At 68.8% G+C, this 56,777-nt stretch carries 51 protein-coding genes, 2 tRNA genes and 1 other RNA gene (1 of these 54 running past the window's edge); 40 read left to right on the forward strand and 14 right to left on the reverse strand.

The features are described from left to right. From ACSF8R_RS11475 to smpB, 4 genes are all read left to right on the forward strand, one after another. A partial coding sequence (locus tag ACSF8R_RS11475; protein ID WP_434812014.1) for a DUF2254 domain-containing protein occupies positions 1-1,427 on the forward strand: 1,427 nt, incomplete at its 5' end. 78 nt (positions 1,428-1,505) lie between these two features. Then, positions 1,506-2,621: a cell division ATP-binding protein FtsE gene (ftsE, locus tag ACSF8R_RS11480; protein ID WP_434812015.1), complete on the forward strand. Its 1,116-nt coding sequence runs from the start codon at positions 1,506-1,508 to the stop codon at positions 2,619-2,621. Then, positions 2,618-3,532, forward strand: a complete 915-nt coding sequence (gene ftsX / locus ACSF8R_RS11485) for a permease-like cell division protein FtsX (RefSeq protein ID WP_434812016.1) — start codon at positions 2,618-2,620, stop codon at positions 3,530-3,532. Before ftsE ends, ftsX begins: the two co-directional genes overlap by 4 nt. Positions 3,533-3,609: 77 nt before the next feature. Beyond that, positions 3,610-4,086, forward strand: coding sequence for an SsrA-binding protein SmpB (gene smpB / locus ACSF8R_RS11490; protein ID WP_434812017.1), 477 nt, complete (start codon positions 3,610-3,612; stop codon positions 4,084-4,086). Positions 4,087-4,088: 2 nt separating this feature from the next. Here the strand turns inward: smpB and ACSF8R_RS11495 are convergent, their stop codons facing one another. Then, a complete protein-coding gene (locus ACSF8R_RS11495; RefSeq protein WP_434812018.1) occupies positions 4,089-4,754 on the reverse strand; it encodes an SIMPL domain-containing protein in 666 nt (221 codons plus the stop codon). 121 nt (positions 4,755-4,875) lie between these two features. Here ACSF8R_RS11495 and ssrA point away from each other — a divergent pair. Next, positions 4,876-5,245: a transfer-messenger RNA gene (gene ssrA / locus ACSF8R_RS11500) on the forward strand. A 69-nt stretch (positions 5,246-5,314) separates the two neighbouring features. Here the strand turns inward: ssrA and ACSF8R_RS11505 are convergent. Next, positions 5,315-5,899 carry a hypothetical protein gene (locus ACSF8R_RS11505; RefSeq protein WP_434812019.1) on the reverse strand — a complete coding sequence of 195 codons (585 nt, stop codon included), beginning with the start codon at positions 5,897-5,899 and terminating at the stop codon, positions 5,315-5,317. A gap of 14 nt (positions 5,900-5,913) precedes the next feature. After that, entirely contained in the window at positions 5,914-6,744 is an 831-nt protein-coding gene (locus ACSF8R_RS11510; protein ID WP_434812020.1) for an inositol monophosphatase family protein, read from the reverse strand. A gap of 96 nt (positions 6,745-6,840) precedes the next feature. Here ACSF8R_RS11510 and ACSF8R_RS11515 point away from each other — a divergent pair. The 10 genes from ACSF8R_RS11515 (at position 6,841) to ACSF8R_RS11560 (ending at position 15,792) form a co-directional block, all read left to right on the forward strand. Then, positions 6,841-6,913 (forward strand) — tRNA-Lys (locus tag ACSF8R_RS11515). A gap of 187 nt (positions 6,914-7,100) precedes the next feature. Beyond that, positions 7,101-8,309, forward strand: coding sequence for a substrate-binding domain-containing protein (locus tag ACSF8R_RS11520; protein ID WP_434812130.1), 1,209 nt, complete (start codon positions 7,101-7,103; stop codon positions 8,307-8,309). 37 nt (positions 8,310-8,346) lie between these two features. Continuing rightward, a complete protein-coding gene (locus tag ACSF8R_RS11525) occupies positions 8,347-9,111 on the forward strand; it encodes an ABC transporter ATP-binding protein (RefSeq protein ID WP_434812021.1) in 765 nt (254 codons plus the stop codon). After that, positions 9,108-9,833 carry an ABC transporter ATP-binding protein gene (locus ACSF8R_RS11530; RefSeq protein ID WP_434812022.1) on the forward strand — a complete coding sequence of 242 codons (726 nt, stop codon included), beginning with the start codon at positions 9,108-9,110 and terminating at the stop codon, positions 9,831-9,833. Before ACSF8R_RS11525 ends, ACSF8R_RS11530 begins: the two co-directional genes overlap by 4 nt. Next, on the forward strand, positions 9,830-10,711 hold the full coding sequence (locus tag ACSF8R_RS11535; protein ID WP_434812023.1) for a branched-chain amino acid ABC transporter permease: 882 nt from the start codon (positions 9,830-9,832) through the stop codon (positions 10,709-10,711). The genes ACSF8R_RS11530 and ACSF8R_RS11535 overlap by 4 nt, the downstream gene beginning before the upstream one ends. Further along, the gene (locus ACSF8R_RS11540; RefSeq protein WP_434812024.1) at positions 10,708-11,865 is read left to right on the forward strand and encodes a branched-chain amino acid ABC transporter permease; all 1,158 of its coding nucleotides are present in this window, start codon (positions 10,708-10,710) and stop codon (positions 11,863-11,865) included. The genes ACSF8R_RS11535 and ACSF8R_RS11540 overlap by 4 nt, the downstream gene beginning before the upstream one ends. Then, a complete protein-coding gene (locus ACSF8R_RS11545) occupies positions 11,862-13,472 on the forward strand; it encodes a class I adenylate-forming enzyme family protein (protein WP_434812025.1) in 1,611 nt (536 codons plus the stop codon). The genes ACSF8R_RS11540 and ACSF8R_RS11545 overlap by 4 nt, the downstream gene beginning before the upstream one ends. Then, a complete protein-coding gene (locus tag ACSF8R_RS11550) occupies positions 13,459-14,160 on the forward strand; it encodes a TetR/AcrR family transcriptional regulator (RefSeq protein ID WP_434812026.1) in 702 nt (233 codons plus the stop codon). The genes ACSF8R_RS11545 and ACSF8R_RS11550 overlap by 14 nt, the downstream gene beginning before the upstream one ends. Further along, on the forward strand, positions 14,153-14,905 hold the full coding sequence (locus tag ACSF8R_RS11555; protein WP_434812027.1) for a 3-hydroxybutyrate dehydrogenase: 753 nt from the start codon (positions 14,153-14,155) through the stop codon (positions 14,903-14,905). The genes ACSF8R_RS11550 and ACSF8R_RS11555 overlap by 8 nt, the downstream gene beginning before the upstream one ends. Beyond that, a complete protein-coding gene (locus tag ACSF8R_RS11560) occupies positions 14,902-15,792 on the forward strand; it encodes an alpha/beta hydrolase (RefSeq protein ID WP_434812028.1) in 891 nt (296 codons plus the stop codon). The genes ACSF8R_RS11555 and ACSF8R_RS11560 overlap by 4 nt, the downstream gene beginning before the upstream one ends. A 4-nt stretch (positions 15,793-15,796) precedes the next feature. Here the strand turns inward: ACSF8R_RS11560 and ACSF8R_RS11565 are convergent, their stop codons facing one another. From ACSF8R_RS11565 to ACSF8R_RS11580, 4 genes are all read right to left on the reverse strand, one after another. Then, a complete protein-coding gene (locus ACSF8R_RS11565) occupies positions 15,797-19,402 on the reverse strand; it encodes an SCO7613 C-terminal domain-containing membrane protein (protein WP_434812029.1) in 3,606 nt (1,201 codons plus the stop codon). After that, positions 19,399-19,620 (reverse strand): helix-turn-helix domain-containing protein, encoded by a 222-nt coding sequence (locus tag ACSF8R_RS11570; protein ID WP_434812030.1) that lies wholly within the window; start codon positions 19,618-19,620, stop codon positions 19,399-19,401. Before ACSF8R_RS11570 ends, ACSF8R_RS11565 begins: the two co-directional genes overlap by 4 nt. Continuing rightward, the gene (locus ACSF8R_RS11575) at positions 19,620-20,096 is read right to left on the reverse strand and encodes a DUF2975 domain-containing protein (RefSeq protein ID WP_434812031.1); all 477 of its coding nucleotides are present in this window, start codon (positions 20,094-20,096) and stop codon (positions 19,620-19,622) included. The genes ACSF8R_RS11570 and ACSF8R_RS11575 overlap by 1 nt, the downstream gene beginning before the upstream one ends. Before the next feature lie 103 nt (positions 20,097-20,199). Further along, positions 20,200-20,988 (reverse strand): IclR family transcriptional regulator, encoded by a 789-nt coding sequence (locus ACSF8R_RS11580; protein WP_434812032.1) that lies wholly within the window; start codon positions 20,986-20,988, stop codon positions 20,200-20,202. Between the two features lie 103 nt (positions 20,989-21,091). Here ACSF8R_RS11580 and ACSF8R_RS11585 point away from each other — a divergent pair, with 103 nt between their 5' ends. Genes ACSF8R_RS11585 through ACSF8R_RS11595 form a run of 3 tightly spaced genes read left to right on the forward strand, consistent with a single transcriptional unit; the run spans position 21,092 to position 23,710 of the window. After that, positions 21,092-21,874 (forward strand): CoA transferase subunit A, encoded by a 783-nt coding sequence (locus ACSF8R_RS11585; RefSeq protein ID WP_434812033.1) that lies wholly within the window; start codon positions 21,092-21,094, stop codon positions 21,872-21,874. 1 nt (position 21,875) lies between these two features. Next, the gene (locus ACSF8R_RS11590; protein ID WP_434812034.1) at positions 21,876-22,529 is read left to right on the forward strand and encodes a 3-oxoacid CoA-transferase subunit B; all 654 of its coding nucleotides are present in this window, start codon (positions 21,876-21,878) and stop codon (positions 22,527-22,529) included. Next, the gene (locus ACSF8R_RS11595) at positions 22,526-23,710 is read left to right on the forward strand and encodes an acetyl-CoA C-acetyltransferase (protein WP_434812035.1); all 1,185 of its coding nucleotides are present in this window, start codon (positions 22,526-22,528) and stop codon (positions 23,708-23,710) included. The genes ACSF8R_RS11590 and ACSF8R_RS11595 overlap by 4 nt, the downstream gene beginning before the upstream one ends. 20 nt (positions 23,711-23,730) lie before the next feature. Here ACSF8R_RS11595 and ACSF8R_RS11600 read toward each other — a convergent pair whose 3' ends face one another. Further along, entirely contained in the window at positions 23,731-23,988 is a 258-nt protein-coding gene (locus tag ACSF8R_RS11600) for a hypothetical protein (RefSeq protein WP_434812036.1), read from the reverse strand. Positions 23,989-24,061: 73 nt separating this feature from the next. Here ACSF8R_RS11600 and ACSF8R_RS11605 point away from each other — a divergent pair, with 73 nt between their 5' ends. The 9 genes from ACSF8R_RS11605 (at position 24,062) to serA (ending at position 34,185) form a co-directional block, all read left to right on the forward strand. Next, positions 24,062-25,486, forward strand: a complete 1,425-nt coding sequence (locus tag ACSF8R_RS11605; protein WP_434812037.1) for an alpha,alpha-trehalose-phosphate synthase (UDP-forming) — start codon at positions 24,062-24,064, stop codon at positions 25,484-25,486. Beyond that, positions 25,483-26,253, forward strand: coding sequence for a trehalose-phosphatase (otsB, locus tag ACSF8R_RS11610; protein WP_434812038.1), 771 nt, complete (start codon positions 25,483-25,485; stop codon positions 26,251-26,253). The genes ACSF8R_RS11605 and otsB overlap by 4 nt, the downstream gene beginning before the upstream one ends. A gap of 9 nt (positions 26,254-26,262) precedes the next feature. Beyond that, entirely contained in the window at positions 26,263-27,969 is a 1,707-nt protein-coding gene (ilvD, locus tag ACSF8R_RS11615; RefSeq protein ID WP_434812039.1) for a dihydroxy-acid dehydratase, read from the forward strand. Between the two features lie 45 nt (positions 27,970-28,014). Further along, positions 28,015-29,814, forward strand: coding sequence for an acetolactate synthase large subunit (locus ACSF8R_RS11620; RefSeq protein ID WP_434812040.1), 1,800 nt, complete (start codon positions 28,015-28,017; stop codon positions 29,812-29,814). Further along, a complete protein-coding gene (gene ilvN, locus ACSF8R_RS11625) occupies positions 29,814-30,323 on the forward strand; it encodes an acetolactate synthase small subunit (RefSeq protein WP_412946718.1) in 510 nt (169 codons plus the stop codon). Before ACSF8R_RS11620 ends, ilvN begins: the two co-directional genes overlap by 1 nt. 61 nt (positions 30,324-30,384) lie before the next feature. After that, positions 30,385-31,410 (forward strand): ketol-acid reductoisomerase, encoded by a 1,026-nt coding sequence (ilvC, locus tag ACSF8R_RS11630; protein WP_434812041.1) that lies wholly within the window; start codon positions 30,385-30,387, stop codon positions 31,408-31,410. A gap of 177 nt (positions 31,411-31,587) precedes the next feature. After that, on the forward strand, positions 31,588-32,112 hold the full coding sequence (locus ACSF8R_RS11635; protein ID WP_434812042.1) for a DNA polymerase III subunit gamma/tau: 525 nt from the start codon (positions 31,588-31,590) through the stop codon (positions 32,110-32,112). Continuing rightward, complete coding sequence (locus tag ACSF8R_RS11640; protein WP_434812043.1) at positions 32,109-32,459, forward strand: hypothetical protein; 351 nt, start codon at positions 32,109-32,111, stop codon at positions 32,457-32,459. The genes ACSF8R_RS11635 and ACSF8R_RS11640 overlap by 4 nt, the downstream gene beginning before the upstream one ends. A 121-nt stretch (positions 32,460-32,580) precedes the next feature. Beyond that, positions 32,581-34,185, forward strand: coding sequence for a phosphoglycerate dehydrogenase (serA, locus tag ACSF8R_RS11645; protein ID WP_434812044.1), 1,605 nt, complete (start codon positions 32,581-32,583; stop codon positions 34,183-34,185). Here the strand turns inward: serA and ACSF8R_RS11650 are convergent. Continuing rightward, complete coding sequence (locus ACSF8R_RS11650) at positions 34,172-34,717, reverse strand: TetR/AcrR family transcriptional regulator (protein ID WP_434812045.1); 546 nt, start codon at positions 34,715-34,717, stop codon at positions 34,172-34,174. The genes serA and ACSF8R_RS11650 overlap by 14 nt on opposite strands. A gap of 59 nt (positions 34,718-34,776) precedes the next feature. On the opposite strand from ACSF8R_RS11650, the gene ACSF8R_RS11655 reads away from it, so the two are divergent. From ACSF8R_RS11655 to ACSF8R_RS11675, 5 genes are read left to right on the forward strand one after another with little or no spacing between them, the layout of a single operon-like run. Continuing rightward, positions 34,777-36,369 (forward strand): MFS transporter, encoded by a 1,593-nt coding sequence (locus ACSF8R_RS11655; protein WP_434812046.1) that lies wholly within the window; start codon positions 34,777-34,779, stop codon positions 36,367-36,369. Further along, complete coding sequence (locus tag ACSF8R_RS11660; RefSeq protein ID WP_434812047.1) at positions 36,332-37,384, forward strand: 3-isopropylmalate dehydrogenase; 1,053 nt, start codon at positions 36,332-36,334, stop codon at positions 37,382-37,384. Before ACSF8R_RS11655 ends, ACSF8R_RS11660 begins: the two co-directional genes overlap by 38 nt. A 55-nt stretch (positions 37,385-37,439) precedes the next feature. Beyond that, a complete protein-coding gene (locus tag ACSF8R_RS11665; protein WP_434812048.1) occupies positions 37,440-38,540 on the forward strand; it encodes a branched-chain amino acid aminotransferase in 1,101 nt (366 codons plus the stop codon). A 3-nt stretch (positions 38,541-38,543) separates the two neighbouring features. Continuing rightward, positions 38,544-39,311, forward strand: coding sequence for a fumarylacetoacetate hydrolase family protein (locus tag ACSF8R_RS11670; protein WP_434812049.1), 768 nt, complete (start codon positions 38,544-38,546; stop codon positions 39,309-39,311). Beyond that, positions 39,304-40,557, forward strand: coding sequence for an MFS transporter (locus ACSF8R_RS11675; RefSeq protein WP_434812050.1), 1,254 nt, complete (start codon positions 39,304-39,306; stop codon positions 40,555-40,557). The genes ACSF8R_RS11670 and ACSF8R_RS11675 overlap by 8 nt, the downstream gene beginning before the upstream one ends. A 39-nt stretch (positions 40,558-40,596) precedes the next feature. Here ACSF8R_RS11675 and ACSF8R_RS11680 read toward each other — a convergent pair whose 3' ends face one another. Beyond that, positions 40,597-41,667 (reverse strand): aminotransferase class V-fold PLP-dependent enzyme, encoded by a 1,071-nt coding sequence (locus tag ACSF8R_RS11680; RefSeq protein ID WP_434812051.1) that lies wholly within the window; start codon positions 41,665-41,667, stop codon positions 40,597-40,599. 80 nt (positions 41,668-41,747) lie between these two features. Between ACSF8R_RS11680 and ACSF8R_RS11685 the strand changes: the two genes are divergently transcribed. The 8 genes from ACSF8R_RS11685 to ACSF8R_RS11720 all read left to right on the forward strand — a co-directional run bounded on the left by ACSF8R_RS11685 (position 41,748) and on the right by ACSF8R_RS11720 (position 50,474). Then, positions 41,748-42,686 (forward strand): LysR family transcriptional regulator, encoded by a 939-nt coding sequence (locus ACSF8R_RS11685; RefSeq protein WP_434812052.1) that lies wholly within the window; start codon positions 41,748-41,750, stop codon positions 42,684-42,686. Between the two features lie 27 nt (positions 42,687-42,713). After that, the gene (gltX, locus tag ACSF8R_RS11690; protein ID WP_434812053.1) at positions 42,714-44,228 is read left to right on the forward strand and encodes a glutamate--tRNA ligase; all 1,515 of its coding nucleotides are present in this window, start codon (positions 42,714-42,716) and stop codon (positions 44,226-44,228) included. 74 nt (positions 44,229-44,302) lie between these two features. Further along, a tRNA-Gln gene (locus ACSF8R_RS11695) sits at positions 44,303-44,374 on the forward strand. A gap of 196 nt (positions 44,375-44,570) precedes the next feature. Next, positions 44,571-44,765, forward strand: coding sequence for a helix-turn-helix domain-containing protein (locus ACSF8R_RS11700; protein WP_434812054.1), 195 nt, complete (start codon positions 44,571-44,573; stop codon positions 44,763-44,765). After that, entirely contained in the window at positions 44,758-45,144 is a 387-nt protein-coding gene (locus ACSF8R_RS11705; RefSeq protein ID WP_434812055.1) for a hypothetical protein, read from the forward strand. Before ACSF8R_RS11700 ends, ACSF8R_RS11705 begins: the two co-directional genes overlap by 8 nt. Positions 45,145-45,681: 537 nt before the next feature. Further along, positions 45,682-46,797, forward strand: a complete 1,116-nt coding sequence (locus ACSF8R_RS11710) for a hypothetical protein (RefSeq protein WP_434812056.1) — start codon at positions 45,682-45,684, stop codon at positions 46,795-46,797. Next, positions 46,784-49,420, forward strand: a complete 2,637-nt coding sequence (locus ACSF8R_RS11715; protein WP_434812057.1) for a multicopper oxidase domain-containing protein — start codon at positions 46,784-46,786, stop codon at positions 49,418-49,420. The genes ACSF8R_RS11710 and ACSF8R_RS11715 overlap by 14 nt, the downstream gene beginning before the upstream one ends. Next, complete coding sequence (locus tag ACSF8R_RS11720) at positions 49,407-50,474, forward strand: cytochrome P450 (protein ID WP_434812058.1); 1,068 nt, start codon at positions 49,407-49,409, stop codon at positions 50,472-50,474. Before ACSF8R_RS11715 ends, ACSF8R_RS11720 begins: the two co-directional genes overlap by 14 nt. A 3-nt stretch (positions 50,475-50,477) precedes the next feature. Here the strand turns inward: ACSF8R_RS11720 and narI are convergent, their stop codons facing one another. The 4 genes in view from narI to ACSF8R_RS11740 are tightly spaced (each overlapping or abutting the next) and all read right to left on the reverse strand, a layout consistent with a single transcriptional unit that may run on beyond the window. Beyond that, positions 50,478-51,236, reverse strand: a complete 759-nt coding sequence (gene narI, locus ACSF8R_RS11725; protein WP_434812059.1) for a respiratory nitrate reductase subunit gamma — start codon at positions 51,234-51,236, stop codon at positions 50,478-50,480. Continuing rightward, on the reverse strand, positions 51,233-51,949 hold the full coding sequence (gene narJ, locus ACSF8R_RS11730) for a nitrate reductase molybdenum cofactor assembly chaperone (protein ID WP_141379821.1): 717 nt from the start codon (positions 51,947-51,949) through the stop codon (positions 51,233-51,235). Before narJ ends, narI begins: the two co-directional genes overlap by 4 nt. After that, complete coding sequence (gene narH, locus ACSF8R_RS11735; RefSeq protein WP_434812060.1) at positions 51,946-53,640, reverse strand: nitrate reductase subunit beta; 1,695 nt, start codon at positions 53,638-53,640, stop codon at positions 51,946-51,948. The genes narJ and narH overlap by 4 nt, the downstream gene beginning before the upstream one ends. Then, positions 53,640-56,777 carry the 3' portion of a nitrate reductase subunit alpha gene (locus tag ACSF8R_RS11740; protein WP_434812061.1) on the reverse strand. It continues 606 nt past the right edge of the window, so 3,138 of the gene's 3,744 nt are visible here — the last part of the coding sequence; its start codon lies beyond the right edge, outside the window — the gene reads right to left on this strand; it ends in the stop codon at positions 53,640-53,642. The genes narH and ACSF8R_RS11740 overlap by 1 nt, the downstream gene beginning before the upstream one ends.

Raw genomic sequence — 56,777 nt, forward strand, 5'->3', positions numbered from 1 at the left:
AGACGACGACTGATCGCATCCGGATGCCGCATTCGGCATACTCGGAGGCGATGAACGGACAAGGATCGTCTGCACTGCGGCGACGCATCGCGCGTATCCGCGAATCGATGGACGCGCGGCTGTGGCCGGTGCCCCTTACCGCGGTCATCGGCGGGGTGCTCATCGGCATCGCCCTGCCGGCCATGGATCGCATCGTCGATCCCACCCTGCCGACATGGGTCTCTGCGGCCGTCTTCGGCGGCGGGGTGGATGCCGCGCGTACCGTGCTCTCGGCGATCGCCGGATCGCTCATCACGGCGGCATCCCTCACCTTCTCGCTCACCGTCGTCGCGTTGCAGCTCGCGACGAGTCAGGGCTCGCCTCGGCTGCTGCGCATGTTCGCCGCCGATCGCATGGTGCACGCCACACTGGCCGTGTTCCTGGGCACGTTCGCGTATGCGATCACCGTGCTGCGGACGGTCGACGACGCGACTGAGCAGCGCGAGGCGTTCGTGCCGCGCGTGTCGATGACCGTGGCTTCGGTGCTCACCCTCGCCAGCATCGTGCTGCTCACGCTCTTCCTCGCACACCTCGCCAGGCAATTGCGCGTCGAGACGATGATGCGCGATGTTCACCGCGAGGCGTCGGCGACGATGTCGCGGATGGGGGAGGCCTTCGCCGTCAGCGAGACGGGCGTGCCCGAACGTCCGGTGAACGTGCGTGTCGTCGTGGCGCCGGCTTCCGGGTTCCTCACCGGTGTCGACCGCGATCGGCTGATGTCGGTCGCCGCATCGGATGACCTCGTCGTCCGCGAATTGCGGGTGGTGGGGGAGAACGTCATCGAGAAGACGCCGCTCGTCGAATGGTGGCCGCGTCGCGAGGACAGCGAACTGGATGTCGCAGGCATCGCCGAACGGTTGGCATCCGCCTTCTCCTCGGGGTACGAACGAACGGCTGCACAAGACGTCGGGTTCGGGCTTCGCCAGCTCGTCGACATCGCGGTCAAGGCGCTCTCGCCGGGCGTGAACGATCCGACGACGGCGGTGCACGCGCTCGGACACATCTCCGCCGTGCTGGGCGACCTCTCCGAGATCGACGACCCGCCCGCCGCATACGCGGATGCCGATGGTATTGCCCGGCTCCTTCCGAGGGGCGGCGGGTTCACACTGCACGTCGACATCGGACTCGGTCAGATCCGGCGCTACGGCAACGGCGATCCGGAGGTGATGGCTCGGCTCCTCGGGGTGCTCGACGACCTCGCCTGGCGGGTGCACGACCAACGACAGCGGGCGGTTATCGCGTCCCAACTGGAGCGCACCGAGCGCACGCTCGCCAATGCGACCTACGACGAGGTCGAGCGCGCACGGTTCCGGGCGTTGGCAGACGGGGTGCGCGGCCGGCTCGATCTGGACCGCACAGCAGCCGCTTCGCAGCCCGCTCCTGGCTGAGCGGCCGTTCCTATGGATCGGCGCGCGCCGGGTGTCGCACGCAACGCAGTAACCTCGTGCGCTTAGGCTCATCTGGTCATGATCCGGTTCGAACACGTCACAAAGCGCTACCGCGGGACGAGCAAGCCGGCCCTGAGCGACGTCGGATTCGAGGTGCAGCGCGGCGAGTTCGTGTTCCTCGTCGGCGCCTCAGGGTCTGGCAAGTCCTCGTGCCTGCGACTGATTCTGCGCGAAGACACGCCCACCGAGGGCAAGGTCGTCGTCCTCGGCCGCGACCTGCGCACCCTCTCCACCCGCAAGGTGCCGTACTTTCGGCGCCACATCGGGTCCGTGTTCCAGGACTTCCGGCTGCTGCCGAACAAGACCGTGTTCCAGAACGTCGCCTTCACGCTCCAGGTGATCGGGTCATCACGCGGTTTCATCCAACAGGCGGTCCCCGAAGTGCTCGCACTCGTGGGGCTCGAAGGCAAGGAGAAGCGGCTTCCACACGAGCTGTCCGGTGGTGAGCAGCAGCGAGTCGCGATCGCGCGTGCACTCGCGAACCGCCCCCAGGTCCTCCTCGCCGACGAGCCGACCGGAAACCTCGACCCGGCAACGTCTGTCGACATCATGCAACTGCTGGCGCGGATCAACGCGGCGGGCACCACGGTCCTGATGGCGACCCACGAAGCGTCGTTCGTCGACCAGATGCAGCGCCGTGTCATCGAACTGCGCGGCGGCGTCATGGTGCGTGACGACCGTCACGGTGGCTACGGCGACACCTCGTCGATTCCGCGTCTGGCTCCCGCGTCGGAACGCGGTGCCGCTGCGACGGCCGCACTCACGGCGGTTCTCGAGCTCCAGCGCGAGATCGCGCAGGGCGCCGGTGACCCGGCTGCCGCCGCCGCGGCGGCTGCTGCGATCCCGACTGCCGTCCCCGTGGCGACTCCCGATCCGGTCCCCGACGGAATGTCCGTGTCGACACCGGCGCCCGAGCAGCACGAGCCGGCATCCTCATCCGTGCCCGCCACCGCCGCACCCGAGGTGACGACACCACAGCCGGGGGCTGACCCGCATCCCGGTACCAGGCCCATCGCGATCAATGCACCGGAGGTCGACCTCGGTGCGCTGGGGCTCGACGGCCCGGGTGTCGCTGATCGTCTCGGGCTCGCCGCTCATGACGAGAACGAAGACGAAGTGGGGCCGACCTCGTGAGGGCCGGGCTGATCCTCGGCGAAGCGCTGTCCGGCCTGCGTCGCAATGCCTCCATGGTGATCTCGGTCGTGCTCGTCACGTTCGTCTCGCTCACGTTCGTCGGCGCCGCGATGCTCATGCAGATGCAGATCGTGAAGATGCGGGACTTCTGGGTGGATCGCGCCCAAGTGGCCATCTCGATGTGTCGCGAGGATTCCGCGACGACGAACTGCACCAACGGTGCTGCGACGGTCGAACAACTCGACGCGGTCAGCGAGCGACTCGAGAGCGACGCGCTCGAAGAGGTCGTGCGCAGTGTGCGATTCGAGTCGGCGCAGGAGGCGTACGACAACGTCCTCGAGCTCTACGGCGAAGAGTATTCGGAGTTCATCACACCCGAGCAGTTGGGCGAGACGTTCCGCGTGAATCTCGTCGACCCGACGAAATCGGACGTCCTCGTCGAAGCCTTCACGAACGAAGAAGGCGTCGAATCGGTCACCGATCAGATGCAATACCTCGAACCGCTCTTCGCCGCACTCACGATCGCCACCTACATCGCCGTCGGCATCGCAGGGCTCATGCTGATCGCTGCCGTCCTGCTCATCGCGACAACGATTCGACTGTCCGCCTATGCGCGTCGAAAAGAGCTCGGCATCATGCGGTTGGTCGGTGCCTCGAACAGATTTATCCAGACGCCGTTCATCCTCGAGGGCGTTTTCGCGGCATTCATCGGCTCGCTGCTCGCGGGCGGCGCGATCGTGCTCGGCGTTCAGTTCGGCGTGCAACGGTATCTGCGTGACAGGGTCGACTTCGTCACGAGCTGGGTCAACCTCGGCGATGTGGCGATCGTGCTCCCGACCATCATCGGCATCGGTCTGCTCCTCGCCGCGCTGTCGGCGGGCTTTGCGATTCGGCGCTGGCTGCGCGCCTGATCCGCTGCGTCGGCTAGACTGAACGGCTGCCGCGCGGCCAGATCGGGTCGAGGGTGCGGCGAGATCGAGGAGTCATCATGCCCAGGGAACGCGGCGAGAAGGTCGTCGCGACCAACCGTCGCGCGCGCCACGACTACGCCATCGAGAAGACGTACGAGGCAGGTCTCGTGCTCACCGGCACCGAGGTGAAGTCGCTGCGTCAGGGACGCGCGAACCTGACCGACGGTTACGCCTACATCAAGGACGGCGAAGCCTTCCTCGACGCCGTGCACATCCCCGAGTACTCGCAGGGGCACTGGACGAATCATTCGGCCAAGCGCATCCGAAAGCTACTGCTCCACAAAGACGAGATCGTGAAGCTCAGCCACGCCGTGGCCGCCGGTGGCTACACCCTGGTGCCGTTGAAGCTCTACTTCTCGGACGGGCGGGCGAAGGTCGAGATCGCGGTCGCGAAGGGCAAGCGCGAGTTCGAGAAGCGCCAGACGATTCGCGAACGTGAAGACAAGCGTGAAGCCGAGCGGGCGATGCGCTCCCGCAACCGGCTGGGGGAGTAGCCTCAGACCGCGCGGAAGCGCGCCTCGACCGTCGCAGTGATGACGATGTCGTCGGGGTGGAAGTCGACCGCCGGCGCGCCGCCGTCGAACGCCATCTCGGCCTTCGCTGCACGCAGCATCGCCGGATGCGTCGGTTCGCTGCCGCCCAGCATCCCGACGTCGGCGATCTCGATCGGCCGGACGGTGCTGCGACCGATCGCTGTCGCGTACGCCGTCGCCCGCTCGACGGCGACGGCGACCGCCGACGTCGCGACCTCGCGTTCCGTGCGTGCGCGTACCTCGGGCGTGAGCTGCCACGCGACATGGCCGATCTGCACTCCGTCCTGCTCGGCGAGGGCGTTGATCCAGCCGGAGAGGGCGATCGTGTCGGTGAACGTGGCGGTGAATTCGACGGACGCGTAATGCACGGGTGGCAATTGCTCCCCGGCGTCGTTCCACGGCCGCTGGGCCCAGACGCTCACACGCTGACTGTTCCACTCCGAGACGGCACCGGCTTCGCGTCGCACGCCGAGTCCGGCGCGCACGGGCTCCGCCAGGGCCGCGATGCGTTCGACCACCGCGCCGCGCTCGGGCCCGTCAGCGGCGACCGTGATGTGGGCTCTGGCCTGCTCGGGCGCCACCCGCCGTTCGCTCTCGCCCCGGACGGTGATGATGACCTCGTCGCTCATGCTCGGGAGCCTACGGGGAATGGCAGTCTGCCCGCATCCGTTGTAGGCTGTAATGCTCGGGTACGAAAGTTCCCGAGGACAACTCCACAGCGTGACAGTGGCCCACTGCCGTCAGGCGCACGGGGATGATCGGTTTCGACATCGCCTGTGTAACTGCGGGAAGCGGGCCGAGGATGCAGAGTTATCTCGTGAACGCCCTCTGCAAAACTATAGTTGCCGATGCAAAGCGCAACGACTTCGCCCTCGCCGCTTGAGCGAGCCCGATAGTCCGTCAGACCGTGGCTGATTCCGACACGGATCCTGGCGTCATCTAGGAATCTTGCTGGGTGGCGGCGTCTGGACGCCACCCGGGACTCTTCCCAGACTGGGCTCGTCGACTTAGGTGTCTGTGACAAAGGTCGGAGCCGAGCAGAACGTCTCCACAGACTGCGCCCGGAGAAGACGCAGTATCCCAGCGATGGACGGGGGTTCGATTCCCCCCATCTCCACGACGCCGCTGTCACGCGAACGAGTCGACAGGCCGCCCCTCGGGGCGGCCTGTTCCGTTTCGGGGCGCCCGGTCAGAGCGCGGGCTGCTCGATGAGCACGAGGTTGGCCTTCCAGTCGGCCAGGGTGACCCAGCCGTCGCCGAAGCGGTACGTGAACCCGTAGCCGTCGTCGTCCACGGTCAGCGGGTTGGGCTCGGTGACGAGCACGCCGTCGGCATCCTCTTCGCGCTTCCATCCTTCGGCGACAAGCTCCGCCTCGATCGCGGCGGCATCGTCGGCAGCGACCGGCGCCCACGCCAGCACCATCATGTCGTTGCTCTCGACGCTGAAATCGGCCCACATGCAGCGGATGCCGCCGGGCATCTCCCGCTCGCCGATGAGGAACGGCTCCTCCTTCGGCGTCCACCCCGCCTCGGTGAAGGTGGCAACCGTCTCCGGCAGCACGAGCGTCTCGCACGTGACGTCCTCAGCCGGCACCGCGGTCTCGGTGGGCTCGGGCGTCGATGCGGGGGCCTCGCCGGCCGGGGTCTCGACAGGTGCCTGCGGCGTCGGGTCCTGTGCAGCGGGCGCGTCGGCGGGCGAGCAGCTGACTGTGAGCAGGGCGAGCGCGGTGACGGCGGCGGCGACGACGGTGCGTGCCGGGCGAGGGAAAGGCATCGGGGTCCTCGTCATCAGGTGGTCGGACCGATCACGTCGAGGAACGCGTCGTGCAGGATACCGTTGGTTGCCAGCGAGGAGCGGGAGTCGAGCGAGTCGGCGCCGTCGATGTCGGTGAACCGTCCGCCCGCCTCCATCACGATCGGCACGTGCGCTGCGATGTCGTACGCCTGCACGCCGAACTCTGCGACGAACTCGAGACGCCCTTCGGCAAGCAGCATGTAGGGCCACGCATCGCCGTAGCCTCGGTCGCGCCAGACCGCGCGGGTCAGGCGGAGCAGGTCTTCGCTGCGGCCGACTTCATCCCACTGCGCGATCGACTGGAAGCTCACCGACGAGGCCGCGACATCGTCGACCCCAGACACGTGCAGGCGTCGCGGCTCGCCGGTCGGGGTGTTCGTCCACGCGCCGAGTCCGGTGGCGCCCCACCAGCGGCGACCGATCGCCGGCTGGCTGACGACGCCGACGCGGGGCACGCCGTCGATTGCGAGGGCGATCAAGGTCGACCACATCGGAATGCCCTTGAGGTAATTGGCCGTGCCGTCGATGGGATCGATGATCCACTGGCGTGCAACGTCTCCCGAGGTTCCGAACTCTTCGCCGTGGATGCCGTCGGCCGGACGCTCGGCGACGAGGATGTCGCGGATCGCGCGCTCCGTGGCGAGGTCAGCCTCGGTCACGGGTGACTGATCGGCCTTGAGGTCGATGTTCAGATCGGGTGCGTCGAAGCGCGCCATCGCGACGCGATCGGCCGCATCGGCGAGCCGAAGCGCGAGGGCCAGGTCCTCCGTGAGGTCGTCGTCGAAGGGCGTGCGCCAGGACGTCGGCGTGGTGGGGGAGGTCACACCGTCAAGGATAGTTCGCGACGGGGGCCTCGATTGGCGTGAGTCGGCATCGGGATGGTAACGTTGACCCTCGGTTCGTCTCGCGGCAGAACCGATGCACCTCTAGCTCAATCGGCAGAGCAACTGACTCTTAATCAGTGGGTTCTGGGTTCGAGTCCCAGGGGGTGCACAGACCGGGAAGCCCCGGCGCGAACATGTTCGCGCCGGGGCTTCTTCGTGTCATGTGCGGGCCGCTCCTCGTCGGTAACGGTTGCGACACGGGGGTCCATGCCGTTTGACACGAGGTGCCCTGCGCTCCATGATTGCATTACCTGAATCGGGTTTCAGGTTTCCTTCCAACGGTGAAAGGCATCGACATGCGGGTTACGAAGAAGTTGCTCCTGGGGGCGGTCGCCACGACCGCCGCGTTCGCCCTTGCGGCGTGCGCTCCCGGAACCACGGGTGGCAACGGTGATGGTGGCGAGGGCGATGGCAATGCGCCCAGCGAGATCACCGTCGGCGTCATCACGAGCGAGACCGGTCCGCTGGCCAGCTACGGTGAGCAGTACCTCGACGGGTTCAAGGCAGGGCTCGACTACGCCACCGACGGCACGGGTGAGGTCGACGGCACGACGATCAACGTCGAGTACCGTGACGACACCGGCGACCCCGACACGGCGGTCAACATCGCCAAGGAGCTCATCGGCGACGGTGTGACCATCCTTGCCGGCAGCGCCTCCTCGGGTGTCGCCCTTGCGGTGGCCGAGCAGGCTGCACAGAACCAGGTGCTGTTCCTCTCTGGGCCGGCTGCGGCCGACGCGATCACCGGCATCAACGAGTACACGTTCCGTACCGGTCGTCAGTCCGCGCAGGACGTCGCGACCGCCGGGACCTTCCTCGATGACATCGAAGGGCAGAAGGTCGTCGTGTTCGCGCAGAACAACGCGTTCGGTCAGGGCAACCAGGCCGCCGTCGAGGCGATCCTCGGCGCACAGGGTGCAGAGGTCGAGCCGGTGCTCGTTGCAGAAGACGTCACCGAGTTCACGCCGTTCGCGCAGCAGGTGCTGGCGGCCGACCCCGATCTCGTGTTCGTCGCGTGGGCCGGTGCTACCTCCGGCGCGATGTGGCAGGCGATGAGCCAGCAGGGCGTGCTGGATGACATCCCGGTCGTGACGGGTCTCGGCGATGCGGCGACGTTCGGTGCGTACGGTGAGGCGTCGGAGCAGATCAGCTTTCTCAACCACTACTTCGCGGGTGCACCGGACAACGACGTGAACACGGCGATGGTCGAGGCGGTCGAAGGTGCCGGCGGGACGCCCGACCTGTTCACTCCCGACGGCTTCAACGCGGCGATCATGCTCGTGCAGGCCATCTCGGAGGGCGATGGCGACGTGGATGCCATGATCGCCGCACTCGAGGGGTTCAGCTTCGACGGGCCCAAGGGCAGCCTGACCGTGCGTGAGGGTGACCACGCGCTGCTGCAGGAGATGTACCAGGTGCGTCTGGTCGCCGACGGCAGCGGCTTCGTGCCGGAACTGATCGAGACCGTTCCCGCCGACGCAGTTGCACCGGCCGAGGCCGGCTGATCCCGGCACCTCCACCGACCCGAGGAGCACTCACCCGATGAGCACCCCTGTCCCGTCCGCGCTGACGATCGAAGGCCTCGGCCTGCAGATCGGCGGCGCCACCATCCTCCATGATGTCGACCTCGACATCGCGCCCGGCTCCCTGGTCGGCGTGATCGGGCCCAACGGTGCCGGAAAGACCACGCTGTTCAACGTGATCTCCGGTGTCGCGTCACCCACGTCGGGTCGCATCCAGATGCACGGTGAGGACATCACCCGCACGTCCGTGTCGCAGCGGGCGCGGGCGGGACTGGGGCGCACCTTTCAGACCTCGAGTCTGTTCCCGCGATTGAGCGTGCTCGAGAACGTGCGGCTCGCCGCGCAAGTCGCCCTCGGCGGCAACTATTCACTGCTGCGATTTCCGCGTCGCACGGATGCCGCCACCGGGTTGGCTCTCGAGAAGCTGACGCTCGTCGGGCTCACCCACAAGCTCGACACACCCGCCGGCGACATCTCGCACGGCGACAAGCGAAAGCTCGAGATCGCGGTGCTGCTGGCCACCGACGCCTCGGTCGTGCTGCTCGACGAACCGATGGCGGGCGTCGCGTCGGGGGATGTCGCGGGACTCGTCGACAACATCCGCGAGATGCAGCGCGAAAAGCAGTGCACCGTGCTGATGGTGGAACACCACATCGACGTGCTCATGGGGCTCGTCGAGAAGGTCGCCGTCATGTACTCGGGATCGATCATCGCGTTCGACACCCCCGAGAACGTCATGGCCAACCCGCTCGTGCAGAGTGCCTACTTGGGAACGGCAGCATGAGCGCGGCGACCACCGCATCCCCGATCCTGGAGGTGGAGGAGCTGTCCGCCTCGATCGCCGGTCAGCAGGTCGTCGAGTCGGTCAGCTTCACGGTGCCCGCCACCGGCATCACCGCCGTCCTCGGCCGCAACGGTGTCGGCAAGACCTCGACGCTGCGCGGCATCCTCGGGCTGATCCAGCGACGCGGGCGCGTCACCTTGGCGGGGGAGCGCATCGACCACCTGTCGACCCACAAGGTCGTCCAGCGCGGTGTCGGGTACGTTCCCGAAGACCGTGAAGTGTTCGCCAAGCTCACCGTCGCCGAGAACCTCGCACTCGCCGAGCGCTCCAAGCACCCGCGGCGCGATTTCGTCGCGGAACTGTTCCCCGACCTCGTGAAGCGTCGCGGGCAGATGGCCGGCACGCTCTCCGGCGGCCAGCAGCAGATGGTGTCGGTCGCCCGCGCCCTGCTGAACGAGAACGTCCTGCTGCTCGTCGACGAACCCACGAAGGGCCTCGCCCCCAAGATCGTCGACGAAGTCGCTGCCGCCCTCCAGGAAGCGTCGAAGACCGTGCCGATCCTGCTCGTCGAACAGAACCTCGAAGTCGTCAAGCGATTGGCCGCGGATGCCGTCGTGATCGCCGGCGGTCGTGTCGTGCACACCGGCACCGCCCGCGGCATCCTCGATGACGAGGCGCTCACGATGCGCCTGCTCGGCGTCAGCGCGGAGGTGCACTCGTGAACCTCGAACCGCTCGTCCTCATCCTCATCACCGGCGTCGGACTCGGCGCGCTGTACTTCCTGGTGGCCTCCGGACTCAGCCTCATCTATGGCCTCATGCACGTGCTGAACTTCGCGCACGGCGCGTTCCTCACCCTCAGCGCCTTCATCGGATGGCAGGTCGCGCAGGCGCTCGGCACGGCGTCGTGGGGATCGTTCCTGATCTCGATCCTCGTCGGCGCCGTCGTCGGCGCGCTGTTCGCGACGGTCACCGAACTCGTGCTCATCCGTCCCCTCTACGAACGGCACATCGAGCAGGTGCTCGTCACCGTCGGCCTCTCGTTCGCTGCGATCGCGCTCTTCGAAGGCATCTGGGGCACCGACGTGATCAACATCTCGGGGCCGGCGTGGCTCAAGGGCACGACCCCCGTGCTCGGCGCCAGCATCCCGAACATCTACTGGCTGCTGATGGCCGCCGCGGTCATCGTGCTCGGTGCGATCGTGCTGTTCCTGCGCAAGACCCGCTACGGCATGATCATCCGCGCCGGTGTCGAGAACCGGGCGATGGTCACGGCGCTCGGCATCGATGTGCGCCGAAGCTTCACGATCGTCTTCGCGATCGGCGGTGCCGCTGCCGGCATCGGCGGCGTGCTCGCAATGCACTGGAACACGTTCGTGTCCGCCCACATGGGCTCGACGCTGCTCATCTTCGCGTTCATCGTGACCGTGATCGGCGGGCTCGGCTCACTCACGGGAGCGGCGATCGCCGCCGTGATCGTCGCGGTGCTGCAGCAGTTCGCCAACTACTACCTGGGCGGCACGGGCGACTTCATCGTGGTCGCACTGCTCGCCATCGTCCTGCTGGTGCGACCCACCGGCCTCATGGGGAGGGCAGCATGACCGTCACCACCGGCGTCCCGACGCTCGTTCCCGGCCGCAAGGGCGCCTACCTGCCCTTCGTCGTCGGTGCAGGGCTCGTCGTGCTCATGGCCGTGCTGCCACTGCTGAACATCTCGATCCCCGGCATCCTGCCCGGCGCCACCTACACGCCCGGCAGCCTGTCGCTCATGTCGCTGTGCATGGTGTTCGCAGCGCTCGCACTGTCGTACAACCTGCTGCTCGGTACGAGCGGGATGCTCTCGTTCGGCCACGCACTGTACTTCGGCGCCGGCGCATACGGCCTGGGCATCGCCCTGAAGTACCTCGGTGTGCCCCTGTGGCCCGGCGTGCTCATCGCGCTGGTCGGCGGCCTGTTGATCGCCCTGTTCACCGGGTCGATCGCGATGCGCGTCTCCGGCATCCCGTTCGCAATGGTCACCCTCGCCTTCGCGCAGGCCGGTTCGGTGCTGGTGCGACGCAACCAGCAGGTCACCGGCGGCGAAGAGGGGATGCGGCTGCCCACCGAGCATGTTCCCGACTGGCTCATCGGCGTCATCAACACCCGGAACCTCTACTGGTTCGCGCTCGTCGTCGTGGTGATCGTCTACCTCGTCGTGCTGTGGGTGGACCGCTCGCGTCTCGGCCACCTCGCCGAGGCCACGCGGGAGAACGAGCTGCGCGTGCGGGTGCTCGGTCTGCATCCGTACGCGGCACGGCTGATCGTCTTCACGGTCGCCGCCGGGTGCGCCTCGCTCGCCGGCATCGCCTACATGCTGCTGCAGTCGGGCACGCAGCCGAGCTCGGTCGGGGCCGATCTGACGATCACGGTGCTCGTGATGGTCGTGCTCGGTGGCGTCGGGTTCCGCTGGGGTGCCATTCTCGGAGGCGTGCTCTACACGATCCTCGACCAGCGCCTGACGGTGCTCGCGCGTTCGGAGTGGATCGATTCGCTGCCGGCCTGGCTGCACATCCCGCTGTCGGAGCCGCTGTTCCTCCTCGGCGTCCTGTTCATCCTCGTCGTCATGTTCCTTCCCGGTGGCATCGCGGGAACGATCGACACCTGGGTCAGGCGTCGCCGAGGCGAGCGCACGCGCACCCAACTGCGCACGCTCGACGATGCGGGCAGCACGGCCGAGGCCGGAGAAGGTGCCGGAGAGGTCGCGGCGCGCACATGAACGAACTGCTGCCCGAGCGCGACGGTGCGCACACGGTCGGCCGATGGCTCTCCGACCGCGCCGCGGCATCGCCCGCGCGCATCGCGATCGACGATCGCGGCGTGACGATCGCGTACGGCCGGCTCGACGAGCGTGTTCGCGAGCTGTCGGCGCGGCTGCGACGTGCGGGGTACGGTCCGGGGGACCGCATCGCGACCGTGTCGGGCAACTCGATCGACCACGTCGTTGCCTTCTTCGCGGCGGCACGCGTGGGTGCCGCGTTCGTCCCGCTGTCGTGGCGGCTCACCGCGAAGGAACTGTCCGGGATGCTGGCGCGGACGGCTCCCGAACTCGTGCTCGTCGAAGACGAGTACGTTGCGCTCGCCTCCGAGGCGCTCGACCTGCTCGCCGAGCGCCCGCCGGTGGCATCGCTCGGCACGACAGGGGTCGAGCAGACCGTGCCGCGCCGCACGACTGCACCCGCACCCTGCCGTGCGGTCCGCGACGACGACGCGCTGCTCGTGATCTTCACGTCGGGCAGCGAGGCCGAGCCCAAGGGCGTCGTCCTCACCCACGCGAACTGCTTCTGGAACAACCTCGCCCTCGCCGGAGCGCTGCCGCTGACCGCTGACGACGTCGTGCTCTCGATGCTCCCGCAGTTCCACGTCGCCGCCTGGAACGTGCAACCGCTCCTCGCGTGGTGGACGGGTGCGACGGTCGTCCTCGAACGGGGCTTCCAGCCTTCACGCGTCCTCCAGCTCATCGAGGACCGCGGCGTGACCGCGATGATGGGGGTCCCCACCCAGTACCGGCTGCTCGCCGACGATCCTCGCTTCGACGCGGCCGCCCTCGGCTCGCTGCGCGTCGGTCTCGTGGGCGGTGCGACGCTGCCCGATGACGTGGCCGAGACATGGCAGGCGCACGGCGTGGATCTCGTGCAGGGGTACGGGTTGACGGAAGCCTCGCCCAACGTGCTGTGGCTCGCCGCTGACGAGGCCCGCCGGCATCCCGGCGCGGTCGGCCGGCCCTACCCGGGGGTCGACGTCTGCCTCGCCGACCCCGAGACCGGACTCGTGCTGGAGGGCGCGGCGACGGGGGAGTTGTGGGTGCGCGGTCCGAGCGTGTTCGCCGGGTACCTCGACGATCCCGCAGCCACGGCGCGCGTCTTCGCCGGAGAGTGGCTTCGCACAGGCGACATCGTCGAGCGCACCGCCGACGGATGCCACCGCATCGTCGACCGCATGAAGGACATTTACATTTCCGGTGGCGAGAACGTCGCGCCGGCCGAGGTCGAGGCGGCGCTCATGCGGCACCCGAACGTCGCAGAGGCGGCCGTCGTCGGCGTCCCCGATCCGGTGTGGGGCGAGCGGGGGGTCGCGTTCATCGTGCCGATTCCGGGCGCCTTGGTCGGCGAGGACGAACTGCTCGCCCATGCTCGTGCGGAGCTCGCGGGCTACAAGGTGCCGGTGAAGATCGCGCTGGTGTCCGAATTGCCGCGCTCGACGATCGACAAGCTCGCCCGCTCACGCCTGCGCGAACGGGCCATCGCACTCGTGCACGCGGCGTCGACCGTCGCACACGAGCCGCACGCGCACGAAGAACAGGGGGTCGCGCATGAGCAGCATTGACGTGGGTGGAGTGGTCGAGGCAGTCGGCGCCACCTCGACATCGGGCCGCCCGCTCACAAAACGCGGTGAGGCGACGCGGCGCAGGCTCCTGGAGGCAGCAGAGGTGGTCTTCGCCGATCTGGGATACCACGAGGCGTCCATCGTCAAGATCACCGAGCGCGCGGGCATCGGCCTCGGCACGTTCTACCTGTACTTCGACGGCAAGCAGCAGATCTTCGAAGAGCTCGTCATCGACCTGAACCGTCGCGTGCGGCATTCGATGGCAGAGGCGATGGCGGGCGCAACCGACCGCATCGCCGCCGAGCGTGCGGGCTTCGAGGGGTTCTTCCGCTTCACCGCCGCCCACCCCGCCCTCTACCGGGTCGTGCGTGAAGCCGAGTTCGTCTCGCCCGAAACGCTCCGGCTGCACTACACGCGGATCGTCGAGGGGTATGAGGCGGGACTGCGTGCCGCACAGCATGTCGGCGACGTCGATGTCGCCCTCGACCCAGAAGTCACCGCCTGGGCACTCATGGGCGCGGGTGAGCTGATCGGCATGCGCTACGTCCTCTGGGAGCGCGACGACGAGGGCAACGCGCCGATCCAGATGCCCACCGAGATCATCGACCACACCATGCGATTCATCCGCAACGCCCTCGAGGCTCGCGGACAGGGCCAGGCGCCCGGGGAGGAAGGCCAGGATGGCTGAGCACGATCTGCAGGGCAAGCGCGCCCTCGTCACCGGCGGCGCGAGCGGCATCGGTCTCGCGTGCGTGCACGAGTTCGCGTCGCGCGGGGCGCATGTCACCGTCGCTGACTTCAACGGGGATGCGGCGCACGCCGTCGCCGCAGAGGTCGGGGGAGAGGCGTGGGTCGTCGACCTGAGCGACACGGCTGTCCAGGAACGACTCGAGCTCGAGACCGACATCCTCGTCAACAACGCGGGCATCCAGACCGTGGCGCCGATCCACGAGTTCGACCCTGAACGGTTCCGCTTCATGCACCGCCTCATGGTCGAATCCCCCTTCCTGCTGGTGCGCGCCGCGTTGCCCGGCATGTACGAGCGCGGATGGGGTCGCATCATCAACATCTGCAGCGCGCACGGACTGCGGGCAAGTCCCTTCAAGGTCGCCTACGTGACGGCGAAGCACGCGATGGAGGGGCTGTCGAAAGTAACGGCGCTCGAGGGCGGCCCGCACGGCGTCACGAGCAACTGCATCAACCCGGCTTACGTGCGCACGCCGCTCGTCGAGAAGCAGATCGCTGACCAGGCGGTCGTCCACGGGATCCCCGAAAGCGAGGTCGTCGAGAAGATCATGCTGACCGAAACGGCGATCAAACGGCTCATCGAGCCCGAAGAGGTGGGCTCGCTCGCGGGGTGGCTCGCATCGGATGCCGCGGGCATGGTGACCGGCGCGAGCTACACCATGGACGGCGGATGGACCGCGCGGTGACGGGGCACACCTATCGCACCGTCGACGTTCCGGTGGCGGGCGGCGACCTGCGGGTCGCGATCTGGAATCCTGAGCACGTCGAAGATGCACCGACCCTCGTCGCGATCCACGGAGTGACCTCCTCGCACCTCGCATGGCAGTGGGTCGCGGAGGCGATGCCGGGCGTGCGGATCGTCGCACCAGACCTTCGCGGGCGCGGCCGCAGCAACGAGCTCGAGGGCCCGGCCGGCATGGCGGCCCACGCGGAAGACCTCGCGGCGGTGTTCGCCCACTTGGAACTCGATCCGACCGTGATCGTCGGGCACTCCATGGGAGCGTTCGTCGCGGTCGTCTTCGCCCACCGTCACCCCGACCTCGTCACGAGACTCCTGCTGGTCGACGGCGGGCTGCCGCTCGCCGCTCCTGCCGGGCTCTCGGCCGATGAGCTGGTCGCCGCGATCCTCGGCCCCACCGCCGAACGGCTCGGAATGCGTTTCGCCGACACCGGCGAGTACCTCGCCTTCTGGGACGGGCACCCCGCGTTCGAGGGCCCCCCGTCGCCCGCGCTCGAACGGTACTTCGCGTACGACCTCGTGCCCGACGGCGACCTGCTGCGCCCCGCGACGAGCTACGAGACGACCGCCGAAGACACCGTCGACCTCAACACCGGTACCGCGCTCACGCAGGCCCTGGCCGTCCTTCCCGCCGGGACGGCCTTCATCACGGTGCCGCGCGGGTTGCAGAACGAAGCGCCGGGACTGTACCCGCCGGCCCATCTCGAGGGCCTCCTCGAGACCCACCAGCAGGTCGAGCATGAACGCTGGGAAGGCCTGAACCACTACTCGGTCGTCATGGCGCCCCAGGGGGCGCACGCGGTCGCAGCCCGCATCCGCTCCCTCCTCGACTGAAGCGTCAGCGAAGATCCCGGAGGCGCGCGGCGATGCCTTCCGCCTCGCCGGCACGTCGTTCGTACGACACGGCGAGGATCAGCAGGACGGCCCCGACGACCGCGAGTGTGATCCACCACGGCATCGACTCGATGCCCCGACCGATCTGCACCGCGAACGCCGATACGGTCTCGATCGGCAGCACGACGACGCCGATGACGAACGGTGCCGCCAGTCGGGCGGTCGCCCCCACGAGGATCGCGACGAGTGCGAGGACGATCACGAGGATCGCACGCCACGTGAGCGGGTCGGTGAACGTCGACGCGATCGAGGCGCTGAGCACCGTCACCAGGCCGGGCGCGAGCAGCGCCCACGACCCGCCGAACCCCGCCGGCCACTGTGCCAGCGTCCCGCGGGCGCCGTCCGGATGCCGCCCGAGATGCAACGCGCCCGCCACCAGGAGGGCGGCGCCCAGCGGCAGCGAGAACCACTCGACTCGAAGATCACGCGGACTCCACGCGACAACCGCAGTGGTGAACGACAACACGAAGAGCACCCACACCGGCGGCAGGATGCCGGCATCCTCCACACCTCGTCGGCGAAGCGTCGTCGCGACGGCCACCACGGCGATGAGCCCCGCGATCATGACCGCCCACATCGTCCAAATGCTGGTCCAGTCCCGCTGGATCGCCGGCCACGTGCCGGCGGCGAGGAACACGACCGTGGGCACGAGCAGCCACCGCCGCCGCGATGGGGTCGCGAACACCGAGGATGCCGCCGCCGCTCCCGAGAGACCCGCGACCACGGCGCCGAGCCCGGCGAACGCCAGCGCAGTGAACACCACGACGCCGCCCGGACCTTCAGCATCCAGGCCCACGCGAGCCGCGTGCACGGGGCCCGCCGATGCGGCCACCACTGCGGTCGCCAGCATCGGGATGCGCAGCGCGCCGAGTGGCCCGGGGTCACGCAGTCGCGCACCGAGCGCGCACAGGACGACGGCTGCGGCCAGCAGCGCCCACAGCCGCCAGGTGCCGCCGGCGATCGCCAGCAGCACGACGCTCGGTGTGACGACGACCGCCATGCCGACGGCGAACAGTGCCCGACCGTTCCGGCGACGCCAGGTGAGCGCGGCCCCCACAGTCGCAGCGGCCAGCGCAGGCGGCACGGTGTACGGTTCGACGACCTCGACCCCGGCGAGCGACCAGGCGCACCACAGCGCTCCCGTGCCCGCCGCGGCTGCGAACCACCACAGGAAGCGGCGACGGACTGTCGCCGCGGCCGCACCGATGCCGATCGCGAGGATGACGAGCACGAGGATCGCTGTGGGCAGCCCCGCCGCCTCCCGCCCGAGCGCGAGCGCAACTGCGATGGCAGCGGTCAGGAGCGATGAGGACTCGATCGCCAACCGAAGGCGCTCTGCGTCGCCGCCCGACATGTCACGCCCCACGAACGCCGCGCGCACGCGCGTCGCGAGCGGCAACGCGCACACCACGATGACAGCGATGATCGGGAGGACCACCGGCGATCCGCTCATGGGCAGCAGCCACGCGCCGAGACACACCGCGACGACCGCCAGTGCCGGCACCAGCACCGCGGCGCACACGGCGCGCAGGACCGGCACGAGGCCCGCCCGTCTGGTCATGAGCAGCGTCAGCGCGAGCAGGAAGATGAGCCCGGTCGACAGGGCCGTCCACCCCGTCCGCACGGTGATCACCTGCACGACACCGACAAGGAACGGCACCGAGGTGACCGCGAGCACCGTCCACCACGCGTGCACCGGGACGCGTCGCGCGTATGTGGCGGCAATGGCCACCATGGCGCCGGCCGATGTCGTGAGGCTCGTCGTCGCGACCGCATCCAGCCCCAGCAGGCCGAACCCAGCGGCCGTCGCGAGGAGCGCATAGGCATACCCGGCGCCCACGTGCGCCCACCGCCTCGCCCGCGGCGCGCCGAGTGAGACCACGGCGGCCGCGGCGACCACGACCGGTGCACTCCACACGGCGATCTGCGCGGATTGCCAGGCCACCAGCGCGCCCAGCGCGAGGGCCGCATGCGTCGCGATGGTGAACGGAATCGCGAGGATCGCCGAACGGGTGCGTGTGCGGACAACCATCGTCGTGAGTACCGCCACCACCACGGCGACGGCGACGGCGACGGTGAGACCGGGCATCCCGTGCGGCAGCAGCACGGCGGCCAGAAGCGCGCCCGCGCCGAGCCACGCCGCGACGACACTCGACCAGACAGTGGCATGCAGCCGTGCGTGCAGCGCGAAGCCGACCGCGACCGCGACGAGTCCGACCGTGGCGCCCAGCGATGCCCACCGGTCATCGGCGACACCGCCCCACCCGCCCCCGGCCTCCCCGGAGAGGGTGAGCACGGCGCCGAACGCAATGGTGGCCAGCACCGGGAGAGCCATGAGCGCCATCGCAGACAGGGCGCCCGCCGTCGTCCACGCGGTCCGCGAACGGGATCGCACGTCAGGAGCCCACGTCGCGAGCAGCAGGCCTGCGGCGGCGCCCGCCGGCGCCGAGGCGAACAGCCATGCGGCGCCCGCCTCGGCGGTGACGGGAACGGCGGCCCCGATCAGGGTGAGGGCACCGACTGCGGTCCCGCCCGAGACGGTCGACCACAGCGGCATCGCGATCCGTCGTGCCGAGAGCGCCGCGACCAGCGCGACCAGCGCGAAGAAGGCAGCGGCCGTCCACAGCGTTGCAGAGAACGAAGCGCCGATCGCCAGCAGCTGCGGCAACGAGATCACGAGCGCGATGACCTGCACGACGGTGAGCGCGACACCTTCGGCAGTCGCCGATGCGCGCCGGGCAGCGGCGGCGCGCTGTGCGACCGCGATCAGCGCCATCGCGGCGCCCATGGTCCCGGTCCACCCGATCAGCGCGGCGATCGGCGTCGCACCGGCCGCGCCGAACATGGCAGGAACGAGGGCGAGTGCGACCACCGCGGGCGCGAACCATGCCCGGATGCCGGATCGAAGACCCGCGAACCCCATCACACCGCCGGCGATCAGCGTCGCGATCGCCGTGAGCACCCAGCCGCTGAGGGTTGCGGGAGTGAGTGCCGCGATCGCTGTGATGTCGAGTGCGATGAACACCATGCCGAGGGCACCGACGGTTTCCGCCGAAGAGCGCAGCCGCCGAGCGTGCAGCATCCTTGCGCCCGCGAGGAAGACGGCCGTCGTGGCGAACAGCACGAGGCTGCGCACGCCCCGGTCGTCGAGGTCCGGGTTGAAGAAGGTGAACACGATCGCTGCGACGGCGAACAGTCCCGCGCCGGCGACCGCAAGGACGGATTGGACCGTGGTGTTGCCGCGCGGCGCCGCAACCGCCGTGGGCGTGGCAGACGTGCTGGGCGGGCGCTGCGCTGGCGGGGCGGCAGCGGCGACAGATCGCCGCGGGATGTTGAGGCGGAGGGTCTCGCGAGCTTCCAGCGCGACGGCGGCGGAGTGGGAGGCGTTCCATAGCGCGACGGCTTCGGTGGTGGCGAGATCGGCGCCGCACTCGGTGCACGACGTCGCGACGAGCGACGCGCGCCCGCAGACCGGGCACCGGCCCCCGTCGCGCAAGCGGGCGATGGCGACGGTGCTCCATGACGGCGCGGCTTCGACGATGTACGTCATCGGGCTTCCTCCTCGTCGGGCACCCACTGCAGGATGTCGCCCGGCTGGCATTCGAGCACACGGCAGATCGCGTCGAGGGTCGTGAAGCGCACCGCCTTTGCGCGTCCGTTCTTCAAGACCGAAACATTGGCGGGCGTGATGTCGATGGCCGCGGCGAAGTCGCCCACCGACATCTTCTTCTTGGCCAGTTCGACGTCGAGGTTGATGATGATCGGCATCACACCACCTCCGAGAGGTCGTGCTGCAGATCGAGCGCGCGTCGCAGCAGTCCGCGCAGGACCCGCACCAGCAGGGCGAGCCCGCCACCGACGACGATGCCGAACAAGCCGAGCAGCAGGGTCGACGGGTTCGCGGCTCCCGTCGCCAGCAGCAGCACCGCGGCGACCACGATCAAGAGGTCGGCGATCACGATCGAGGCGATGATGACGTCGATGTAGCGGAATGCACGATCACTGAAGGAGCCTTCCGTCGTGAACAGGTCGAGGAGGCGCCAGATGCACACGAGCACGACTTGCACGCAGACCGTGAAGGCGATGGCGATGATCAGGCACGGCACCTGCAAAGTGGCGAACTCGGGGAATGCACGTGCCCACCCCGCGGCCGTGACGGGCAGCGCGACGGTCTGCGCGACCAGCAGCAGCAGGATCATCAGCACGAGCGACGCTTTGAGGGCGACGAAGGTCACGCGATTCATGGGGCACCTATCGATAAACGGCATACAGCTATCGATATTCAACGCACAATCTGAGCCGAACGGCAAGTCGTCGCGCCCGCGTGCGGCGAGTTCTCAGGTGTCGTCAGCGACGGCGCGCGTGCTGGATGCGGGAGGTCAACTGGTGAGCGTGCGCAAGCAGCGTCCGACCGAGCGATGCGAGCCGATCCGGCCCGAATCGGAATTCGACGCCGGTGAGGCTGAGCGCCCACTCCGGCCGCCCGTGCTGATCGAAGACCGCCGCGCCGATACCCCAGGAGCCCTGCACGATCAGTCCGGGGTTGACGCCGTAGCCGCGTTCCCTGGTCTCGCCGAGGCGGGTGCGGAGGGCGCCCGCATCGTGGGAGCCGCCCCATCGGGCCGCCAGGTCGGGGTGCCGCTCGAGATACGCGTCAACGTCGGCATCGGGCAGAAACGAGAGGATCGCGAGCCCGGCCGATGCGACGCCGAGCGGAAAGCGCACGCCCTCGCTCAACACGAAGGAACGAATGGGGAAGGCGCCGTCCTCGCGAAGCAGACAGACCGTCTCATCGCCACGGCGTACCGACAGGAACGCGCTCTCCTCCGTTTTCACCGCCAGTGAGCGCACGATGTCGCGCGCGAGGTGTGTCACGTCGTAGCGGCTGGCCGCAGCCGCGCCCATGAGGAACAGCTCCGGTCCGGGCAGCCACTTCGCGGTGCGCTCATCCTGATCGACGAGCCCCTCCGCCCGCAACGCGGACAGCAGGCGGTGCGCGGTCGAGCGCGACAGCTGTGCGTCGGCAGCGAGTTCCTGCACACCGCGACCCTGCTCGCCCCCGGCGGAGACCAGACGCAACAGCGCGGCGGCGCGGCCGATGGCCTGTGCGCCGGGCACAGCGACGGTGGGTTCCATATTGTGGACACTACGTCCCATCGCTCCCACATGGCAAGCCGTCGCTTGGCACGGGCCGCGCCGGTGGCCGAGGGTGGAGGCAACCGACACGAAGGAGTGCCACGTGATCGACAAGACGATCGCCTCAGCGGCTGACGCCGTCGCAGACATCCCCGATGGAGCATCGCTCGCCGTGGGCGGGTTCGGGCTGTCCGGCAACCCGATCGCGCTCATCGAAGCGCTGCTCGCACAGGGCACGAGCGATCTCTCGATCGTCTCGAACAATTGCGGCGTCGACGACTGGGGGCTCGGCATCCTGCTGAATGCCCAGCGGATCCGCAAGATGACTTCGTCATACGTCGGCGAGAACAAGGAGTTCGAACGGCAGTTCCTCTCCGGGGAACTCGAGCTCGAGCTCACGCCCCAGGGCACCCTGGCGGAGAAGCTGCGCGCAGGCGGGTCTGGCATCGCCGCGTTCTACACGCAGACCGGCGTCGGCACCCAGGTCGCCGAGGGTGGACTGCCGCGCCGGTACGACGGTGCCGGCGGTGTCGCAGAGGCCTCGCCCGTCAAAGACGTGCGCACGTTCGACGTCAACGGCGAACCTCGTGAATACGTGCTCGAGGAGGCGATCGTCACCGATTTCGCGCTCGTGCACGCGCTGAAGGGTGACCGGCACGGCAACCTCATCTTCAACAAGGCCGCCCGCAACTTCAATCCGCTCGCGGCGATGGCAGGGCGCGTGTGCATCGCGCAGGTCGAACAGCTCGTGGAGCCGGGGGAGCTCGACCCCGATCTGATCCACCTGCCGGGCATCTACGTGCACCGCGTCGTCGAGGTGGGCACCGACATCGAGAAGCGCATCGAACGGCGCACCGTCACGACCGCACCGGCAGAAGGAGCCTGACATGGCGCTCACCCGCAACGAGATGGCCGCCCGCGCGGCCGCGGAGCTGACGGACGGCTCGTACGTCAACCTCGGCATCGGTCTGCCCACGCTCGTGCCGAACTACGTGCCGGCGGGCGTCACCGTCGTGCTGCAGTCGGAGAACGGCATCCTCGGCGTCGGTCCGTATCCGACCGAAGACGCCGTCGACCCCGACCTCATCAACGCCGGCAAAGAGACGGTGACCGTCCTGCCGGGGTCGGCCTATTTCGATTCGGCCACGAGCTTCGGCATGATCCGCGGCGGCAAGATCGACGCCGCGATCCTCGGCGCGATGCAGGTCTCGGCGGCCGGTGACCTCGCGAACTGGATGATCCCCGGCAAGATGGTGAAGGGTCCCGGCGGGGCGATGGATCTCGTCCACGGTGCCGCCAAGGTGATCGTGCTCATGGAGCATGTGGCCAAGGACGGCTCGGCGAAGATCGTCGACGAATGCTCGCTGCCGTTGACCGGTAAGGGCGTGGTCGACCGCGTCATCACCGATCTGGCGGTGATCGACGTCACCGACGATGGCCTCGTGCTCGTGGAGGTCGCTCCGGGCGTGACGGTCCAGCAGGTCGTCGACGCCACCGGCCCCCACCTCACGGTCGCAGAAGCATTGGAGTCCCACGCATGAACACCGAAGACATCGTCATCGTCGGCGCGGCCCGCACGCCGCAGGGCCGCCTCAAAGGCGCGCTCGCCTCGTTCACGGCCCCGCAGCTCGGTGGCTTCGCGATCGCCGGTGCGCTGGAGAAGTCCGGCATTCCTGCAGCTGCCGTGGATGCCGTCGTCATGGGACAGGTGCTGCCTGCCGGTTCCGGGCAGAATCCGGCGCGCCAGGCTGCGCTTGCCGCCGGGATCGGCTGGGATGTTCCCGCGTCGTCGGTCAACAAGGTCTGTTTGTCCGGTCTGACCGCGATCATCGACGCCAAGCGCATGATCGCCTCGGGCGACGCCACGGTCGTCGTCGCAGGCGGTATGGAGTCGATGACGCGGGCGCCGCACCTGATGATGGGGTCGCGCGACGGCTGGGCCTATGGATCGGTCGAGGTGCTCGACCACATGGCATTCGACGGACTCACCGACGCCTACGACAAGGAGAGCATGGGGGCGTCCACCGAACGCTTGAACGGGCGCTACGAGGTGACGCGCGAGGCGCAGGACCGTGTTGCAGCGCTGTCGCATCAGCGAGCTGCTGCCGCGCAGGCAGCGGGGCGATTCGACGCTGAGATCGTTGCGGTCGAAGTCCCTCAGCGCAAGGGCGACCCGGTGCGGGTGACCGCTGACGAAGGGATCCGACCCGGCACGACCGAAGAGACGCTGGCCGGGCTTCGGCCGGCATTCGCGAAGGACGGATCCATCACGGCCGGCAACGCGTCGCAGATCTCCGACGGCGCAGCTGCCGTCGTGCTGACCACGAGGGCGCACGCTGATGCCGAGGGGTGGGACGTCCTCGCCGTGGTGGGCGCGAGCGGTCAGGTCGCCGGGCCCGACAACTCATTGCACGCGCAGCCGGCACGGGCGATCGAGAAGGCACTCGGCGCGCAGGGGATCGCGGCATCCGATCTGGACTTCGTCGAGATCAACGAGGCCTTCGGAGCCGTCGTCGCGCGGTCGCAGTCCGAACTCGGTCTCGCAGAGGATGTCGTGAACGTCGACGGTGGTGGTATCGCGCTCGGCCACCCGATCGGAGCGTCAGGCTGCCGCCTGGTGGTGCACGCCGTGCACGAACTCGTGCGTCGGGGATCCGGCACGGCCGCAGTCGGACTGTGCGGTGGCGGCGGTCAGGGCGACGCGCTCATCATCACGCGCTGACCGGGCGCGACCGGCCCGGCTCAGCGGCGCTTGAGTCGGGCCTCGAACAGCTCCTTCTCCTGCCCGGCGACGGGGGAGTCCAGCGCGATGAGCTTGCCGCGCGATGCCCGGCGGGTGTCGACGACCGCGCCGACGGCGAGCGCGAGGGTGATGCCCCAGCTCAGCCATGCGAGCGCGACCCGCCAGGTGAACGGTTCGTTCTCGCGAGCGCTTCGCAGCAGCGTCATGCCCGCGCTGATGGCGGAGAACAGTCCGGTCCCGAACAGGTACTTGCGCATACCACCACGCTACCCGGCAAGCGCCCGGCGCGCCTCGTTAGGCTGGATGAATGCCCCGTCGAGAGGAACCTTCGTGTCTGAGCACCCCGTAGACGAGGCCGACTTCGTCGTCGTGTCGAACCGCCTTCCGGTCGATCGCACCGATGATGACGCTGATCCGTGGCGTCGATCGCCCGGTGGATTGGTCGCGGCGCTCGAACCCGTCATGCGCACCGTGCAGGGTGCGTGGGTGGGTTGGCCGGGCAAGGCCGACCTTGAGGTCGAGCCGTTCGAGTTCGACGGGCTCAGCCTCGTGCCGGTCGCGCTCTCCGGCGATGATGTGCAGTTGTACTACGAGGGGTTCTCCAACGACACGATCTGGCCGCTCTACCACGATGTCATCGCGGCGCCGGGCTACCACCGCACCTGGTGGGATGCGTACGTCCGGGTGAATCGGCGCTTCGCCGAGGCCGCGGCCTCGATCGCCGCAGAGGGCGCCACGGTGTGGGTGCATGACTATCAGCTGCAGCTGGTGCCGGCGCTGCTGCGCGAACGGCGACCGGATCTGACCATCGGCTACTTCCACCACATTCCCTTCCCGGCATACGGCATCTACGCCCAGTTGCCGTGGCGCAAGCAGGTGCTCGAGGGACTGCTCGGCGCCGATGTGATCGGCTTCCAGCGGGTCGCGGATGCCGGCAATTTCGCGCGAGCCGTCCGGCGGGTGTTCTCCTACGAGACGAAGGCGGGCGCGATCTCGGTGCCGACGCCCGACGGGGGATCGCGCGTCGCGGTCGCGAAGGCGTACCCGATCTCGATCGACGCGTCCGTGTACGACGAGTTGGCGCGGCGGCCCGACATCCAGGCGAGGGCGCGCGAGATCCGCGAAAGCCTCGGCGACCCGGCCACGATCCTGCTGGGCGTCGACCGACTGGACTACACCAAAGGCATCCGCCACCGTCTCAAGGCGTTCGGCGAACTGCTCAACGACGGCCGGCTGTCGGTGGAGGACGTGACGCTCGTCCAGGTCGCGAGCCCCAGCCGCGAACGCGTCGAGGCCTACATGCAGTTGCGCGATGAGATCGAGTTGACGGTCGGTCGCATCAACGGCGACCACGACACGGTCGGGCGCTCCGCGATCCGCTACCTGCATCACTCCTACCCGCGCGAAGAGATGGTTGCGCTCTACCTCGCGGCTGACGTCATGTTGGTGACGGCGTTGCGCGACGGCATGAACCTCGTGGCGAAGGAGTACGTCGCCAGTCGTATCGACGGCGGTGGCACCCTCGTGCTGAGCGAGTTCGCCGGTGCCGCCGACGAACTGACGCAGGCGATCAAGGTGAATCCGCACGACATTGACGGGCTGAAGGACGCCATCATGTCGGTGATCGAACTTCCAGAAGGTGAGCGTCGCAAGCGCATGAAGGCGCTGCGTCGACGCGTGTCCGAATACGACGTCGCCCGTTGGTCGCAGCGGTTCCTCGACGATCTCGCGGCATCGAAGGGAGCCTCCGCATGAGTGCCACCCTCGAGCAGCTGGCCGCGACCGAGCACCTGCTCGTCGCGCTCGATTTCGACGGCACCCTCTCGCCGTTGGTCGACGTGCCGATGGATGCGCGCATGACCGCCGAAGCCCGCGCCGCGGTCGATGCGCTCGTCGCCACCCCCGACACCACCGTCGCACTCGTGTCCGGCCGCAGCCTGCATGACCTTCGCGAGATCGCAGAACACACGGACGCGTCGGCGATCATGCTGGCGGGATCGCACGGTGCGGAGTTCTGGCTGCCGGGCACGGGCCGCCAGGCGAGCGCCGAGGATGCCGATGACGTGCGGCTGCGCGATGAACTCCGCGCCGAAGCCGAGCGACTGGTCGCCCCGTTCGACGGCGCGTGGATCGAGCCGAAGACATTCGGATTCGGGGTGCCGACCCGCACGGTCGCGCCCGAGCATGAAGCGCGCGTGCACGAGCTCGTCGCGGCGCTCGTCGCTGAACGGGCGCCGCATTGGCGACGACGCTCGGGGCACCACATCACTGAATACGCCTTCCGATCCGAAGGCAAGGACACCGCAGTTGCGCACCTTCGCGAGCGCACCGGTGCCACGGCCGTGCTGTTCGCGGGCGACGACGTCACCGACGAAGACGCGATCACGTCGCTCGGCGCGGGCGATCTCGGCATCCGTGTCGGCGGGGGAGCGAGCGCCGCTGCCCTGCACCTCGACGGCATCGAAGAGCTCGCGGCGTCACTGTCGCGACTTGCGGCGCTGCGGGCCGCCGCGCGGGAATAGACTTCGAGAATGCCCACTGGAGACGACACCATCGACATCAAGCCCCGCAGTCGAGCGGTCACAGACGGCATCGAAGCCACCACCTCGCGCGGAATGCTCCGCGCCGTGGGCATGGGCGATGCCGACTGGGACAAGCCGCAGATCGGCATCGCGTCGAGCTGGAACGAGATCACCCCCTGCAACCTGAGCCTGGACCGCCTCGCGCAGGGCGCGAAGGAGGGCGTGCACGCCGGCGGCGGCTATCCGCTGCAGTTCGGCACGATCTCGGTCTCGGACGGGATCTCGATGGGCCACGAGGGAATGCACTTCTCGCTCGTCAGCCGCGAGGTCATCGCAGACTCCGTCGAGGCCGTCATCATGGCCGAACGGCTCGACGGCACGGTGCTGCTGGCAGGCTGCGACAAGTCGATCCCGGGCATGATGATGGCCAGCGCCCGGCTCGGGCTGTCCAGCGTCTTCCTCTACGCCGGCTCGACCATGCCCGGCTGGGTCAAGCTGAGCGACGGCACCGAGAAGGACGTCACGATCATCGACTCGTTCGAGGGCGTCGGTGCCTGTCGCGCGGGCAAGATGTCCGAAGAAGACCTCAAGCGCATCGAATGCGCGATCGTCCCGGGCGAGGGTGCGTGCGGTGGCATGTACACCGCGAACACGATGGCATCCGTGGGCGAAGCGCTCGGGCTCAGCCTGCCCGGTTCGGCGGCGCCGCCGGCGGCCGACCGTCGTCGCGACTACTACGCGCACCGTTCGGGTGAGGCTGTCGTGAATCTGCTCCGCCAGGGCATCACGACCAAGGACATCCTGACGAAGGAGGCGTTCGAGAACGCCATCGCCCTCGTCATGGCGCTCGGCGGATCCACCAATGCGGTGCTGCACCTCCTCGCGATCGCGCGTGAGGCCGAAGTCGACCTGTCGCTGCACGACTTCAACCGCATCGGCGACAAGACGCCGCACGTCGCCGACATGAAGCCCTTCGGTCAGTACGTCATGAACGACGTCGACCGTCACGGCGGCATCCCCGTCGTGATGAAGGCGATGCTCGATGAGGGTCTGCTGCACGGTGACGCGCTCACCGTCACCGGCAAGACGCTCGCCGAGAACCTGCGTGAGCTCGACCCCGAGCCGATCGACGGTCAAGTCATCCACACGTTCGCCGACCCCATCCACGTCAACGGCGGCATCACGATCCTCCACGGTTCGCTCGCCCCCGAAGGCGCGGTCGTGAAGTCCGCGGGCTTCGACGCCGACGTCTTCGAGGGCCCCGCGCTGGTCTTCGAGCGGGAGCGCGCCGCGATGGATGCCGTCGCGAACGGCGAGGTCGCCCCCGGCTCGGTCATCGTCATCCGCTACGAGGGCCCCAAGGGTGGCCCCGGCATGCGTGAGATGCTCGCGATCACTGCCGCCATCAAGGGCGCTGGGCTCGGAAAAGATGTACTACTCTTGACGGACGGCAGATTCTCAGGCGGCACAACCGGCCTGTGCATCGGCCACATAGCACCCGAAGCGGTGGACGCTGGTCCCATCGCCTTCGTGCGCGATGGTGATCTGATACGGGTCGATATCGCAGCTCGAACACTCGACCTACTCGTCGACGAGTCCGAGCTCAGCTCCCGCCGTGAAGGCTGGGAGCCGCTTCCCCCGCGCTATACCCGTGGCGTCCTGGCCAAATACTCCAAGCTCGTGCGCTCCGCTGCGGAGGGCGCGACGACGGGGTAAGGCCCGCTCACCCTTCCGATCGTCCACTCGCACTCGAGGTTCGTCATGTCTTCAGACACCGCACCGGCCGTGCCACGGCCGCCCGCACGTTCATCCGCTCCCTCGCTCACCGGCGCCCAGGCCGTCGTCCGCTCGCTCGAGCTGCTCGGCGTGACCGATGTGTTCGGTCTGCCCGGCGGCGCCATCCTTCCCGTCTATGACCCGCTCATGGACACCTCCGAGATCCGCCACATCCTGGTTCGGCACGAGCAGGGCGCCGGTCACGCCGCAGAGGGTTACGCCTCGGCTTCGGGCCGCGTCGGTGTCGCGATCGCCACGAGCGGTCCCGGTGCGACCAACCTCGTGACCGCGATCGCCGACGCCTACATGGACTCGGTTCCGATCGTGTGCATCACGGGGCAGGTCTTCTCGACCCTCATGGGTACCGATGCCTTCCAGGAAGCCGACATCGTGGGCATCACGATGCCGATCACGAAGCATTCGTTCCTGGTCAAGCGTGCCGAAGACATTCCCGGTGCGATCGCGGCGGCCTTCGAGGTCGCCTCGACCGGTCGACCCGGGCCCGTGCTCGTGGACATCACGAAGGATGCGCAGCAGGACGAGGTGCCGTTCGTCTGGCCGCCGAAGATCGACCTGCCCGGCTACCGTCCGGTGACGAAAGCGCACGGCAAGCAGATCCAGGCGGCGGCCCACCTGATTGCCGAGGCGACCAAGCCTGTCCTGTACGTCGGTGGCGGCGTCGTGCGCGCCGGCGCATCGGCCGAGCTGTTGGGCCTCGCTGAAGCCACCGGCTCGCCCGTCGTGACGACGCTGATGGCTCGCGGCGCGTTCCCTGATTCGCACCCGCAGCACCTCGGCATGCCCGGCATGCACGGCACAGTGCCCGCTGTCCTTGCACTGCAGGAAGCCGACCTCATCGTCGCGCTGGGTGCGCGATTCGATGACCGCGTGACCGGCAAGGCCGCGCTGTTCGCACCGAACGCCAAGGTCGTGCACGTCGACATCGACCCGGCCGAGATCTCGAAGATCCGCACGGCGGACGTGCCGATCGTTGGTGACCTGCGCGACGTGTTGGTCGATTTGGATGCTGCGTTCCTCGGGGCGACCAACGGCACCAAGCCCGACATCTCCGACTGGTGGGCGTTCCTCGACGGTCTGCGCGACGAGTTCCCCCTCGGCTACTCGCCGACCAGCGACGGACTCCTCTCGCCGCAGCACGTGATCCAGCGCATCGGCGAGCTCACCGGCCCCGAGGGCGTCTACGCTGCCGGTGTCGGTCAGCATCAGATGTGGGCGGCGCAGTTCATCAAGTACGAGCGCCCCAACGCATGGCTGAACTCCGGCGGCGCCGGCACGATGGGCTATTCGGTCCCTGCAGCGATGGGTGCGAAGGTCGCTGAACCCGACCGCGTCGTGTGGGCGATCGACGGCGACGGATGCTTCCAGATGACGAACCAGGAACTCGCGACCTGTGTCATCAACAACATCCCCATCAAGGTCGCGATCATCAACAACTCGTCGCTCGGCATGGTGCGACAGTGGCAGACGCTGTTCTACAACGGCCGCTACTCGAACACCGACCTGAACACCGGCCACGACAGCATCCGCATCCCCGATTTCGTGAAGCTGGCCGAGGCGTACGGCTGTCTCGCGATCCGCGTCGAGTCCGAGGACGAGGTGGATGCCGCGATCAAGACGGCGCTCGAAACCAACGACCGTCCGGTCGTGATCGACTTCGTCGTCAGTGCCGACGCCATGGTGTGGCCGATGGTGCCGCAGGGCGTCAGCAACAGCTACGTGCAGTACGCGCGCGACCACGCGCCGACGTTCGACGAGGAGGCCTGATGAGCAAGCACGTCCTGAGCCTCCTGGTGGAGGACAAGCCGGGTCTGCTGACCCGTGTCGCGGGGCTGTTCGCCCGGCGCGGCTTCAACATCGACTCGCTGGCCGTGGGCGTCACCGAGGTGCCGGGGCTGTCCCGCATCACGGTCGTCGTCGACGTCGAAGAGCTGCCGCTCGAACAGGTCACCAAACAGCTGAACAAGCTCGTCAACGTCATCAAGATCGTCGAGCTCGACTACGCGGCCTCCGTGCAGCGCGAGCACATGCTCGTGAAGGTGCGGGCCGACAACCAGACGCGGTCCAACGTCATCGAGGTCGTCAACCTGTTCCGCGCCTCGGTCGTCGACTACGCCACCGACGCACTCGTGGTGGAGGTCACGGGTGACCGCGGCAAGGTCGACGCGTTCCTGCGCGCCCTCGAGCCGTTCGGCATCAAGGAACTCGCCCAGTCCGGCATGGTCGCCATCGGCCGCGGCGGCAAGAGCATCACCGAGCGCGTGCTGCGCGGCTGACGCCGCGACATTGGCATGACTCGATCACTGACCAGAAATACAAGGAGAGAAACACAACATCATGGCTGAGATCTTCTACGACGCAGACGCTGACCTTTCGCTCATCCAGGGCAAGAAGGTCGCGGTCGTCGGCTACGGCTCGCAGGGGCACGCCCACGCGCAGAACCTGCGTGACTCGGGCGTCGAGGTCGCCATCGCGCTGAAGGCCGGTTCCAAGTCGGCTCCCAAGGCCGAAGAGGACGGCTTCGCCGTCAAGTCGGTCGCCGATGCGGCCGAGTGGGCTGACGTCATCATGATCCTCGCGCCCGACCAGCACCAGCGCGGCATCTACAACGACGAGATCAAGCCGCACCTCACCGCCGGCAAGACCCTCGCCTTCGCGCACGGGTTCAACATCCGCTTCGGCTACATCGAGGCCCCCGAGGGTGTCGACGTGATCCTCGTCGCCCCGAAGGCGCCGGGTCACACGGTGCGCCGCGAGTTCGTCGCAGGTCGCGGCATCCCCGACATCATCGCCGTTGAGAACGACGCCTCGGGTCAGGCCTGGGACCTCGCGCTCTCGTACGCGAAGGCGATCGGCGGCACCCGCGCCGGTGTCATCAAGACGACCTTCACCGAAGAGACCGAGACCGACCTGTTCGGCGAGCAGGCCGTGCTCTGCGGCGGCGTCTCGCAGCTGATCCAATACGGCTTCGAGACCCTCACCGAGGCCGGCTACCAGCCGCAGATCGCGTACTTCGAGGTGCTGCACGAGCTCAAGCTCATCGTCGACCTCATGTGGGAGGGTGGCATCGCCAAGCAGCGCTGGTCGGTCTCCGACACCGCCGAGTACGGCGACTACGTCTCGGGCCCGCGCGTCATCGACCCGCGCGTGAAGGAGAACATGGCGGGCGTGCTCGCCGACATCCAGTCGGGCGCCTTCGCGGAGCGCTTCATCGGCGACCAGGACAACGGTGCCGAGGAGTTCCAGAAGCTGCGCGCCGCCGCCGCCCAGCACCCGATCGAGGCGGTCGGACGGGACCTGCGCGCCCTGTTCGCGTGGAAGCAGCAGGACGCCGACTACACCGAGGGCAGCGCTGCGCGCTGATCCCCGCATCAGACCCTCGGTGACCAGCCGAGACAGGCTTGCAAGAGCCACCGGAGCCCGGCCCCTTACAAGGGGGTCGGGCTCTGTGCATGCAGGTGGGCGAGGATCGATGGCGGATCTCGATGTTGTCGCGGTGGCTGTCGCTGCGGTTCGGCGACGACCGGATACGCTGAGATCGTGAGCACCGGACGCGACGACGACGCCCTCTCGTGGGACGGCGACGACGACCCTACGCTGCACGCAGGCGAGGATCGCAACCCGCAACCGGAGCCGGCTGCGGAGGCACCCGCGAACACGCCCCCTGACCCCGCGTTGCCGAAGGGGTACACCGCCGTCGGCAAGGGCAGTGAGGGCGTGGGGCGGCTCGAGGCCGACGGCACCGTCATCGTCCCGGGGGAGCCGCAGCCGCTCGGCAACACCGCGCTCATCGCCCTCGGCATCCTGGGTGGTGTGTATGCGCTGTTCACGGTGGGGTGGGTCATCGGCGGCCTGCGGTTGCAGGACGTCGCGGTGTTCCTCGTGTCGCCGATCGCCTATGTGCCCGCGTTCTGGCTTGCGGTGCTCGCGCCCGCGATCTGGTTCGTGACGACCTATGCCCTGACCCGTCACGCGGCCACATGGGTGCGTTTCTGCTGGCTCGCCGCCGGCGCGGTGCTGCTGGTGCCGTGGCCGTTCATCATGATCGGGGCGGTGGGCCAGTGACCGAGACGACGACCACCGCGGCGCCCCGTCGGAATCCGACCTGGCTCGTCGCGACGATCGCGGGCTTTTTCGGGCTGTTCTACGCCTATGCCGTATGGAACGCGGTCGCATTCATGGCTGCGCAGTCCGGCGACGGCACCGGGCTGCAGGACTGGGCGGCGCTCATCCTCGCCGTCGCGTTTCCGATCCTGGCGTTCGCGGCATCGTTCGCGATCGGCTCCCGCAGGAAGCTCTGGGAGTTCGCCCTCGTCATGCTCGTCGGTTTGGCGTTGACGGCCGTCGTGTGGTTGAACGTCATCGCGTATGCCTGGAACGCCGTCTCGTTGCAGCTCGTTCCCGGTTCCTGAGGGCCTGTCGCGCGCCGACACATGGTCTGAGGCGGCTTCTCTCGGCCGGTAGGCTGTGTGTCAGCCGCGCCCGCCGTCGGCACGGCTCATTTCCCACCCGCGTTCCGAAGGGTCTGTCGCCGTGCCCAAGCCCGTTGTCCTCATCGCCGAAGAGCTCTCGCCCGCCACGATCGACGCCCTCGGGCCCGACTTCGACATCCGCCACGTGGATGGCGCCGATCGTGCTGCGCTGCTGCCTGCGCTGGCCGATGCGAACGCGGTGCTGATCCGCTCGGCGACGAAGATGGATGCCGAGGCGATCGCCGCAGCCCCCGAGCTGAAGGTCATCGCCCGCGCGGGCGTGGGCCTCGACAACGTCGACATCAAGACGGCCACGACGGCCGGCGTCATGGTGGTCAACGCCCCGACGTCGAACATCATCTCGGCAGCCGAGCTGACGGTCGGTCACATTCTGAGCCTGGCCCGTCACATTCCCGCGGCGCACGCGTCACTCGCCGCGGGTGCGTGGAAGCGCAGTTCGTTCACCGGCACCGAACTGTTCGAGAAGACCGTCGGCATCATCGGCCTCGGCCGCATCGGTGCACTCATCGCCGCCCGCCTGCAGGCGTTCGGAGTCACGGTCGTCGCCTACGACCCCTACGTCACGCCCGCGCGTGCCGGTCAGCTCGGCGTGCAGCTGCTCGAGCTCGACGACCTGTTGGCGACCAGCGACTTCGTCACGATCCACATGCCGAAGACACCCGAGACGACGGGCATGATCGGCGCGGAGCAGTTCCGCATCATGAAGAACAGCGCCTACGTCGTCAACGTCGCCCGCGGCGGCCTGATCGACGAACAGGCCCTGCGCGAGGCCCTCGTCGCGGGTGAGATCGCCGGAGCGGGCCTGGACGTGTTCACGAGCGAGCCGCCGGCTGCCGGCGGTTCGGCAGCCGCGCTGCTCGACCTGCCGAACGTCGTCGTCACCCCGCACCTCGGTGCGTCGACCGACGAGGCGCAGGAGAAGGCGGGCGTGTCGGTCGCGAAGTCGGTGAAGCTCGCGCTCGAGGGTGACCTGGTGCCCGACGCGGTCAACGTCGCAGGCGGCGTCATCGACCCGTTCGTCCGCCCCGGTATCGCCCTCGTCGAGCAGCTCGGTCAGTTCTTCACGGGTCTCGCCCCGGCGGCACTCACCACGCTCGACATCGAGGTGCGCGGTGAGCTCGCAGCCTACGACGTCAGCGTGTACCGCCTGGCGGCACTCAAGGGCATCCTCGCGAATGTCGTGAGCGAGAACGTCTCCTACGTCAACGCCCCGCTGTTCGCCGAGCAGCGCGGTATCGAGACGCGCATGATCGTCGAGCCCGAGAGCCCGCTGTACCGCAACATCACGATTCTGCGCGGCACGCTGGCCGACGGCACCGTGCTGACCGTCGCGGGCACGCTCGCCGGCACCCGCATGGTGCCGAAGGTCGTCGAGATCGACGGGTACGAGATCGAGGTTCCGATCGAGAAGCACCACCTCGTGATGCGCTACAAGGATCGCCCCGGCATCGTCGCGATCTACGGCGAGAAGCTCGGCACGGCCGGCATCAACATCGGTGGGCTGCAGGTGGCGCGTTCTGACGCGAGCGGCCGTGCGCTGTCCGTGCTCACGGTCGACTCGCCGGTTCCTGACGCGCTCGTCGAGGAGATCGCGACCGCCGTCGAAGCCGACCTGTTCCGTCGCATCGAGATCACCGAGGCCTGACCGCGCGCTCGACGAGTGCGACGAGCGCGTCGAGTGCGGCGCCGCGGGGGACGGGCTCTGACCCCGACACCGGCAGCGCGTTGTTGTAATAGAGGCCGTCGCTGACGAGCAGAACGAGGTCGAGTGCGGTGTCGTCGCGCACGTGCGGGCGCAGCGCCGTCTCCCAGCGCGCGCGCACGTCGCGCAGGGCGTCCGACGCCTCGGCATGGCCGCCTTGTGCGAGTCGTGACGCCGCAATGAGCGCGCGATCGAGCGGTTCGTCGGCCATCACCGAGGTCCTGACGAAGAAGGCGACGGGCCCCTCGGGTGCGGCATCCATCGCCGCGATGTCGGCGTCGACCAGCGCCGCAAGGCGTTCGAGCAGCGCGCGCTCCAGCGCCTCCTTCGACGCGAAGTGGTAGAGCAGCCCGCCTTTGGACACGCCAGCGGCACGCGCGGTCGCATCCATGGTCGCGGCGCGTTCGCCGTCGTCGACGAGCAACCGCTCGAACGCATCGAGCACACTGTCGCGGGCGCGGGGAGGGCGACTCATGTCTCGATCCTCCCATCGTCACAGCGTGTCTGTTACTATACCGGCTGGACGGTGTAGAAATGACGTTGACAGAAGAGATCCGGATCGCCGACGACGCAGGCACGCGCGTGGGCTGGCGCGGCTGGGCCGCGCTGATCGTGCTGATGCTGCCGGTGCTGCTGGTGTCGGTGGACAACACGGTGCTGAGTTTCGCGATCCCCGCGATCGCAGAAGACCTCGCACCCTCGAGCGCGCAGCAATTGTGGATCGTCGACGCCTACCCGCTCGTACTGGCTGGGCTGCTGGTGACGATGGGCACGTTCGGCGACAGGTTCGGGCGGCGACGGATGCTGCTGATCGGCGCGACCGGGTTCGCCGTCGTATCGGTGCTCGCCGCATTCGCGCCGACCGCAGCGGCCCTGATCGTCGCCCGAGCCGCGATGGGCGTGTTCGGCGCGATGCTGATGCCGTCGACGCTGTCGCTGCTGCGCTCGATCTTCACCGACCGCAACCAGCGGCGCCTCGCGATCGCGGTGTGGGCTTCGATGTTCTCTGCGGGTTCGGCCATCGGCCCCGTCGTCGGCGGATTCCTGCTCGAGCACTTCGCGTGGGGGTCGGTGTTCCTCCTCTCGGTGCCGGTGCTCGTGCCGCTCCTCGTCTTCGCGCCGCTGCTGGTGCCAGAGTCCCGCGACCCGCACCCCGGCCGATTCGACCCCGCGAGCATCGTGCTGTCGATGCTCACGATCGTCCCCGTCGTGTACGCGATCAAGGAGATCGCCGTCCATGGCCTCGGTGCGCTGCCGATCGTGCTCGCCGTCGCGGGCGTCGGCTTCGGCATCCTGTTCGTGCGTCGACAGCTGCGGGCCACCGCGCCCATGCTCGACATGCGGCTGTTCCGTCGCGGCCGGTTCAGCGGTGCACTGCTGGTCAACCTGCTGAGCGTCATCGCCCTCGTCGGCTTCCTCTACTTCGTCTCGCAGCACCTGCAGCTGGTCATGGGGCTCTCGCCGATGGATGCCGGCCTCGCCCTCGTTCCGGGCATGGTCGCGATGATCGCCGCGGGACTCACCGTCGTGCCGATCGCCAGGCGCATCGATGCCCGCATCGTCGTGCCGACAGGCCTCGTGTTCTCGGTCGCCGCCTATCTGCTGATCGCCCTCGGTGCCGGCACCACCGTGACCGGCCTCGCGATCGCCTTCGTCGTGCTCGGGATCGGGATCGGCATCGCCGAGACCGTCTCCAACGACCTCATCCTCGCCAGCGTTCCGCCCGCGAAGGCCGGTGCGGCCAGCGCTGTTTCGGAGACGGCGTACGAGCTCGGCGCGGTGCTCGGCACGACCGTGCTCGGCGGCATCCTCACCGCGCTCTACCGCGGCGGCATCGAGATCCCCGCCGGCGTGCCCGCGGACGCGGCCGATGCCGCGCGTGAGACACTCGCCGGCGCGTTCGTCGCGGCGCAGCAGTTGCCCGACGCGATCGGCGACGCGCTGCGCGAGGCCGCAGCGCTCGCGTTCGAGTCCGGGGTGACCGTCACGGCGATCATCGGGGCCGTCCTCGTCGTCGGCGCCGGGGTCATCGCGGCCACTACGCTGGGAGCAGTCCCCACCGCCCCCGAAGCGAGCACACAGGAGAGTAATGTCGCGCGTCGTGAAACTGGCCGTCATTCCGGGTGACGGCATCGGTCCCGAGGTCATCGCCGAGGCGGAGAAGGTGCTCGACGCCGCCACCGCGGCATCCGACGTCACGTTCGAACGCACGGCCTTCTCGCTCGGCGCCGCGCGCTACCTCGAGACCGGCGACACCCTCAGCGACGACGACCTGGCCTCGATCAAGGCACACGACGCGATCCTGCTGGGCGCCGTCGGCGGCACCCCCGGCGACCCTCGCCTGAAAGACGCCAACATCGAGCGCGGGCTGCTGCTGAAGCTCCGATTCGAGCTCGACCATTACGTCAACCTGCGGCCCTCGAAGCTGTACCCGGGGGCCTCCGGTCCGTTGGCGGACCCGGGAGAGATCGACTTCGTCGTCGTCCGTGAGGGCACCGAGGGTCCCTACGTCGGCAACGGCGGCTCCATCCGCACCGGCACGCCGCACGAGGTCGCGAACGAAACCTCGGTCAACACGGCGTACGGCATCGAGCGGGTCGTGCGGTTCGCGTTCGCGCAGGCCGCCAAGCGCCGCGGCAAGGTGACGCTCGTCCACAAGACCAACGTGCTCGTGCACGCCGGCGGCATGTGGAAGCGGATCACGGATGCCGTGGCCGCAGAGCACCCGGACGTCGCCGTAGACTATCTGCACGTCGACGCGGCGACGATCTTCCTGGTCACGAACCCGGGCCGCTTCGACGTGATCGTCACCGACAACCTCTTCGGCGACATCCTCACCGACTTGGCCGGCGCCGTCACCGGAGGCATCGGCCTCGCCGCATCGGGGAACATCAACCCCGACGGCGCGTTCCCGTCGATGTTCGAGCCCGTGCACGGATCGGCTCCCGACATCGCCGGCCAGCAGAAGGCCGACCCCACGGCCGCGATCCTCTCCGTCGCCCTGCTGCTCGATCACCTCGGGCTCTCGGGCGAAGCGCAGCGCGTCACCCGCGCTGTCGAGGACGACATCGCAGCCCGGGGCGCCGTAGCCCGCACGACTGCGCAGATCGGCGACGCCATCGTCGCCCGCGTACAGGCGTAACCTGACAGGAACGACCGCCGCCGCTTCGCCGGCGGCACGTGGAACAGGATTGAACATGACCCTCACCGACCCCGCCGCCGACCTCGCACCGCTCGAGTTCGCCGTCACCCGCAACCTCGCCGCCCGCAGCGCGGCCGAGCGCGACGAGATCCTCGCCGCACCCGGCTTCGGCACGAACTTCACCGACCACATGGTCGACATCTGCTGGTCGAAGGGTGGCGGCTGGCACCGGCCCCGGGTGCAGCCGTACGGGCCGATCTCGCTCGACCCGGCCGCAGCTGTGCTGCATTACGGCCAGGAGATCTTCGAAGGCATCAAGGCGTACCGGCACGCCGACGGCTCGGTGCACACCTTCCGTCCCGACCAGAATGCGAAGCGCCTGCAGCGCTCCGCGCGCCGCATGGCACTGCCCGAACTGCCCGAGGACTACTTCCTGCAGTCGCTGCGCGAACTCATCGCCGTCGACGGCGACTGGGTGCCGTCGGGGGAGGACCAGAGCCTCTATCTGCGCCCCTTCATGTTCGCGAAGGAGGCGTTCCTCGGCGTGCGTCCCGCGCAGAAGGTCGCCTACTACCTGATCGCGAGCCCCGCGGGCGCCTACTTCAAGGGCGGCGTGCAGCCGGTGAAGATCTGGCTCAGCGAGGACTACGCACGTGCAGGCAAGGGCGGCACGGGCGCTGCGAAGACCGGCGGCAACTACGCCGCGAGTCTGCTGCCGCAGGCAGAGGCCTACGAACAGGGCTGCGATCAGGTGGTCTTCCTCGACCAGGACGGCAACGTCGAAGAGCTCGGCGGCATGAACGTCGTCTTCGTCCACAAGGACGGCACGATCGTCACGCCGCAGTCCGACTCGATCCTGCCGGGCATCACGCGTGACTCAATCCTGCAGCTCGCCGAAGACCGCGGCCACCGCGTCGAGCGTCGTGCGGTCTCGCTCCAGGAGTGGCGTGACGGCGTCGCCTCGGGCGAGATCGTCGAGGTGTTCGCGTGCGGCACCGCAGCCGTCGTCACCCCGATCGGCACGCTGCTGGCCGCCGGTTTCGAGGACGCCCAGCCCACCGGCACCCTCGCACTCGAGCTTCGCCAGCACCTCACCGACATCCAGTACGGTCGCGCCGAAGACACCCACGGCTGGCTGACCCGGCTGGACGGCTGACCCGTGCGCATCGCGCGTTTCAGTCACCAGGAGCAGCTGCGGTACGGCATCCTCGACGGCGACGAGCTTGTCGTGCTCGCAGGTGACCCGATGTTCGCCGGGTACGAGACGACAGGCGAACGCGTTCCCGTGGCAGACGTCGCCCTGCTCGCTCCCGTCATCCCGCGATCGAAGGTCGTGTGCGTCGGCAAGAACTATCGCGACCACGCCGCCGAGATGGGCGGTGAGGCGCCGGCAGCACCGCTGCTGTTCCTCAAGCCCAACACGGCCGTCATCGGTCCGGATGACATGATCGTCCGCCCCCCGCAGTCCGAGCGCACCGACTTCGAGGGCGAACTGGCCGTCGTGATCGGTCGGGTCACGAAGAACGTGTCTGTGGAGGATGCCCTGGACCACGTCTTCGGGTACACGATCGCCAATGACGTGACAGCGCGCGACCTGCAACACGCCGACGGACAGTGGGCGCGCGCGAAGGGGTTCGATACGTTCTGCCCGTTGGGGCCGGTCATCGAGACCGAGTTCGACCTCGACGGGGGAGCGCGGATCGTCACCCGCGTCAACGGCGAGGAACGGCAGAACGGGCCGATCAGCGACATGGTGCACTCGGTCCCCGACATCATCGCCTACGCGTCGGCCGCGTTCACGCTGCTGCCGGGCGATGTAATCCTCACGGGCACCCCCGCGGGAATCGGCCCGTTCGAAGCGGCGGACGTGGTCGAGGTGGAGATCTCGGGCCTCGGCGTGCTGCGCAATACGGCACGTGATGCCTGACGAGACGGCACCCCAAGACCTCACCCTCTCTTCTGCGGCCGTCGGCAGCATCCAGCGGCGCACGGTCGGTGTCCTTGCCGCCGGTCAGGTGCTCGGCGGCGTCGCGTTCGGTGCGACGGTCTCGCTCGGCGCGCTCCTGGCGGCGGACCTGTCCGGGGCCGAAGAGCTGTCGGGCCTTGCGACCGCGTCGGTGACGCTCGGCGCGGCGCTGTGCGCGATCCCACTCGCGCGGCTCGCGGCGCGTCGCGGCCGGCGATTCGCCCTCACGCTGGGCAATCTGTTCGCCCTCGTCGGCATCGTGGTCGTCATCACCGCTGCCGCGATCCGCTCCTTTCCACTGTTGCTGGTCGGTGTGGTCCTCATCGGCGCCGGCAACGCGGGCAATCTGCAATCGCGCTTCGCGGCCACCGATCTGTCGGCGCCCGGGCGGCGCGGGCGGGACCTCGGAACGGTCGTGTGGGCGACCACCGTCGGCGGCGTCCTCGGGCCGCTCCTGCTCACTCCGGGGGAGGCGGTCGGCTCCCTGCTCGGGATGCCGGAACTCACCGGCTCCTATGCCTTCTCGATCGTCGCGCAGACGATCGCGTTCGTGCTCTACCTGTTCGGGTTGCGGCCCGACCCGTTGCAGACCGCGCAGCGACTCGCCCGTGAGCGCCCGGTCGCACCGGGCGGGGTCGTGGAGGATGATCATCCCGTCGTCGCCCGGTATGCGATCTTCGCCGTGGCCGGATCGCACGTCGTGATGGCGTCGGTGATGGCGATGACCCCGGTGCACCTCTCGCACCTCGATCCGGCGAACGTCACGACGATCGTCGGTGTGACCATCGCGTTGCACGTGTTCGGCATGTACGGCCTGTCGCCGCTGTTCGGCATCCTCGCCGATCGGTGGGGTCGCGTGCACACGATCCTGCTGGGTCAGGCGGTGCTCGCGGCGTCGCTGCTGGTGGCTGCCCTCGCGCCGCAGTCCTCGCTGGCAGTGCTGATCGCGCTGCTGCTGCTCGGGCTGGGGTGGAGCGCCGCGACGGTGTCGGGCGCGGCGCTGCTCACCGAGAGCACGGAGTCCTTGAAACGGCCTCGCCGACAGGGGTTCAGCGACACGATCATGACCTCGAGTGCTGCCGCCGGAGCCGTTCTCGCGGGTGTCGTTCTCGGCTGGGTCGGCTATGGCGGTCTCGCGCTGAGCGCGTTGGTGATCGTGATCGCGATCGTCGTCCTCTCGCCATACGCGCGCCTGTCGCGCGTCTGACCCGCTTCCACCCACGAAGTCGGTCTCGTGGGGCGAGCGTCAGGTGAGCGCGTCGACGGCGGCTGTGACGTCGTCAGCCGTGTTGAACACGTGGAACGCCACTCGGGCACGGCCGTTCCGACCAGACGCGACGATGCCGGCGGACTCGAGGCGCTGCAGGTCACGCCCGCCGGGGTCGGCCCACGACACGATTGCGCTCGGACGAGCCGGCATCGGCAACGCGAGCCGCTCGCGGAAGTCGGTCGCCAGGGCCGTCGTCGAGGCGTAGAGCGCGTCCGAGTCGGCGTCCGCGAATGCGCGCAGCGCGGGTTCTGCGCCGAGGAAGGCCTGCCAGGCGGGGGAGACGTCGAACCGGCGCGCGCAGGTCGCCAGCCGTGCGCCGTCGCCGTAACACGACGCCCACGGGTCCGCGCCCGCGTACCAGCCGGCATGGACGGGCGTGAGCCACGCGGCGGCGTCCTCGGTGACGGTCAGGAACGCGACCCCCCGCGGTGCGGAGAGCCACTTGTAGGTGTGGCACACCGTCGCGTCGAAGCGGGCGGCATCCACCGGCATCCATCCCGCAGCCTGGGTCACGTCGCACAGCGTGCGGACGCCGTGTCGGTGGGCGGCGTCGCCGATCGCGTCGGCATCGGCGACCTCTCCGGTGGCGGACTGGACGAGTGAGAACGCCACGAGCGCGGTCGTCGAGCCGATCGCGTCTGCGAGTTCCGCCAGTGGCACGCTGCGCACGCGGATGCCGCGGCCCGCGTACACGAAGGGGAGGACGAGTGAGGAGAATTCGTCGGTCGGGCACAGTACTTCTGCGCCATCGGGGAGCGACGCGGCGATCATGCTCGCGAGGACCGAGGTGTGTGAGCCGATCGCGACTCGATCCACGTCGACACCGACGAGTCGCGCATAGTGCGCGCGAGAGAACTCCACCGCCGCGCCGTAGGCCACCGGATCCGGCCGTCGCTCGAGGTCGGCGTGCAGCGCGGCTCTCGTCGCCCGTGTCGTGAGGCCCACCGTGCAGGCCGCGAGATAGCCGGCGGCATCGGTGAACTCGGCTCGCAGCGCGGCGAGCCCGTCCGAGACGGCGGCCGAGGCGGGAGCGGTGGCGGTGGACATGGCACCAGCATCCCGGGTGCACATTCATTCGTCTACGGCAGGTATTGCATCAAAGACATGCGGTGTGTTTATGTAATGTCGTGAACACCGACGCACACGAACTCGACGTGCACGCGTTGCGGACGATGCAGGCGATCGCCGACACAGGGTCGCTGACAGCCGCTGCGGAATCGCTCGGCTACAGCCAGCCAGCGTTGTCGCAGCAGCTGCGTCGCTGGGAACAGCGCCTCGGTGTGCCCCTCGTCGAACGCGCCGGGCGCCGGCTGCGCCTCACGGCGGCCGGGCGCGTGCTTGCCCGACATGCGGCTCCCGTCACGACGGCGCTCGAGGCCGCGGCCGGCGAACTCGCCGCCCTCAGCGGGCTGCAGGCGGCGACGGTACGAGTCGTCGGTTTTCCTTCGGCATCGCCGACCATCGTTCCGCGCCTCATCTCCCTCCTTGCGGAGCACGCACCCGGCATCACCCTCACGTATGTCGAGGAGGAGCCTCCCGAGGCGGTCGCGGCGGTGCGTGCCGACCGCGCCGATGTCGCCCTCACCTTCAGCCACCCGGGTGACCGCGACGATCCTCACGGCGAGAGCGCCCGCGGACTCTCCGTCGAGACGATCGGTTCAGACGACCTGCTGCTCGTCGTGCCCGAGGATCACCCCGCGGCGTTGCGGGACGCCGTGCGACTGTCGGAACTGTCGGATGCCGCATGGATCGCGGGCTGCCCTCGCTGCCGTGGTCATCTGCTCGAGGTGTGCGGACGCGCGGGGTTCACCCCGAAGATCGGGTTCGAGACCGACAACATCGCGGCCGTCGAATCGCTCGTGGCACAGGGGATCGGCGTGGCAACCCTTCCGCGTCTCGCGCTGACGTCGTTCCCGCCGCTCCCGGGCATCGTGTGGCGCCCCCTCGAAGACGGACACGTCCGCACCCTGCACACCGTCACCGCCCGTGGCGGCGAACGCGTGCCGGCCGTCGCCGCCGTCCTCGACGGACTTCGCCGCGCTGTCAGCGCAGCGACCGGGACCTAGGGCCATCGCGAACTAGACTGGTGGGCGATGTCTGCACAGCCCGATCCCCGCACCACCACCGCCACCGGCCCTGACGTCCGCGTGCGATTCTGCCCGTCGCCGACGGGACTTCCGCACGTCGGCATGGTCCGCACGGCGCTGTTCAACTGGGCGTACGCGCGTCACACCGGCGGCAAGTTGGTCTTCCGCGTCGAAGACACCGACGCTGCGCGTGACAGCGAGGAGAGCTACCGGCAGCTTGTCGATGCGCTCACCTGGCTCGAGATCGACTGGGATGAAGGTGTTGAGAAGGGTGGGCCGCACGAGCCCTACCGCCAATCGCAGCGTCACGACATCTACGCGGGCGTGCTCGACAAGCTGATCGCCTCGGGCGCTGTGTACGAGTCGTACTCGACGGCCGAAGAGATCGACGCACGTAACGAGGCGGCCGGCCGTGCCAAGCAGCTCGGGTACGACAACTTCGATCGCGATCTCACCGACGAGCAGAAGGCAGCGTTCCGTGCCGAGGGGCGTGAGCCCGCGTGGCGGCTGCGGGTGCCGAGCCACGACCTCACCTACGTCGACCTGATTCGCGGCGAGGTCACGTTCCCCGCTGGCTCGTTCCCCGACTTCGTGGTGGTGCGCGCAGGCGGCATCCCGCTCTATACGTTCACCAATCCGGTCGATGACGCGCTGATGGGCATCACCCATGTGCTGCGTGGCGAAGACCTCATGCCGTCAACGGCCCGGCAGCTCGCCCTCTATGCGGCCCTCATCGATGCCGGCGTCACCGACTTCGTCCCCCGCTTCGCGCACATGCCGCTCGTGCTGGGGGAGACGGGCACGAAGAAGCTCTCCAAGCGCGACCCGAAGGCCGACCTGTTCCTGCAGCGTGAGCGCGGCTTCATCCACGAGGGGCTGCTGAACTACCTCTCGCTGCTCGGCTGGTCGATCGCCGCCGACCGTGATGTGTTCACGCGCCAGGAGCTCATCGAGGCCTTCGACATCGTCGACGTGAATCCGAACCCGGCTCGCTTCGATCAGAAGAAGGCCGAGTCGATCAACGGCGACCACATCCGCATGCTCGCGGCCGACGACTTCGCCGCGCGACTCGTGCCGTACCTGGTGTCGGCAGGGGTCGTGTCGGAGCCGCTGACGCCGCAACAGCAGTCCACGCTCGCTGCCGCGGCGCCGCTCGTGCAGGAGCGGATGCAGATGCTCGGCGACGCGCCGGGGCTGCTCGGCTTCCTCTTCAGCGCAGACGTGACCTACGACGATGATGCGCTGAAGGGCCTGCCCGCGAACGCCGGCGAGGTGCTCGCTGCATCCCTGCCGGCGCTGCGTGGCGTTCCGGCCGACGCCTTTTCAGCGGCCGCGATCCAGGACGCGCTGGCCGTCGCGCTGATCGAGGGCCTCGAGCTCAAGCCGCGCGTCGCGTATGGGCCGCTTCGCGTGGCGATCAGTGGTCGACGCGTCTCGCCGCCACTGTTCGAGTCGATGGAACTACTCGGCGCCGACGAGTCGCTGCGTCGACTTGAGCAGCTCGCTGCACAGCTCGGGTGACGCCGTGTCGGTTTGGTGCTGCCGCCCTCGTCGGCTAAGCTAGACCCTCGGTACGGCTTCGGTCGGAACCCCCTTGGGGTATGGTGTAATTGGCAACACGGCTGATTCTGGTTCAGTTGTTCTTGGTTCGAGTCCAGGTACCCCAGCAGTGAAATCCGCAGGATTCCGCCACAGAATCCCTCCTCGTCAGAGGGTCATCCGAGAGGCCTGACGGGCCCGGAGGCCAGAAACGAGACCAAATACTCGCGCGATTGTCTTCGCGGAGTAGGTGCGTCCCGGTACCCACGCCGTCGCACGGTGGAGTACGGGTTGGTCCGGAGGAATCCGGCGCACCTTGTGTGCATGGACGCATCGACCTCCGGCATTCCCGGGTTCATGACCCAGGCGGAAATCGCCGAGATGCTCCAAGTGCCCGAGCGCACGTTGGAGGACTGGCGTCTCACACGCCATGGTCCGCCCTATCTGAAGCTCGGTCGGCACGTGCGCTACGACCCGGATGACGTGTACGCGTGGGCTAGAGAGCACCGGCATGCCTAGGCCGCGCATTCCCGCCGGCGAGGTCGGCGCGGTGCAGATCACCAAGCTCGCCGACGGGCGGTATCGCGCCCGCGGGCGGATGCGCGATGACGCGGGGGAACTGCGCCAGCTGCGCGCCACCGCCGACACCGAGGAAGGCGCTCTCGCTGAGCTGCGCCGGCTGGCTGCGCAGCTCACCAGCAACGGCGAGGGGGCTCTCACCGGGGCGAGCACGATCGCGGCGGCCGCCGACGCGTGGCTCATCCACGTCACCGGGCGCGCGGGCGCCGGCAGCCTGGCCTACTCGACGGTCGAGTCCTACGAGACAACGGTGCGACTCATCCTGAAGCCCGCGTGCGGTGGGATCGCGCTGGACCAGCTCACGGGACCCAGCCCCTGACCCGCCAGTCGCGCGCCCGACACAGACTGCGGGTGATTGCAGCAGCAATGAGAGGGAATGTAGAAGGTGCCTGAGATTCAGGTGGTGATTGGGGTGCCGCGCACATCATCGGACCGGTTCTCCGCAGGACCCGGTGGGCCACGACAGTCGCTTGCCGAGGAGTATGCCACCGCGGTTGGCGCAAATTATCTCGCAGGGGGTCACGAAGTTGAGGAAGTGTGAGCTAGCACCCGCGGCATGCAAGTGCATTGTGCACTTCGAACCGTGGGAGAGTGCCTCGCGGTCCACAGCGCCTGCAATCCCCGGATCTGCGAGAGCTTTTCGGCGAACCTAATGCGGTGCTCAAGTGTTCGGCCTTGCCTGCCCCTGGCGGCCCGTTGGCGGACGAAGCGTAACCCCAGCGCAGACTCGCGCCGTTCCGCGCATCCGCCCCTTCCGATCCGGCGACGAATGGTGGGGGACACCGACGGCGGGAGTCCTCTGAATAACCACGGCCGTCACTGGAGACCGCCGCGGCGAGAAGCGTAGCGTCGAGGCATGGAACCCCGAGCGCCCGCCCGCCCAGCGCGGCTCGTGCTGGTGCTCTCTGCCGCCGGGGTCCTCGTGCTCGGGCTGAACGCCGGGCTCCTGCTCCTAGGCCTTCCGATGCCGATCGGGGCTGAGCGCCTTGCCGAACTCCACGCGCCGCTCCTCGTCTTCGGCGCGATCGGCGCGCTCATCTCGCTCGAGCGGGCGGTGGCGCTCCGGAGGTCGTGGGCCTACGCCGCCCCGGCACTGATGACCGGCGGCGCTCTGATTGCGTTGACCCCGGCGCCGCCGACGACGGGTCCGCTGATGGTCGTCGCCGGACTCGCAGTGCACGTGTGGCAGTATCGCGCCATCTGGAGGCGGCAGCCCATGACCGCCACCACGGTGCAAGCGCTCGGGGCGATCACGGCGCTCGTGGCCACGGTCGCGTGGAGCGGTGGGGTGCCGCCGAGCCGTCTGGTCCCCCTTCTGGCCGTCTACCTCATCCTCACCATCGTGGGAGAAAGACTCGAACTCGCACGCCTGAACGCCCCTGGTCTCGCGGCCGAGCGGTTGCTGTTCGCCCTCGCCTTGAGCCTGTCGGCTGCCGCAGTGGTGAGCCTCACGGTACCGACGGTCGCGGTGCCGGTGGCCGGGGTCCTTCTCATCGCCCTCTCGGCCTGGCTGCTGTCGTACGACGTCGCGCGCACGACCGTCCGGATGAGCGGACTCCCGCGCTTCGTCGCGGCGTGTCTCCTCGTCGGCTACGTGTGGCTGATCATCGCAGGCGCCGGATGGGTGTTGGGCGGGGCGCGCACCGAAGGGGCGATCTACGACGCCACCACACATGCGATCTTCCTCGGCTTCGTGGTCACGATGATCATGGCGCACGCCCCGATCATCCTCCCCGCCGTCCTCGGCGTGCGGATCCCGTACCACGCGGTGCTCTACGTGCCGGTGGGTCTCCTGCACGCGGCGCTGCTCGCGCGGGTCGTCGCCGGAGACGCCTGGGGGTGGATCCACGCGCTGCAGACGGCCGGGGCAACCGCGGCCGTGGCGATGATGCTGTACGGCGTGCTGGCGATCACGGTGTCCGCACGCGCACGGTTCACCGAGAGGCAAGGCGGACGACGTGTCGAGGCGTAACTGGTACCTGCTCACGAACTCGCTGGTGCTGTTCTGGATGGTGATGTCGGTGGTCGCTGTCTTCGTGCACCGTTTCGTGTCACAGCCGCTCTGGCTCATGGTCCATCTGCCGCTCCTCGGCGCGGCGACGGCGGCGATCCTCATTTGGTCGCAGCACTTCACCGACACGCTCCTTCGCCGATCGGCTCCCGCGGGGCGTACGGGGTTGGCGGCGCGCCTCGCCCTCCACACTCTCGGTGCCGCGTTCGTGGTGACCGGTGTCGCCGTGTCGCTCCTGCCGTTGACGGTCACGGGAGCCGCGCTGGTGGCGATGGCGGTGGTCGCTCACGCGGTCATCCTCTTCGTCCAACTGCGGCGCGCTCTTCCGGCCAGGTTCGCCCCTCTCGTCCGCTATTACATCGCGGCAGGCCTCGTCTTCCTGGCCGGTATCGCGATCGGAGTCACCATGCCGGCGGTGGCCGATCCGGCTGCGACCGACCGACTCGTCGTCTCACATCTCGTGCTGAACGCGTTCGGATGGATCGGACTCACTGCGCTCGGAACGCTCGTGCTGCTGTGGCCCACGGTGCTCCATGCGCGTATGTCCGACGCCGTCGACGTGGCCGCGCGTCGCGCCCTCCCGCTCCTCACGGCCGGGCTCCTTCTGGCCGCCGCGGGACCGGTCACCGGCGTACGCCCTCTTGTCGCCGCCGGCATGCTGGTGTGGCTCTCCGGGGCGGGGATGATCGCCGTGCAGGGGTGGCATCAGGCCCGCGCGATGCACCCGGCCACCTTCGCCGGGTGGAGCCTCGCGGCAGCGTTCGGCTGGGTGCTCATCGCGGCGGGTGCGCTCGTGTTCCTGGCCGTTACGAACGGCGACTGGGCGTCGCTTCGGACCGCCTACCTCTCGGTGCTCGGTCCTCTCGTGGCAGGGTTCGCGGCGCAGCTGCTGATGGGGGCGCTCAGCTATCTGCTGCCCGTCGTGGCTCTCGGGAGCCCTGCGGCGGCGAAGGTCGGCGCGGAGATGCTCGACCGCGGGGCGGTCTTCCGGGTCACCGCGTTCAACGGCGCGATCATCCTCTATCTGCTGCCGATGCCGTCGCTCGCCCGAGTGCTGTTGTCGTTCGTGGCGGTCGGGGTCGTCATCGCCTTCTTCGTGCTGGCGGCGCGCGCGATCCTCGCCGGCCGTCGGGCGCGTCGCGCGGAAGGCGATTCACCCGATCGCAGCGGGCGTGTCGCGCTCGGCACGCCCGTCGCCGTCGCGCCCCCACTGCCGCCGCGGCGGGTCGGTGCCGTCAGCGCTGCGTTCGCGGTGCTCGCCCTCTGCGTCGGCGCAGGGGTGGCTGCCGACCCCGCGGCTGTCGGCATCGCAGTCAGTGCACCGACCGGCGCAGTCGTCGCCTCGGGCGAGACCACGGAAGTCACCGTCGGGGTGAGCGGGATGCGCTACACGCTCGACGAGATCGAGGTGCCCTACGGCGACCGACTCGTCGTGACCTTCCACAACACCGGCAGCGACGTCCACGACCTCACGTTCGCCAACGGGTTCCGTTCCGAACGGCTTGTCCCGGGCGCTCGCGAGGTGGTCGACGTCGGCGTGATCGGGTCTGACATGCAGGGCTGGTGTTCGATCGCCGGACATCGGCAGATGGGCATGGAACTCACCGTGGTGGTCACCGGAGCACCGGTCGACGCGTCCGGTGAGCCGGGCGACGACGGCTCGGCCCACGGGTCCCACGGCGAGGGCACCTCCGCGGGGGCGTCGGCTGCGGCCGACATTGATCTCGAGCGGGCGCCCGCCGTCGGGTTCGAAGAGTGGCCGGCGGCGCTGACCCCTGCAATCGACGAACGGGTGCATCGCGTCACCCTCACCGTGCAGGAGACGGTGCAGGAGGTCGCTCCCGGGGTGCGACAGACGCGATGGACGTTCGGCGCCTCGGCGCCCGGTCCGGTGCTCCGAGGGAAGATCGGCGACATCTTCGAGATCACCCTCGTCAACGACGGCACGATCGGACACTCGATCGACTTCCACGCCGGCGCGCTCGCCCCCGACGAGCCCATGCGGACCATCCAGCCGGATGCGACGCTCGTCTATACCTTCACCGCGACGCAGGCGGGCATCTGGATGTACCACTGCTCGACGATGCCGATGTCGATGCACATCGCGAACGGCATGTTCGGCGCCGTCATCATCGACCCTCCCGACCTCGCCCCCGTCGACCGCGAGTACGTGCTCGTGCAGGGCGAGCTGTACCTCGGCCCGCAGGGCGAGACGGCCGACGCCGACCGCATCGCGACGCGGCTTCCCGACCTCGTGACCTTCAACGGGTACGCGAACCAGTACGCGTACCGCCCGCTGACGGCGGCCGTGGGCGAGCGCGTGCGCATCTGGACCCTGGATGCCGGACCCAACACGCCCTCGTCGTTCCACATCGTCGGCGGCCAGTTCGACACGGTCTACTTCGAGGGCGCGTACACGCTGCGCCCCGGAGACGCCGGCGGATCGCAGGCGCTCGCGATGCAGCCCGCGCAGGGCGGCTTCGTCGAGCTGTCGTTCCCCGAGGCGGGGAACTATCCTTTCGTCACGCACATCATGAGCGACGCCGAGAAGGGGGCGAAGGGGATCTTCCATGTCGACGACTGACCGCGTGCATCTCGATCAGAAGGGCCGCCTCGTCATCGGCGACCATGCTGAAGTCGTCCGCCTCGCGCACGACCCGGAGACCTTCTCGAGCATCGTCTCGCGCCACCTGCAGGTGCCCAACGGGCTCGACGGGGCGGCGCACGCCGAGATGCGCCACCTGCTCGACCCGTTCATGGATGCCGACGCCGTCGCCCAGCTGCTGCCCGAGCTCGAGCGCATCGCCGCCGACCTCGTCGCCCGGCTCGACGCCGCCGATGCGCCCTTCGGCGCCGTTGCCGACCTCGGTGCGCGCTTCGCCGTGCGCGCCCAGTCGGCGTGGCTCGGATGGCTGCCCGAGTGGGAGGAGCCGCTGCTGCAGTGGGTCGCCGACAACCGCGTCGCATCGCGCACGGGGCACCCGCGGGCGACCGCCGAGATCGCCGACCGGTTCGACGCCATCATCCGGGAGCTGCTGCGACGGCGTCGGGAGCATCCGCGCGACGATGTCACCGCCCGGCTGATGGCGCTGCGGCACAGTGACGGCTCGGCGCTACGCGACGACGAGCTCGTGTCGATACTGCGCAACGTCACGGGCGGCGACCTGGGCTCGCTCGCCCTGTGCACCGGCGTCATCGTGCACTGGCTCGCCGTGCACCCGGAGCATCAGGATCATCTCGCGGCGGCATCCGACGCCGACCTCGACGCCGCGATCGACGAGATCCTGCGCGCCGACGACCCGTTCGTCTCCAACCGACGCCGCGTCACGCGACAGACCGAGGTCGGCGGCTGCCCCGTGCACGCCGGCCAGATCGTCGTGCTCGACTGGCGCGCCGCCAACCGCGACCCGGCCGTCTTCGCGGAACCCGACGCCTTCGACCCTGCCGCGCACGCCGCCGCGAACCTCGTCTACGGCACCGGCCCGCACGTGTGCCCGGGACGCCTGCTCGCGACCGCCGAGCTGCGCGTGCTCGTGCGGGCGCTGCTCACGGCGGGCCGCATCGAGCCGGCGGGCGACCCGGAGCGTGAGCAGGCACCCGTCGCCGGCTTCCGCGCGGTGCCCGTCCGGCTGGTCTAGAACCTAGAGCTTGTGCAGGCGCTCGGGGTCGGGGGTCTGCACCGGGTCCCAGCCGCGACGAACGGGGCGCGCGCCGCGCACGGCGTCGCGTGAGCGGTAGACGACGTAGGGACGGAACAGGTAGCCCACCGGCGCGGAGAACACGTGGACGAGGCGCGTGAACGGCCACAGCGCGAACAGGGCGAACGCCGTCAGGATGTGCAGCTGGAACAGCAGCGGCACCTCGGCCATCAGCTCGACCTGCGGTTGGAACAGGAAGATGCTGCGGATCCACGGCGAGATCGTCTCGCGGTAGTAGAATCCGCCGCCGAACACCTGGTACACGACGGTCGCGAGCGTGCCGAAGCCGAGCGTGGCGGCCAGGAAGACGTACATGACCTTGTCCATGTCGGTCGTCGCGAGGAACACGGGGCCGACGGTACGCCGGCGGTAGATCAGGATCGCGAGCCCCACGAGGGTCAGCACGGCGGCGAAGGACCCCATGACGGTCGCGCCGATGTGGTACATCTCCTCGTTGATGCCGATCGCGTACAGCCATTCGCGGGGGATGAACAGTCCGACGACGTGACCCGCGATGACCATGAGGATGCCGATGTGGAACATCGGCGACCCCCAGCGCAGCAGCCGGTTCTCGTACGTCTGGCTCGACCGGGTGGTCCAGCCGAACTTGTCGTAGCGGTATCGCCAGATGTGCCCGACGACGAACACCGCGATCGAGGCGTACGGGATCGCGACCCAGAGGATCATCTGCAGCGTGGTCATGGTGCCTCCTGCGAGACGGGACGGAAGGGCGGAAGCTGCCCCAGGAAGCTGAGGCCCACCGTCTCGGTGGGCGGCCCCTCGTTGATGAGGTCGAGGTAGCGCTCGCGGGTCGCGGCGTCGATGGGGGGAAGCGACTGCGTGACGGTGCGCACGACGAGCGCCCACGGGCTCGACATGCCCTCGAGCGCGGCGCGCAGTACCTCGATACCCTCGCGGTGCGAGGCGAGCAGCGCGCCGGCGATCTGAGCATCGGCGGTCGCGGCGTCGGCGCGGGCCGAGAACTCCAGCACCGCCGGCAGGAAGTCGGGCAGGTCATCCGCGTCGAACTCCCACCCGGCGGCGCGGTACGCCTCGAGGAACGTGACCAGCGCGACGCCGCGGCGGCGCGTGTCGCCGGTCGCGTAGTAGCTCAGGTACAGGCTGCACTTGCGCTTGAGGTCGAATGTGACCACGTAGCGCCGCTGCCATTCGGCCTCGCCGGCCGCTTCGGCCTGATCGACGAAGGATGTGAGGGGTTCGGAGATCGCGGACGGCAGCGCGTCGATGTGCGGACGCAGGGCGGGCAGGCGCCCGAACCACGCGGCATCGGGGTAGTCGAGCAGGAGCGACGCGAGCATGTGGGTGGCGGCGCGGTCGACGGCCGACAGCCGCAGGGCGGGCACCTCGGGGGGCAGGGCGCGGCGCGGGGTGACGCGGGGCAGGACGGAGCTCATGGGCGGCCCTCGCCCGCGCCCTGGTTCTTGTCCTTGCCCTTGCCGGTCTCGCGCACCGCCGTCGTCGAGGTCGGCGGGAAGAGCCCGTCGGCGTTGCCGTTGCCGTCCCAGTTGAGCAGGTTGACGCGCCCGGGCGACGACGGTCGGTCGGCGGTCTGCCGGTCGGCGAGGATGTGGAAGTTCTCCACCGCGACGGGCACGCTCGGACCGCTCGAGGAGCCGAACGGACCGGCGCCGCCCATGCCGGGGCCCCCGTCGAAGTCGAGCGAGCACGCCATCTCCTCGAGGGCGTGAGCCTGCTCCGTGTGCGCCGAGGGGATGACGTAGCGCTCCTCGTACTTCGCGATCGCGAGCAGCCGGTACATCTCCTCGACCTCGGTGCCGCTCATGCCGACCGCCCGTGCGATGCGCTCGTCGCGCTCGTCGTCGAGGTTCACGCCGCGCATGTACGAGCGCATCGCGGCGAGGCGGCGCAGGGCAAGGTCGACGGGGGCGATGTCGCCCGCCGTGAAGAGCTCGGCGAGGTAGCCGATCGGGATCCGCAGCTTGTCGATGGCGGCGAACAGGGTCCGCGCGTCCTCGCCGTCGTTGCCCGAGCCGGTCACGACGTCGACGACGGGGGAGAGCGGCGGGATGTACCAGACCATCGGCATGGTGCGGTATTCGGGGTGCAGCGGCAGGGCGACCTGGTACTGCATGAGCTTCCAGATCGGGCTGCGCTGTGCGGCCTCGACCCAGTCCTCGGGGAGGTCGCCCGCGCGTGCCGCCTCGATGACGGCGGGGTCGAACGGGTCGAGGATGATGTCGCGCTGCGCCTGCAGCAGCGCCTTGTCGTCCTCGACGGCCGCCGCCTGCGCCACCCGGTCGGCGTCGTACAACACGATGCCGAGATAGCGCAGCCGCCCGACGCAGGTCTCCGAGCACACGGTGGGCAGGCCCACCTCGATGCGCGGGTAGCACATCGTGCACTTCTCGGCCTTGCCGGTGCGGTGGTTGAAGTAGACCTTCTTGTACGGGCATCCCGACACGCACATGCGCCAGCCGCGGCACTGGTCCTGATCGACGAGCACGATGCCGTCCTCGGCGCGCTTGTACATCGCGCCTGACGGGCAGGATGCCACGCACGACGGGTTCAGGCAGTGCTCGCAGATGCGCGGCAGGTAGAACATGAAGGCCTTCTCGAACTCGGCCTTCACCTCTTCGCTCATCTTCTTGAGGATCGGGTCGTCCTGCATCGTCTCGAGCGAACCGCCGAGGTCGTCGTCCCAGTTGGCCGACCACGAGATCTTCATGTCCTCGCCGGTGAGCAGGCTCTTCGGCCGAGCGACGGGCGTCTGCTGCCCCTTCGGGGCGTTGAGCAGCATGTCGTAGTCGTAGGTCCACGGCTCGTAGTAGTCGTGGATCTCGGGCAGCTTCGGGTTCGAGAAGATGCGCGCGAGCTTCGACAGCCGGCCACCGCTGCGCAGCTTCAGGCGGCCGCGCTTGGTGCGCACCCAGCCGCCGCCCCACTTCTCCTGGTCCTCGTACGTGCGGGGGTAGCCCACGCCGGGGCGCGTCTCGACGTTGTTGAACCAGACGTACTCGACGCCGGTGCGGTTGGTCCACGCCTGCTTGCACGTGACCGAGCACGTGTGGCATCCGATGCATTTGTCGAGATTCATGATCATCGACATCTGAGCCATGACCTTCATCAGTACTCCACCTCCTGGCTGCGGCGGCGGATCTGCGTGATCTCGTCGCGCTGGTTGCCGGTCGGACCCAGGTAGTTGAACGCCCATGCGAGCTGCGCGTAGCCGCCGATCAGATGGCTCGGTTTCAGCAGGATGCGGGTGAGCGAGTTGTGGATGCCGCCGCGCAGGCCGCTGGTCTCGGCGATCGGCACATCTACCGTGCGGTCCTTCGCGTGGTACATGTACACCGTTCCCTCGGGCATGCGGTGCGAGACGATCGCGCGGGCGACGACGACGCCGTTGCGGTTGTACGACTCGATCCACTCGTTGTCGCGGACGCCGATCTTCGCGGCATCCTGCGTGCTCATCCAGATCGTGGGGCCGCCACGGCTCAGCGACAGCATGAACAGGTTGTCCTGGTACTCGGAGTGGATCGACCACTTCGAGTGGGGCGTCAGGTAGCGCACCGTCACCTCGGTCTGCCCGGCGGCGCCCGGCCCCGCGATGCGCTTGGTCGTGCCGACCTTCTCGGAGTCGAAGAGGCGGTGCATGTCTAGCGGCGGTCGGAACACGGGCAGGCTCTCGCCGAGCTCGCTCATCCAGTCGTGGTCGAGGTAGAAGTGCTGGCGGCCGGTCAGGGTGTGCCACGGCTTCAGGTGCTCGACGTTGATCGCGAACGCGGTGTAGCGACGGCCGCCGTGCTCGGAGCCCGACCACTCCGGCGAGGTGATGACGCTGCGCGGCTGCACCTGAACGTCCTGGAAGGTGATGTGCGAGCCCTCGTGGTCTTCGGCGAGCTGCGCGATGCGCTGGCCCGTCTTCTTCTCCAGTTCGCGGAAGCCCTGCACGGCGAGGCGGCCGTTGCTCGTCCCCGAGAAGGCGAGGATCATCTCGCACGCCTTCTTGTCGGTGTCCAGCAGCACGCTGCCGGTGTACGGGCCCGACTGTACGACGCCGTTCTTCTGCTTCAGCTGCTCGATCTCGCGGTCGGGGTGGTACGTGATCGCCTTCGTCGTCATCCCGAGCTTGGCCGTCAGCGGGCCGAGGGACTTCCACCTCTCGTAGAGGTTGGGGTAGTCGCGTTCGACGACGATGAGCTTGGCCATCGTCACGCCCGGTACGAGCGGCGCGTCCTCGGGGACGGTGCCGTGCGGGGTCGCCATGACGTCGGGGGTGTCGTGCTGCAGCGGCGAGGCCACGACGTCCTTGCGGACGCCCAGGTGCACCGCCGCGTACTCGCTGAACTTCTCGGCGAGCGCCCCGAACAGATCGAAGTCGGTGCGCGTCTGCCACGGCGGGTTGATCGCCGGCGTGAACGCGTGGATGAAGGGGTGCATGTCGGTCGAGGACAGGTCGTACTTCTCGTACCAGGTCGCCGCCGGCAGCACGAGGTCGCTGAACAGCGTCGTCGAGGTCATGCGGAAGTCCGCCGTCATCAGTAGGTCGAGCTTGCCTTCGGGTGCGTTCTCGTGCCACACCATGTCCCGCGGGCGCGACCCCTCGGGCGACTCGGGCGCGCGGACGGCCGAGTCGGTGCCGAGCAGGTGCTTGAGGAAGTACTCGTTGCCCTTGCCCGACGAGCCCAGCACGTTGGCTCGCCAGATGGAGATGACGCGCGGGAAGTTCTCCGGGGCGTCGGGGTCTTCGACCGCGTAGTGCAGCGACCCGTCGGTGAGGGAGTCGACGATGTGCGCGGCGGGCTCTTTGCCGGCCGCCTCGGCCTCGTCGCACAGGTCGAGCGGGTTGCGCGAGAAGGTCGGGTAGGCAGGCATCCATCCCCGCTTGACCGACTCGACGAGGCAGTCCGCCGTCGTCCGGTCCTCGAACTGGCCGCGGGCGAGCGGAGAGGCCAGGGCGGATGCCGGCAGGCCGTCGTAGCGCCATTGGTCACTCGCGAGGTACCAGAACGCCGTGCCGATGTTCTGCCGGGGCGGGCGGTTCCAGTCGGCGGCCGTCGCGTACTGCGAGTAGCCGGTGATGGGGCGCACCTTCTCCTGCCCCACGTAGTGCGCCCAGCCGCCGCCGTTGACGCCCTGGCATCCGGTCATCGTCGTCAGCGCCAGGAACGTGCGATAGATCGTGTCGGAGTGGAACCAGTGGTTGGTGCCCGCTCCCATGAGGATCATCGAGCGGCCGCCCGAGCGCTCGGCGTTGTCGGCGAACTCGCGGCCGATGCGCGCGGCCTGCGCCGCGGGCACGTTCGTGAGCTCTTCCTGCCACGCGGGCGTGCCGGGCGTGGTCGGGTCGTCGTAGCCGGTCGGCCACTGGCCCGGCAGTCCGTCGCGCGCGACGCCGTACTGCGCGAGCAGCAGGTCGAACACGGTCGTGACGAGGCGGCCGGCGACGCGGCGCACGGGCACGCCGCGGGTGACGGTGCCCGTCCCGCCGGCGTGCGCCTCGTCCTCGCCGCTGGGCGTGACGTCGAAGCGGGGGAGGACGATCTCGACCGATTCGGTCGTGTCGTCGAGGTCGAGCAGCGACAGGGGCGGCACGACGCCCTCGAGGTCGAGGTTCCACCGCCCCTCGTCCTCGGGCGTGAAGCGGTGGCCGAGCGACCCGTTCGGAACGACGGGGGTGCCGTTCTGATCGAGCAGGACGGTCTTGAAGTCGGCACGCGGGACGGCGGCATCCTCGCCGCCCAGGTCGCTCGCGGTGAGGAACTTGCCGGGGACCAGACCCGACGGGTGCTCCTCGAGCGCGACGAGGTAGGGCGCGTCGCTGAAGCGGCGCATATAGTCCTCGAAGGGCGCGGTGCGGCGCTGCACGAAGAACTCCGTGAGGATGACGTGACCCATCGCCATCGCGAGCGCGGCGTCGGTGCCCGGGTGCGGTGCGACCCACTCGTCGGCGAACTTCGTGTTGTCGGTGTAGTCGGGTGAGACCGTGACCACCTTCTGGCCGCGGTAGCGCGCCTCGGCCATGAAGTGCGCGTCGGGCGTGCGCGTGACGGGTACGTTCGAGCCCCACATCATGAGGTACCCGGCGTTCCACCAGTCGGCGGACTCGGGGACGTCGGTCTGGTCGCCGAACACCTGCGGGCTCGCGACGGGGAGGTCGGCGTACCAGTCGTAGAAGGACAGGATCGTGCCGCCGACGAGGTTCAGGAACCGGGCCCCGGCACCGTGGCTGACCATCGACATCGCGGGGATCGGCGAGAA

The sequence above is a fragment of the Microbacterium sp. bgisy189 genome, assembly GCF_965345345.1.
Classification (GTDB): Bacteria; Actinomycetota; Actinomycetes; order Actinomycetales; family Microbacteriaceae; genus Microbacterium.

What these genes read in the sequence shown, in the direction of transcription:
- ftsE (WP_434812015.1), top strand. Translation starts at nt 1,506, where the DNA reads ATGATCCGGTTCGAACACGTCACAAAGCGCTACCGCGGGACGAGCAAG.
- ilvC (WP_434812041.1), top strand. Translation starts at nt 30,385, where the DNA reads ATGGCTGAGATCTTCTACGACGCAGACGCTGACCTTTCGCTCATCCAG.
- ACSF8R_RS11675 (WP_434812050.1), top strand. Translation starts at nt 39,304, where the DNA reads ATGCCTGACGAGACGGCACCCCAAGACCTCACCCTCTCTTCTGCGGCC.
- ACSF8R_RS11575 (WP_434812031.1), bottom strand. Translation starts at nt 20,096, where the DNA reads ATGAATCGCGTGACCTTCGTCGCCCTCAAAGCGTCGCTCGTGCTGATG.
- ACSF8R_RS11705 (WP_434812055.1), top strand. Translation starts at nt 44,758, where the DNA reads ATGCCTAGGCCGCGCATTCCCGCCGGCGAGGTCGGCGCGGTGCAGATC.
- ACSF8R_RS11495 (WP_434812018.1), bottom strand. Translation starts at nt 4,754, where the DNA reads ATGAGCGACGAGGTCATCATCACCGTCCGGGGCGAGAGCGAACGGCGG.
- narJ (WP_141379821.1), bottom strand. Translation starts at nt 51,949, where the DNA reads ATGAGCTCCGTCCTGCCCCGCGTCACCCCGCGCCGCGCCCTGCCCCCC.
- ACSF8R_RS11555 (WP_434812027.1), top strand. Translation starts at nt 14,153, where the DNA reads ATGGCTGAGCACGATCTGCAGGGCAAGCGCGCCCTCGTCACCGGCGGC.
- ACSF8R_RS11580 (WP_434812032.1), bottom strand. Translation starts at nt 20,988, where the DNA reads ATGGAACCCACCGTCGCTGTGCCCGGCGCACAGGCCATCGGCCGCGCC.
- ACSF8R_RS11620 (WP_434812040.1), top strand. Translation starts at nt 28,015, where the DNA reads ATGTCTTCAGACACCGCACCGGCCGTGCCACGGCCGCCCGCACGTTCA.
- narI (WP_434812059.1), bottom strand. Translation starts at nt 51,236, where the DNA reads ATGACCACGCTGCAGATGATCCTCTGGGTCGCGATCCCGTACGCCTCG.
- ACSF8R_RS11525 (WP_434812021.1), top strand. Translation starts at nt 8,347, where the DNA reads ATGAGCACCCCTGTCCCGTCCGCGCTGACGATCGAAGGCCTCGGCCTG.
- ACSF8R_RS11565 (WP_434812029.1), bottom strand. Translation starts at nt 19,402, where the DNA reads ATGACGTACATCGTCGAAGCCGCGCCGTCATGGAGCACCGTCGCCATC.
- ACSF8R_RS11665 (WP_434812048.1), top strand. Translation starts at nt 37,440, where the DNA reads ATGACCCTCACCGACCCCGCCGCCGACCTCGCACCGCTCGAGTTCGCC.
- ACSF8R_RS11720 (WP_434812058.1), top strand. Translation starts at nt 49,407, where the DNA reads ATGTCGACGACTGACCGCGTGCATCTCGATCAGAAGGGCCGCCTCGTC.
- ilvD (WP_434812039.1), top strand. Translation starts at nt 26,263, where the DNA reads ATGCCCACTGGAGACGACACCATCGACATCAAGCCCCGCAGTCGAGCG.
- ACSF8R_RS11530 (WP_434812022.1), top strand. Translation starts at nt 9,108, where the DNA reads ATGAGCGCGGCGACCACCGCATCCCCGATCCTGGAGGTGGAGGAGCTG.
- ACSF8R_RS11520 (WP_434812130.1), top strand. Translation starts at nt 7,101, where the DNA reads ATGCGGGTTACGAAGAAGTTGCTCCTGGGGGCGGTCGCCACGACCGCC.
- ilvN (WP_412946718.1), top strand. Translation starts at nt 29,814, where the DNA reads ATGAGCAAGCACGTCCTGAGCCTCCTGGTGGAGGACAAGCCGGGTCTG.
- narH (WP_434812060.1), bottom strand. Translation starts at nt 53,640, where the DNA reads ATGAAGGTCATGGCTCAGATGTCGATGATCATGAATCTCGACAAATGC.
- smpB (WP_434812017.1), top strand. Translation starts at nt 3,610, where the DNA reads ATGCCCAGGGAACGCGGCGAGAAGGTCGTCGCGACCAACCGTCGCGCG.
- ACSF8R_RS11660 (WP_434812047.1), top strand. Translation starts at nt 36,332, where the DNA reads ATGTCGCGCGTCGTGAAACTGGCCGTCATTCCGGGTGACGGCATCGGT.
- ACSF8R_RS11570 (WP_434812030.1), bottom strand. Translation starts at nt 19,620, where the DNA reads ATGCCGATCATCATCAACCTCGACGTCGAACTGGCCAAGAAGAAGATG.
- ACSF8R_RS11505 (WP_434812019.1), bottom strand. Translation starts at nt 5,899, where the DNA reads ATGCCTTTCCCTCGCCCGGCACGCACCGTCGTCGCCGCCGCCGTCACC.
- ACSF8R_RS11655 (WP_434812046.1), top strand. Translation starts at nt 34,777, where the DNA reads ATGACGTTGACAGAAGAGATCCGGATCGCCGACGACGCAGGCACGCGC.
- ACSF8R_RS11710 (WP_434812056.1), top strand. Translation starts at nt 45,682, where the DNA reads ATGGAACCCCGAGCGCCCGCCCGCCCAGCGCGGCTCGTGCTGGTGCTC.
- ACSF8R_RS11680 (WP_434812051.1), bottom strand. Translation starts at nt 41,667, where the DNA reads ATGTCCACCGCCACCGCTCCCGCCTCGGCCGCCGTCTCGGACGGGCTC.
- ACSF8R_RS11540 (WP_434812024.1), top strand. Translation starts at nt 10,708, where the DNA reads ATGACCGTCACCACCGGCGTCCCGACGCTCGTTCCCGGCCGCAAGGGC.
- ACSF8R_RS11700 (WP_434812054.1), top strand. Translation starts at nt 44,571, where the DNA reads ATGGACGCATCGACCTCCGGCATTCCCGGGTTCATGACCCAGGCGGAA.
- ACSF8R_RS11550 (WP_434812026.1), top strand. Translation starts at nt 13,459, where the DNA reads ATGAGCAGCATTGACGTGGGTGGAGTGGTCGAGGCAGTCGGCGCCACC.
- ACSF8R_RS11545 (WP_434812025.1), top strand. Translation starts at nt 11,862, where the DNA reads ATGAACGAACTGCTGCCCGAGCGCGACGGTGCGCACACGGTCGGCCGA.
- otsB (WP_434812038.1), top strand. Translation starts at nt 25,483, where the DNA reads ATGAGTGCCACCCTCGAGCAGCTGGCCGCGACCGAGCACCTGCTCGTC.
- ACSF8R_RS11650 (WP_434812045.1), bottom strand. Translation starts at nt 34,717, where the DNA reads ATGAGTCGCCCTCCCCGCGCCCGCGACAGTGTGCTCGATGCGTTCGAG.
- ACSF8R_RS11590 (WP_434812034.1), top strand. Translation starts at nt 21,876, where the DNA reads ATGGCGCTCACCCGCAACGAGATGGCCGCCCGCGCGGCCGCGGAGCTG.
- ACSF8R_RS11600 (WP_434812036.1), bottom strand. Translation starts at nt 23,988, where the DNA reads ATGCGCAAGTACCTGTTCGGGACCGGACTGTTCTCCGCCATCAGCGCG.
- gltX (WP_434812053.1), top strand. Translation starts at nt 42,714, where the DNA reads ATGTCTGCACAGCCCGATCCCCGCACCACCACCGCCACCGGCCCTGAC.
- ACSF8R_RS11595 (WP_434812035.1), top strand. Translation starts at nt 22,526, where the DNA reads ATGAACACCGAAGACATCGTCATCGTCGGCGCGGCCCGCACGCCGCAG.